This is a genomic window from Mycobacterium sp. NGS40 (assembly GCF_059812735.1).
In genome coordinates this window covers 1-57137 of the sequence record NZ_JCALDG010000025.1, presented here as the reverse complement: position 1 = coordinate 57137, position 57137 = coordinate 1, and the positions used below count along the sequence as shown (strand labels likewise).

The following is a 57137-nucleotide window of genomic DNA, read 5'->3' as shown; positions in this document are numbered from 1 at the left end:
CGCTAACGCGATCTCGCGTCCGATTCCTCTAGCGGCGCCGGTGACGACGGCGACACGTGCCTGCATGCTCATTCTCCGATCGTTTCTCCGTTACGACGTCCAGAGTCCATATACTTTACAATGACGATGATCATCCCGATTTGGATCGTCCTCGCCGATTTCACTCCGTGACCGCGCCGGTCGCCCGCAGCGTTTCGATCTCGTCCGGGGAAAGGCCGATCTCGTCGAGAATTTCGCGAGTGTGCTGCCCGGGCCGGGTAACGACCGATCCCGCGGTTGGCTTCCACGCGCTCATGCGCGGCAGCGGGCCAACCACACCCGGCGCGTCCAGCAACCCTCTGCGCTGCGCTGCGTCGAACGCGTCGGGCAGCGACCTCACGGGAGCCACCGCGGTGTCGACCTCTTCCAGCCGGGCCAGCCATTCCGCGAGCGAGGCAGCGGAGAAGGTCTTCTCGAATGCGGCCCGCAGCTCGCCCCATCGAGACTGGTCGGCATAAGCCGAGATCAGGTCGGGGCGGCCGAGTGCTGTGCAGAGGTTCGCGAAGAACTTCGGCTCCAGAGCAGCCACCGACAGCCATTGCCCGTCGGCCGTGCGATAGCAGTCATAGAAGGGGACCGCCCCCGACAGCAGGCCCCGGCCCCACGACGGATCCGGCGCCGACGCCAGCGTCCACGACTGGACCACCTGCAGCAGGCCGAGCAGCCCCTCATACATCGACACGTCGATGTGAGTTCCCCGGCCGCTGGCCTGGCGGCCCAGGAGGCCGGCCAGGATGCCGAACGCGGCCAGCAAACCTCCTGCGGCGAAGTCGGCCACCACGTTGACGGGTATGCCCGGACGCTGGCCATCGCGTGTCGTCGCCGACAGCAGGCCCGACTCGGCGATGTAGTTGAGATCGTGACCGGCGCGCATCGCCAGCTCCCCGGATTGCCCATAGCCGGTCAGCGAGCAATAGACGATCGCCGGGTTCCGCGCGGCGACCGTGTCGTAGCCCAATCCGAGCCGCTCGCAGGTTCCCGGCCGGAATCCCTCGACGAAGACGTCACTGCGCTGCGCCAGTTGCAGGGCGATCTCCAGGGCTTGCGGTTGCTTGAGGTCCAGCACGAGTGATCGTCGGGAGCGATACAGCGGATTGATGCCCTGTCGGCGCGCGCGCTCACCACCGTAACCGGGTAGCGCGCCAAGACCGCTGCCGCTTCGCGCGGCGGCCGGGGCTTCCACCGTGATCACCTCCGCGCCGAGGTCGCCGAGCAGCATGGTGGCAAACGGCCCTGGGGCCAGCGCGGACAGGTCGAGGATGCGTACCCCGGACAGCGGGCCGGTCGGATCGCTCATGCCGTTCCCTCAGCTGCGCGTTCTGCGGTTGACGGTGCGGTGTCAGCCGGCGTACCTGGCGCCGGCGGCCGATGGCGAGCTGAGGTCCCGTCTTCGTTACGCGCGTGACCTGCCAGGTCCTTGATGGCGATGTCTCGAAGGAGCGCTTTGTCGACCTTTCCGCCGGCATTGGTCGGCAGCTCATCGAGCACGATGAATCTTTCGGGCAGCTTGGCCTTGGCGAGCTGGCGGTCGAGCAGAAACGAGCACAGATCGTCGAGCCGGGGGTGAGAGCCTAAAGCGGGCACCACTGCGGCGCAGGCCCGCTCGCCCAGCCGCTCATCGGGGATTCCCACGATCGCTACGCCAGCCACGTCAGGGTGCTCGAGCAGCAGCTCCTCGACTTCCCGCGGGAAGATGTTGGTGCCTCCCCGCAAGATCATGTCCTTGATGCGCCCCACGATGCGTAGGTATCCGCGGTCATCGAACTCACCGACGTCACCGGAGTGGAAGAAACCCTGATCATCCCAAGCCTGCCGGTCGTAGTCGGGCTCGTTGAGATAGCCGTATGACTTGTTGGGCCCACGCCAGCACAGTTCACCAGCGTCGCCCGGCGGCACGGGGTTGCCGTCCGCGCCGAGCAACACCACCTCGACACCGGGGCAGACCGAGCCGACGGTCGTGTGGCGTAGCTCGTCTGGATCGTCGATCGACGTGATGGCGGGCACTCCCCCATCGGTGGCGCCGTAAATGGTTTGCACGCGGCAGCCCATCCGTGATTCGAGGTCGCGCGCGGTGGACTGTGGCAGCGGGGCGCCCGCGTTGTTGAATCGGGTGAAGTGGGACAGGTCATACTGCTCGAGCGGGAACTCCAGCATCATGATCATCTGGGTGGGCACGGCGGTCGCGTAGGTGCACTGCTCCCGGATGATCAGGTCCAGTGCGGCCTGCGGCTTCCAGGTTTCCAGCAGCGCGGTCGTCGCACCCACCAACAGTGGTGCCAGCACGGGAAAGACGTAGCCGGTCGAGCCCGTGCTGGCCGGTGCGATGGCGGCGGCGACGTCGTCGGCACCGAGGTGGAGGCGGCGGCCCATATGGTGGACGAGCAGGGCGACCAGGTCATTCGAACTCCACACCGACGCCTTGGGGATACCGGTCGTTCCCGACGAGGACATCACGTGTGCGGGCGCATCGGCGCTCGGCCGATGCTCGTCGAGCTCGCCGGCGGTCAGAGGCGCCGAGTTGGCTGCCAGCGATTCCAGCGAACCGCTTCGGGCGGTCAACACGTGTTTGAGGTCGGGCAGCCCGTCACGCAGCGTTTCCGCCAGGCCGACGTAGTCGAAGCCGCCGTTATCGTTGAGGACGATCAGCATCGAAGCCCGTACCGTGCCCAGCAGAGACCGCAGCTCGGCGCCGCGCCAGCCGGTGCTCACCGGCAGGAACAGCGCGCCGATCCTGTTGCACGCCAGGTGCAGTGCCGGCAGCAAAACGCAGCCGGGCAGGTGGATGGCGACCGGGTCGCCGGGCTCGACACCGTGATCGAGCAGGACCCGCGCAAGGCGCAGCGACAGGTCCCTGAGTTGGGCGTATGTCAGCTTTTCGCGGGAATCGATGACCGCAGTCTTTTCGGGATGCCGTTGTGCGTGGTCGTCGACGACGTCCGCGATCGTCTGGTCGCCCCACACGCCGATCTCACGGAAGCGGCCCGGGGCCGAGGCGGGCTGCATCCAAGGAATGTGGCGGTCGATCATATCGTGGCTCCTTCGCAGAGACTGTGTTGTGGACCTGAGTTGGGATGTCGACTGTGCGTGCCGGTGTCGGCGGGCTCCCGGGCGCACCACTCGATACGTGCGGGTCATCCTGGTGTTCGCCCGGCCGGGCTCGGGGTGCCGGCCGCGGCGTCCGTCGGGGCGTCGTGTGCCAGGGGGTGGGCGTGATCGAGCATGGCGGCCAGATCCGGGGTTTTGACCCGGGGGCTTCCTCGGCGCCGACCTGCTTGGATTTCGTGGGAGTCCAGCCGTAGCCATCCCGCCCAGTCCACGACGTTGACTGCGCGGTGCTCGAGCAGTTCGATGACCGTCCGGCGGTGGTCGTGTCTCGGCGGTGCGAGGCCGGGCAGGTCGGCCAGCAGGTTCTTGACGGTCTCGGCGGCGTCGGCTCGATTGGTGCCGATCACGCCACTGGGGCCGCGCTTGGCCCAACCGGTCACGTACTCGCCCGGCAGGAAATGGCCCTGTCCGTCCACTAGGCGGCCCCCTTGGTTGCGGATGGTTTGCGTACCGCTGTCGTAGGGCAAGTCGGCTACCGGACGCACCTGGTAGCCGACGGAATGCAGCACCAGGTTCACGTCGAGCACCTCGTACTGGCCTGAACCGCGCGCCTGGCCGTCGTCGGTCAGTTCGTTGCGTTCGACAACCAGGGCATTGACGTGGTCGTCGCCGAGGATAGCGACAGGGCTCCGGAGGAATCTCAGGTGCAGTCTCCTCGGTTTGCCCTGCAGCGGCCGATCCGCCCACTGCCGCAGCGTTGAGACCATGCGTTCGAGCTGGGGCCTTCCCAACAGCTCGGCTCGCTCGCTTTCGCTCAACGCCAATTCGGTCGGATCGATGATGAGATCGGCGTTGGACAGCTCGCCGAGTTCGCGAAGTTCGACCGGTGTGAATTTCATCTGCGCGGGGCCGCGTCGGCACAGCAGATAGATGTCGGTGATGGCGCTGGAGCCAAGTGCGGTGACGACCCGGTCGGGCACGTCGGTGGCGGCGATCTCCTCGGCGCTGCGCGCGAGCACTCGCGCGACATCGAGGGCGACGTTGCCGGCCCCCACCACGGCCACGCCCCGACCGTGCAGTGGGAAGTTGCGGTCGGCGGCGTCGGGATGTCCGGAATACCAGCCGACGAATTCTTTGGCCGCAAAGCTGCCCGGCAGGCGGCTACCGGGTACGTCCAGCACTCGGGCGTCTTCCGCGCCAAAAGCGTAGATGACGGCGTCGTAAAATCCTCGCAACTCGTGTCGGCTGATATCACGGCCGACAGAGACGTTCCCCAGAAAACGGACCGTGGCTGAATGGGCGGTGAAGGGTGCGCCCAGAACGCGGGCGACCGACTTGATCTTCTGGTTATCCGGCGCGACTCCGTACCGGACGAGCCCGAACGGCGAGGGCAGCCGTTCGAACACGTCTATCTTCACCGGGTGACCCGACTCCACAAGTTCGGTCACCGCGTACAGGCCGGCCGGCCCCGCACCCACCACAGCGATGCGTGCCGGTCCGCGGGCCTCGCCGCCGGGGGCGACGGTGTGCGTCACGCCGACCTCGGAGCGTGCTGACCGGTCTGGCTGCGCGTCAGAGCCGTACATCGATGTGGGGAACCGCATCGGAGGCTAATTGTCATCACGTTATTGAGGTACCTCTTCCCGTTCTCTTCTTCCCGTCCGGCGTACAAAACTCCTGGTCCGTGGCCAGTGAACTGGCAAGACTGCTTGCCGATGATCGGCGGTGCGACAGAATCCAGGAATCGTTTTCCTTGCCAGCGGTGTGGGTATGACCTATGATCATAGTGCTTAATGACATGAGTCACATCAACGATGACTTGTGTCAACACCGACAACGGCGACGGGGCCCTTCGATCGACACAACAGTCTGGGCAGCCGGCGTCGACGCGCGGATCAAGATCGATGTGATTAGGTCGACGAAGGGAGTTTCGTGAAGACTCGGGCAGCCGTGCTCCATGGGCAGAACGAGCAGTTCAAGGTGCAGGAGGTGGATCTCGACCCGCCGGGCCCGCACGAGGTGCGGGTGCGCCTGGCGGCGACCGGCCTCTGCCACAGCGACTACCACCTGGTGACAGGCGATCTTCCGATGCCGTATCCGGTGATCGGCGGCCACGAAGGGGCCGGGGTCATCGAAGAGGTCGGCGCCGAGGTCACGGCGGTCGAACCGGGCGATCATGTGGTGTTGTCGTTCATCCCCGCGTGTGGGCACTGCCGCTCGTGTGCGGTCGGACACTCCAACCTTTGCGACCTGGGTGCCAACATCCTGGCCGGTCCGCAGCTCGACGGGACCTACCGATTCCACGTGGGAGCGCAAGGCGCTGGCCAGATGTGCTTGCTGGGAACGTTTGCCGAGCACACCGTGGTGCCTGATGTTTCCGTCGTCAAGATCGATCGGAGCGTTCCGCTGCGCACCGCAGCCCTGATCGGGTGCGGCGTGCCCACCGGCTACGGGGCGGCAGTCAACAAGGCCAAGGTGCGGCCCGGTGAATCCGTGGTCGTCTGGGGCGCCGGGGGAATCGGCATGAACGCGATCCAGGGGGCCGCTACGTCGGGCGCCCGCGTCGTCGTGGCCGTCGAACCGGACGAGGCCAAGCGCAAACTCGCCTACGAAGTGTTCGGCGCGACACACGTCGTCGATCCGACCGCCGTCGACCCGGTCGACGCGGTGTTGGAGGCCACCTGGAACAGGGGGGCCGACGTGTCCATCGCCACGCCCGGCGTTCTGACCCAGGCGATCCTCGCACAAGCGCTGCAGGCGCTGGGGAAAGGCGGGCGGGCCGTCCTGGTCGCCGTGCCGCCCGCCGGCGCCGACCACCTACCCATCGCTCCCTTCGACGTTGTGATGTTCGAACGCCAGATCCTGGGCACCGTGTATGGCAGCAGCAACCCGTTCTCCGACATTCCCCAGCTGATCGACCTCTATCAATCCGGCAAATTGAAACTCGATGAGCTGGTGACCAACACCTACTCGCTTGATCAAATCAACGAGGGGTACGAGGCCATGCTCGCGGGTCGCAACATCCGCGGGTTGGTCATTCTGTCGGACGACTAGCAGCCCAAGTGGAGAGCTGATTCCGCCCTGCAGTGCAAAGTTGTCTCGGCCACGGCCGCGACGCAAAACCGATAGCCGTTCGTGAAGATTGGAGCGAATTCAACAATGACGACACAACAGCGCAACACCGATATCGATGACGAACGACCCACGCGGCTCAACGCGAAGCGGCCGACAAGTTCATCGAGCATCTGAGCATGCACGACCGGGAGGTTCAACGCCACCGACTGGCGATCTACGACCGGATGCGTGAAGCATGCCCGGTCGGGCACTCCGTCGAACACGGCGGCTTCTACGCCTTGTCCACCTACCGTGACGTCTACGACGCTGCGCATACCCCGGAGCGGTTCTCGTCGTTTCCGGTGACAATACCGCCGTTCGGCAATCCCGTGCCGATGATTCCCATCGAGGCGGATCCCCCCGGCCACGCCAACTACCGCGCCCTGGTGGGCCAGCGATTCAGCCCCAAGCGGGTCGAGGAAATGGACGCCGAGATCCGCTCGCTCGTCAACGAACTGCTCGACAACATCGAGGGCAAGCGCGACGTCGACCTCGCCAAAGAGCTCGCAGTCCAGCTTCCCCTAAGTGTCATCCTCGAACTCTTCCTCGGAATCCCTAAGCAGGACCGGGACAAAATGTACGAGCTTGCCGTGCAGATGCTGCAGCCGGATCCGGACGACTCGGATGAGCAGAAGCACGAGAAAGCCGGCGCGGCGGGCATGGGGCTGATGACCTATTTCGCGGAGCTGCTCAACAACCTCCGAGAGAATGGGCATGGTGAGGACCTCATCAGCGAGTTGGATCAGGCGCACGTCGACGACGTAAAGCTGACCGATGAAGAAATTCTGGGCTTCTGCCTGCTGCTGGTGCCGGCGGGGTTCGACACCACGGCGAGCGCGATCGGCCGAATGTTGCAGCTGTTCGCGACGAACCCGCAGATTCGCCAGGCGTTCAAAGAGCGAATCGAGGATTCGCAGGCACTGGACGTCGCCATCGAAGAGCTGATCCGATACATCTCCCCGGTGCCGGGTCTGGCTCGAACCGTCACCGCGCCGTGCGAGTTCGCTGGGCAGAACCTGAGCAGGGACGACCGCCTGCTGCTGTTGTGGCCGTCGGCGAACCGGGACCCCGAAGAGTTCGACAATCCCAACGAGTTCGTGGCGGATCGCAAACCCAACCGCCACGTCGGGTTCGGTTCGGGCATTCATCGCTGCCTGGGCGCCCATGTCGCCCGCAAGGAGATCAAAGTGCTGCTGCAGGAGATGTTCCGGCGCGGCACACCCGAATACCGGCTGGATCCCGACAAGCCACCGGTGTGGCACACCGGTGACACCTGGGGTGTGAAGTCTTTGCCGGTGATCTTCGAGGCCAGGTCGTGACGAGTCCCGTGACCAGCAAATCCGCAGAGGTCACCGTCGATCTCAACCGGTGCATGGGCCATGCCCGCTGCCACTCACTGGCACCTGCGGTTTATGGCCTGGACGACGAAGGAAAGTCCGTCGTGATCGTCAATCCCGTTCCGCCAGAGTTGGTCAACGAAGCAGAGGAAGGCGCGCAGGCGTGCCCCGAACACGCGATCACAGTTCGCTACCACGATTGACAGCTCGTCACCAGCTGACCAAAACCGTCTTACAACCAGCAAAGCGAGACCCAAGATGACAATGACGGCACCGCTGAAATCCGATGTGCGATGGCGCTTCGAGCAATACATCGGCGGGACATGGCGTCCCTCCGTCAGTGGCAAACGCAGGCAGGTCATCGACCCGGCCACCGCGACCGTCGTCGGCGATGTCGCCGACGGAGGGATCGCCGACGTCGAGGCGGCGGTCGCGTGTGCCCGCACGGCCTTCGACGAGGGCCCCTGGGCCGGCCTGGACGTGCGAAGCAGGGTCCGAGCGCTGCAGCCAGCCATCGACTACCTGGTCGAAAACCAGGACGCCCTCCTGGAAGCGGAAATCGCCGAATGCGGATCTCCGATCAAGACGGCGAGCGCTCTGCACGTCGGATTCGCCTTGGCCCACAGCCAGTACTTCCTCGATATGGCCCCAAGCGTGCGTCTGGAGCAGCCATTGGGGTTCCATTCGCCGCCGTTTAGCGTCAGTCACGTCGTACGGGAACCCGAGGGCGTCGTCGCGGCCATCACCCCGTTCAACTTCCCGCTCTTGTTGGCCGTGTGGAAAGTCATTCCCGCACTGCTGATGGGCAACAGCGTCGTGCTCAAGCCCAACCCACGCACGCCGCTGTCGGCGATGCTACTGGCTGAAGCATTGTCGCGCACAGATCTTCCCCCCGGGCAATTCAACGTCGTCACCGGGGACGTCGAAGTGGGCCAATACCTCGTCGAAAGCGCTCTGGTGGACCATGTCACGTTCACCGGCAGCACCGGGGTCGGGCGGAGCGTCGCCGCCGGGGCTGCGCAAACGTTGAAGAACGTCACCCTAGAGCTCGGCGGAAAGTCGCCGTCAGTCATCCTGCCCGACGCTGACTTCGATCTCGTCGTCGACGGCGTGCTGTTCGGCGTCAACTTCTACGCCGGGCAGTGCTGTGAAGCGGGCAGCCGGGTCTTCGTGCCACGCGGGCGCGAAGAGGAACTCATCGACCGGCTGGTGCGGCGGGCCGCCACGATCAGACTCGGAGACACGCGCAACCCGCAGACCGACCTCGGCCCGGTGATCTCGGCCGAGAAAGCCGCCGAGCTGGAGCGCGTCGTCAATGACGCCGCGGCCGCCGGCGCCACAGTGGCGTGTGGTGGTCGTCGTGCCGACATCGGCGACGGCTACTTCTTCCAGCCGACAGTGATCCACAACGTCAACAACGACATGCCGATCGCCCGTCAGGAGCTTTTCGGCCCCGTGCTGTCGGTCATCGGGTACGACTCCGTCGACGACGCGGTGCGCCTGGCCAACGACACGATATACGGCTTGGCAGCGACGGTGTGGTCCACCAACATGGTCAACGCCTACGAAATCAGCCGCCGGTTACGCGCCGGCACGGTCTGGATCAATGACCACCACCAGTTGCGCCCCGACGCACCGTTCGGCGGATACCGGCAAAGCGGCATCGGCCGCGAACTCGGAGACGACGGATTCCTCGATTTCACCGAAGCCAAACACATCTACATGAGCCTGACGAATGATCGCCAGTCGCGCTTCTGGTCCCTAATCCTGCCCGCTGAGGAATAGGAGCGGGGGCCGCCCACCGCCTAGCGTCGCCGACCGCGGTGCAGGTGTCGCTTCCCGCTGGCCCGGTCGACCAACACCTCGTCGGCCAATCATCGTCAGCAACCGCTTCGCCTCGTCCGCGCCAATTCGCTACCCGGCCCTGCAGCGTGTTAACCGCTGTTAGCATTGCTGTTGGCCGCGGTGGGACCACGCGAGTTCAGGGCACAAGCAGGCGACGCCGGCCCATGTGGTTTCACCCAAGAGGAAGGGGCACGGTGAGCGGAGCGATCGTTACTCAACGGACTCGGGGAAGCGAACGTCGTGAGCGGATTCTGGCCGCGGCCGCCGAGCTCATCGCCGAGCGGGGATATCACGCCGTGTCGATGACGGATCTCGGTGTGGCGGCTGGAATCGTGGGACCGGGAATCTACCGGCATTTCGACAGCAAGGCCGCCGTGCTCGCGTCGCTGTTCGAGCGGGTGATCGACGCGCTGCTGGAGCGGGCCTCGACCATCGTGGACCAGGCTCGTGATGAGCGTGAGGCGTTGACTGGGCTGGTCGCCGACCATGTCTCGCTGGTGATCAACGATCGGGAGCTGGCGATTGTCTATTACCGCGAGTTGCATAACTTGTCCGATGAGCAGCGGCGCCGCCTGCGACGTAAGCAGCGACTGTATCTCGAGGAATGGGTGCACGTGGTCGCGGAGTTGCGGCCGGAGCTTGATGAGGCCGACGTCCGCGCGGTCGTACATGGTGCGATCGGCGCGATCCAGTCGATCCTTCACTACCGCGACACCGGCCTGCCCCCCGAGCGGGTCGCTGCCCGTCTGGCCGCCATGGGTTACGCGGTGCTCGGCATAGCAGCCAGCGACGACCTGCCCAGGATTGTGAACGATGACTAACATTTGTGCGTGTGACGGTGTGCGTCGGGACCGCGACAGGAGGAACACAGCCATGGCCGAGGCGCCGGGGGCCGTTCAGCGGCAGGCCTGGGTCGACGGCGTGTTGCCGCCGGTCGAGCAGGTGCGACCGGGATTGTGGTCGATCCCGGTGCCAATCCCGGACAATCCGTTGCGATACGTGCTGGTGTATGCGTTCGAGCTGCCTGACGGGGTCGCCATCGTCGACGCCGGCTGGGACACCGAGGAAGCGTGGACGGCCCTCGTCGAGGGACTGTCCAAGGCCGGATGCGACATCACCGACGTCTCTGCGGTGCTGATCACGCACGTCCACCCCGACCACTACGGATTGGCTGGGCGGGTGCGCGAGCATTCCGGAGCATGGGTCGGGGTGCACCCGGCCGATGCCGCGGTGTTGCCCACCCGCTACGGCGAGGTAGAACCTCTCGTGGCGAGTATGCGGGACCTCTTGGTGGACTGCGGGGTGCCCGAGGTCGAGTTGGACGAACTGAGCTCGGCGTCGCTTGGAATCCGGCAGTTCGTCCGGCAGGCCGAACCGGACCGGTTCATCGACGATGGCGATCGTCTCCCGTTGCCGGGCTGGAACCTGCGCGCGATCTGGACGCCCGGCCATTCGCCCGGGCATCTCTGCTTCGCCGAGCCCGACCGCAGGCTGATGCTGACCGGCGATTGTGTGTTGCCGCGGATCACCCCGAACATCTCCGTGCATCCCCAGCAAGCCGCCAATCCCCTCGCCGACTTCCTCGCCTCGCTGGCCAAACTGCGTGGATATCAACCCGACGAGGTGCTTCCCGCCCACGAATACCGCTTCGACGCGTTCACAACCAGGCTGGACGAACTTTTCGCCCATCACCGCACGCGCCTTGGTGAGATCGAACGCGCGGTGGCCGACTGCCCTGGGGCAACCTGCTGGCAGATCACCACCCGCCTGGGGTGGTCGCGGCCCTGGGCTCAGGTACCCAACTTCATGCGCCGGGCCGCCAACGGTGAAACACTGGCCCATCTGGCGCTCTTGGCGGCAGAGCACCGCGTAGAACCGATGCGTGACACCGTCACCACATGGTGGCCGAAGCAGTGACCCGCGATCCTGTATCCGACGGCCTCGACATTGCGCCTTCAGGCACCGCCCATGTCCGTGGCTGTGCCGTCAGCTCCGACAACACCACAGGCGTGAGGCCGACGGCCGATGTACCGTGTCGCTTCGATGTGCGGGATCTGGCCCGCTCTGGCTACCCGTAGTCGGCGACCACGACGGTGCGGTCGAAACTGTTCTCCGACCACACGCCGATGTGAGTGTGGGCGCAATCGGACATGATGGCGAGATATGCCGCGTTGTCATACCACCGGCTAATCAACTCCACACCGCTGATCGCTAGGGCCGGATTGATCGCCACCGTTTCGGCCACCCGACCCTGGAAACCGGCTGCGTCGGCGCGGTCTTGCGGCGTCGAACCGTCAGACCCGATATCACCGTTGAGGTCGCGATTGTTCAGCACATCCCGGGCGTGCCATTCGGCGGCACGTTGCAGTTGCGGGATGATCGTGACGTCGTTGGTGCAGCCTGCCTGGTGCTGAATGGTGTACACGTTGGCGACCACCGCGTCGTTGAGTCGTTTGTTGTCGCCGTGTGCGATCGGCATGCCAACCACAGCACCGACGGCGACGACCACCACGGCCGGCACGGTCAACAGCAAATGCCGCATGTTCATCTCCTCGACGTCAGCCGTCATCTCTAGGCGGCGGCCAGTCGTGTGCAGCCGAGTTCCTCAGGCGCCAGATCAACGCCGGGCAGAGTTCGTTGACCGACTGGGTGATCAGATAGGAGGCCTGATAGTCGTCGGCGGTGTGGAAATCAGCCTGCAGATCGCCGATAAGCTGCCCGTAGCCTTCGCCGCCGGACAGCTTGTCGCAAATGCCGTAACCGTAGCCTAAGGCCGCGTCGGCGTTCGGAAAGCCGTAGCCGGGCCGCACGGTCACGTTGACCAGATAGGCCACCGGGTCGGCATGAGCGTGAGGTGCCTGCGCAGTTGCCACACCGAGCCCTGCCGCCCAGCACATCGCCATGCATACGGTCTGAATGTTGCGCGGCGCTGTGAATCGAACCCCGATCATGTTGTCAAATCGGCTCGAATTGGGAAATGAGCCATCGGCCATCGTGTTTGTCCAGCGTCACTCGCACGCATGAGGTGGTGCTGGTGGGTGCGTCCGTGCCGACGATGACGGTCTGGTTGACAAAAACAAGGACGACCGCGTGGTTCGCGGTGGCCGACACCGACGCCGCGGCCGGAACGTTGGCGACCGCGGAGATCTGTTTTTGCTTCGCCCCGGGGATCACCACGTCATGTGTTAGCGAGGCATAGGAATCCTTGAATTGTCCTGTCAGTCGGTTTTGGGCGGCGGTCAGATCCTTCTCGGCGGTGTCGGGCTTGTAGGACAGCATCGTGATTGTTCCGTCGGTGGCGGCCCGCACGGACTCGACGCTGGCAAGCTGGGCCTCACGCAGGGAACCGACCTGCCATTTCAGCCCGCCGGCGGCCGCGGCCAGCAGCAGCGCGAGGCCGGGCAGCATCCCGTAGGCGAGCACACGTGACCAGCGGATGCTTCGTTTCATCGTAGCCGGCGTGTGCTCGCAGTCGTCCTCGGTCGCGGTGGGTGTTTCCTGGGCCGAGTCGGTGTCGGTGGGATCGCCGGTACGACGCGATTTCGGCCACCTCACGGCACGAACTCCACGTTAGACACCTTGGGCTGATCGCCGACTTGCTGCACGAAGATGCGCATCCGCCAGGCCCGTGGCCGTTGGTCGGGCACAGCGGCATTCGTCGTCTTGACGGTCACGGCGACGAGCACCTGGGCGGTGCCCGCGGTCTTCGACTCCAGCGCGGCCTCGGTGACCGTGCCGATGGTGGTCGATTTGGTCTGTTTGACCACGGCGATGAACGGCTGTGATCGCTTCGTGAAGTCGTCGTAGAACTGCCCGGTTGCCCCGTCGATGATGCGGCGCACATCGGCGTCGGCGTTCTGCCAATCGATCGTCGTCAGGTTCAGCGCCGCCTGCCTGCCCACCTGCACATACGCATTTCGCTCGGTCTGCGCCTCGTGCAGGTGGTGGAGACGAAATCCCAGCCATCCCGCCAGCGTCGCCAGCGCGATGACGACGGCCACCCCTACCAGCATCGCGGCCCGCAGCGGCGAGCGGGTCGTCCTCGGCTCGCCCGGGGGTGCGGTGTGTGTGTCCTTGCCGTCGGGTCCGCTGCTGGCGTCTTCGGCGGTGCCGGCATCGCCGCCATGCGTCGGTTCAGCACCGATCGGCGCGGACGCGGCGCGTTCATCCGGCATGAGCGTCGAGGTGCGGCCGGCGGTTCTCAGCTGCCCGGTGGTGTCAGCATCGTCTGCCACGTCTTCTCCTTCGGGCCGGTCTGCGCGAGGTCGGATTGGGTGTATTGCTGGCCATCGGGTCCGATGTAGGTGCCCGTGGCGGGGTCGTACTGGGCGGCCGCTACCGGTGGTGGGGGTGGGCTCACGGCAGCGGGAGGCGGCGCTCCGGTCGGCGGTGATCCGGGAGCTCCCTGGGGGATGTCCTGCCCGGACAGGGTGGCGTTGGGGTCGCCCTTCCAGTTGAAGCCGTCGTTGAGCGGCACATACTGCTCGTCGCTTTCGCACATTCGCACCGTGGGTGCGCGTTTGCCGGGGACGGTCTCGCAGGGGATGTTGCGCGCTCCGCGGACGTTGAACGGTGAATCTTGGGGCACCCGGCAGTACACGTCGCCGGCGGGACGCTCCGGGCTGTCCTCGAAGGACGGTGGACGCCGTTGCTGGGTGGGTAGGAATCCGGTGGTGCAGGCCGGTGGGAGGTTGATGTTGAGGTTGAAGCTGATCCACTCGCCACGGTAGTCCTGCTTGGTGTTGGCGTTGGCGACGACACTTCCGCCGCGGATCGCTGCGGCTTGCGGCAGCAGCACGAGGAGTTGTTCGAGGTCGTTTCGGTAGGTGAGGGCGACCTGGCCGACGCTGACCAGGTTGGCCAGCAGGATCGGCAAGGTCGGCTGGAACCGCTCGAAGAGTTGTCGCACCTCGCCGGCGGCGGGGCCGCCGTGGTCGATGATTCCGGCCACCGCGTTGTCATGGGTTTGCAGTTCGGCGGTGACCGTGGCCAGGTTGGCCGCCCATGCCTGGATCGCATCGGAGGTATCGGTCTGCGAGTCGAGCACCGGCTGGGACTGGTCGATCAGCGACGTCAGTGAGTCGAGGTTGGCGCGGGCGTCGATCGACAGCCGGGTGGAGGCCCTGACCAGCCGGGCCAGTTCTGGGCCCAGCCCGCCGACGGCGGTGTATGCCTCGTCTACGGCGGTGTTGAGGTTATCCCGCGGTATCGCCCGCAAGCCGGTGTTGACGGCGGTGAGCAGCTTGTTGATGTCAGGTGGCACGGAGGCGTCCCGCAGCGGGATGACGTCGCCGTTCTTTAGCGGCGGTGCGGTGTCACTGCGGGGCAGCAGGTCGACATATTGTTCACCGATCGCCGACTGGCTGTGTACCTCAGCTTTGACGTCGGAGGGGATGTCGATGCCGGATTTGAGCGACAGCACCGCGGCCACACCGGTGTCGGTGAGGTGCACCGACTGCACCCGCCCCACTTCGGTGCCGCGGTAGGTGACGTTGCCGGTCGCATACAGCCCGCCGGTCTGCGGCAATTCCATCGTCACCGTGTACCGGCCGACACCGAAGAGCTTGGCCGGCAGCTTCATGACGTGCAGCGTCATCAACGAGATCACGACGACGGCAAGCACCGTCAAGATGGCCAGCTGAACCTTCACGCGTTTGTGCAAATACATTTAGCGTCCCTGGTCCCAGCGGTACGGAATGATCAGCGGGTTGGATTGGGTGTAGGGGCTCGGGAGTTGCCCGATGGTGCGGCCCCATTGCAGCTCCAGCTCGGTGAGGTTGCCCTCCCAGCGCGTACCGGTGAAGAGCGCAGAGTCGATGCGGCTGAGCGTGAGGTCAACGATCAGGCTGAGGTTGCCGTAGTCGCCGCGCATCCACTTCTCGACGGTTTCGTTGGGGAACGGATAGGTCGTGTAGAGGCTGAGCGCACGTGTCAGGCTGGGGCCGGCGTTGGCCAGCGCTTCCAACACCGGCCCGATGTCCTTGAGTTCCTTGACCAGATTTTCTTTGGTCTGGTTGACCGTGTCGACGGTCAGTGCGCTGAACTTGCCGAGCTGATCGGCGGCCTCGATGAGGTTGTCCCGCTCGCTGTTGAGCTCGGCCAGCGCATCGGGGATTTTGCGCAGCGCGGTGTCGAGAACGGGTTTGTTGTCGGCGAACTTGCCGACCAGGGTGTTGAGGCTGTCCGTGGCCGCGATGATGTCACCGGTCTGGTCATTGGTGAGGGTGGCGAATTTGTCGAGTTGCTCGATCATGCTGCGCAGGTCGTGTTCACGCCCCCGGAACGCGGTGGAAAACGCCCGGGTGATGTCCTGGACTTGGCCCAGTCCGCCGCCGTTGAGCAGCATGGAGATCGCGGCCAGGGTCTGTTCGGTGGTCGGGTAGGCTCCCCCGCGCGCCAACGGGATCAGCGATCCGTCACGCAGTTTGCCGTCCGGTGGCGCGTCCGCTGGCGGGGCGAGCTCGACGTGCAGCGAACCCAGCAGGCTGGTTTGGCCGAGCTTGGCGGTCGCGTTGGCGGGCAGGTCGACGTCGCCGTTGAGCCGCATGCTCACCAGGGCATGCCAGCCTTGACGCTCGATTCTCGTCACGGTGCCGACGGTCACGTCACCGACCTGCACGCGGGAGTTCGGTTGGATATTGCTGACCTCGGGCATCTGCGCCTGCACGACGAAGGAACCCGGCCCGGCGCCCTCGGTGCCGGGCAGTGCAAGCGAGTTCAGCCCGCGCCAGCCGCAGCCGGGCAGCCCGGCCAGCGTGAGGATGATGAGCAGTTTCACCGCGACGCGGGAGGATTGTCGCGCTGTCATGAGCCGCCTCCGGGGGGGACCATGAGGCCGGGGAGGCCATCGGATGGGTTGGTGGTGACCGGCGTGGGCGGCGCGGCGGCATCCGGCGCAGCAGCCTCGGCGGCCAGCGGCGCAGGCTCGGGCGGGTGGGGCGCGGCCGCCTCGACGGGGGGCGGCACGTAGTCGGGTCGCATCCAGTCCTCGCTGTAGGTGACCTCGTTGGGCCGTGCCGATGCCCCGACGATGAGGTTTTCGCCCAGTGGCGGGAAGTTGTACTGGCGGTTCTTCACGATCGGTGCGAGGTACTGCACGCACAGTTTCGCCGCCTGTTCGGCGCCGAGACGGGAGGCCGCTTGGATCGCGCCGCACAGGAAACTGATCGGGTCGGCGAAGTTGTTGACCGCGATGGCGCCGGTCATCGTACCGCCGGCCGGTTCGTAGATGAAGATGAAGTTCTGCAGCGTCGAGGGCAGGATGTGCAGGGTTTGTTTGATGTCGTCGAGGCTGTCGACCATCGCCGTGGTGACCGAGGCCAACTTGTCCGAGGTGGTGCCCAGCGCATCGCGATTCTCCGCAACGAAACTCTGCACATCGGCGACCACGTCGTTGAGCATCCCGGCCGCCCGACCGACCTTGTCCGGATCGTCGGCCAACAACCCTGTGACGGCGGCCAGGTTCTCATTGAGCTGTCCGAGCAGGCCACTGCTGTCGTGCAACGCCGACACCAGCGTCGCCAGGTTTTTCAGGGTGGAGAAGATGTCGTCGCTGTGGTCGCCGAGGGCCGACAACGCCTGCGACAGTTTGACGACGGTGTCGCGGATGTTCGCACCTTGGCCGCGCAGGTTGGCGGCCGCGGTGTTGATGAACGCGCCCAGCGTGCTGACGCCTCCGGGCTGGGTGGGCCGCAGCAGTTCGGTCAGCCGCTCAACCTGCGCCCGGAAGTCGTCCCACTCGACCGGGACCGCGGTGCGGTCCTGCGGGATCACCGCGCCGTCGCGCATCACGGGTCCGCCGGTGTAGGCGGGGGTCAGCTGGATGGCGCGCCCGGTCACCAGTTGAGGCGACAGGATGACCGCCTTGGCGTCGGCGGGAACCGAATATTTGCGGTCGATCCAGAAGGTGACCTTGACCCGCTGCGGCTGCGGTTCGATCGTGGCGACGCGCCCGACGGGCACACCCAGGATCCGCACATCGTCGCCGGCGAACAGGCCGTTGCTGTTCTGGAAGAAGGCGACCACCGTGGTCTTGGCCGCCGCGCCGGTGCGGCCGAGGGCGACGAATAGCCCGCTGACGAGCACCGCCACGAGGACGGTCGCGGCGGCTGCGCGGATGAGACGCGCCCTGGTCATGGCTGTCCTCCGGGTTGTGCGGGCACCTCACCCGGTGCTGGCACGTAGACCGGGGAGGGTGTCGGCTCGGGTGTGTTTTGCACGCCGGGCGGCGGCGGTGCGGGCGGTCCGGGCGGGGGTCCACCTGGCGGCGGGGCCGGCGGGGGCTCCCGGTACGGATAGCGCGGATCACCCGGCTTGCCCGTGATCGCGTCGGGCAGCGTCAATCTGGGTTCGCCGCCCTGCCCGGTCCGCGGGTAGGGCACCGGCAGCGCCGGGGTTGCGGGCTGGCCGGTGGGGGGGTCGATACGCTCGGAGGGCAGCACGGTGGCCGGGTCGAGCCCGAGATCGGAGAACGCAGCGTCGACGAAGGGCTGCACGAACTGGCCCGGGAGCAGGTTCGCCAGGTATGCCTTGAAGAACGGCCCCGATGAGACGGCTTCGCCCAGCGAAAGCGCGTAGGCGTTGAGCCGCTTGATCGCATCCTGGATGCGCTCTTTGCGGTTATCCACGATGGCCAGCACCCCGTTGAGCTTCTCCAGCGCCGGCCGCAGTTGCTGCCGGTTCTCGGCGATGAACCCCTTCAGTTGCTGGGCGACCGCCGAGATGTTGTTCCAGATCTGATCGATTGCGCTGCTTTGGGTTCGGAGCTCAACCAACAGGGCATTGGTGCTCTTGACCAGGGTGACGATCTGATCGGTGCGCTGGGCCAGTACCGTTGTGGCTTTTCTGGCGTTGGCGAGCAGGTTGCGCAGTTGCGCGTCGCGTTCGTTGAGTGTCTGGGAGAACCGGGCAACCCCTTGCACCGCGTTCCTCAGCTCTGGTGCGGTGCCGGAAAAAGTCTGCGCCAGGGTGGCCAGCGAGTCCGACAGCTGGTCGGTGTTCAGCCCGCTGATCGTGGTGGCCAGGTCGCCGAGGGCGTCGGGCAGCTGGTAGGGCGACACCGTCCGCTCGATCGGGATGGTGGTGGTGAGCTCGCCGTCCCCGCGGGATATGACGTCGAGCACCTTGCTGCCCAGCAGGCTCTTGGTCTTTATCGCCGCCTCGGTGCGATCGCCCAGAAAGATCTTCCTGTCGACGCTGAACGTGACGAGCACGCGTGCCCCGTCGAGTTCCATGCTGGACACTTTTCCCGCGGGAAAACCGGAGACATCGACCGAGGCACCGGTGTGCAGCCCGCCGGCGTCGGCGAAATAGGCCGAATACTCGTTGGCCTGGTTCAGGAAGGGGAGTTTCTGGAAGTTGAGCGCGGCAAGGACGATGGCCGCGACGGCTGCGACGCCGATGGCCCCGATCAGCGGGGTATTGCGTTCGGAGAAGGATTTCATTTCGGCGCACACCGCCCCGTGCTTTGTCCGGCCACCTTGACATACACCGGCTGCCCGCCCTTTCCGTTGAGCTTCAGGATCAAGTCGCACAGGTAGAAGCTGAAGAAGTCGCCGTAAATCCCTTGCCGCGCCAGCGCCTTGTACTTGTCTGGCAGCGTATTTAGGAGGTTGTCGAAGTAGTCGTGATCGGCGACCACGATCCCAGCGGCGCGGTCGGTCTCGTGCACAACTTTCTGGAACGGCTCCCTGACCTGCGTGAGCAGATCGGCCACCGAACCGGCGGCCGCGTTGGTGTGGGCCACTGCGTTAGCGATGTCCTTCTTGCGGCCGGCCAGCCCGTCGATCAGGCCCGACAGCGAGGTGACCGCCTTGTCGAGCTGGTCTGACTGGTCACCCAGTGACCCCAGCACCACGTTGAGGTTGGTGATGACCTGCCCGAACAGCTGATCGCGGTCCGCCAGTGTGTTGGTCAATACCGCGGCCTGGTTCAGAAATGATCCGATCGCGGAGCCTTCGCCCTGAAACGCTTGGATCAGCTGGCCGGTGAGGGCGTTGACCTGATCTGGGTCCAGCGCGCGAAACAGCGGCCGGAAGCCGCCGATCACCGCATCGAGGTCCAGCGCGGGTTCGGTGCGGGCCAGCGGAATCATGTCACCGGGCTGCAATGTCTTGACCCCCCCGGCGCCTTCCTCAAGTGCTAGGTAGCGGTCGCCGAACAGGTTGTCGTACCTGATCACCGCGCGGCTTCCCTCGGTCAGGACGACCGAGTTCTCGGCGGAGAATTCGACTCGTACGGTGGAGTCCCGGTTCACCGAGATGCTGCGCACCTTGCCGACCTCCACCCCGGCGATGCGGACGAGGCTGCCCTTTCTCATATTGGACACGTTGCTGAACTGGGCGAAGTAGGTCTTGCCCACGTCGAACCGGAATTCCGCGAAGACCGCCAGCAGGGCGAACGTGCCGAGGGCACAAACCGACAGGAAGACGGCCAGGCGCCAAATGGTGCCCTTCAGCTGTTTGCTCACACTCTCTCCTGTTCCCTGTCGTTCACGGTCGGGTCACCCGGGCGGCGGCACGGGAGCCGGTATGGCCGCGGTCGGGGCCGTGCCTGGTGTCGGTGGTGGCGGCGGCGGGGGTGGCACCCCGGGCCACAGGGGTGTTCCGCCCGGTCCGTACAGCGGCGCCCCGTAGGGCGGCGCCCCCGGGTAGGGAACCGGGCCGGGCGCCGGCCCGGGCAGGCAGGGCCGGATGCTCGGGGGTTCCGGGACGGCGCGGGTGACCGGGAAGAAGTCGACCCAGCAGGGGTGTCCGATGCCGGGGTTGGGCCGCCAGTCCAGGCCTGTCCCCCAGCCGACGTTGGTGATCAACTGTCGCACCGGCCAGTTCTTGGTCGGGTCGGGCATCGAGCCGCATCCCGGCTTTCCGCCGGGGCCGCCCTTGGCGGCGACGATGGGCAGATTGTCCGGATAGAGAAACGGGTCGTTACCGAACATGAGCGCCGCATCGAACTGGGCCGACCGCCCGTCGGCACCCGCCCACGCCGTGTAGCCGCCGTTGTTGAGGTACCACGTCGCGCCCTGCAGCGCACAGGCGTAACTGGGACTGTACTGCAGCAGCAGGTCCGTCGTCGGCTGGAGAACCTCCACCGACCGGACGAGATTGTCTTTGCTCGCACCGAGCAGGTTGATCCCGGCGGTGGACATGCCGGTGACGTTGAGCAGCAACGCGTCCAGCGCTTCTGCGTGATCCACGATGGTCGTGCTGGTGGTGCTGGCCGCATTCAGAACCGCCACGATGTCCTCTGCGGCACTGCTGTAGGTGTCGTTGAAGCTCTTGAACGAGCGCCAGTCTTGGCGGAGGGTGTCGCTGCGGGCGTTGAGCGCCAGCAACACCTGGTTGAGGTCGGTGGTGGCCTCACCGATGCGTTCGCCTTGTCCGCGCACGGCCTCTGCCACCGCGGTCAGCACGGCGTTCAACTTGGCCGGGTCGATAACCCCGATCAAATCGACGATGTTCTCGAACACGGTGTTGATCTCCGTGGCGACGTTGATCGAGCGCAGCACCGCGCCGGCGGCAAGCCGCTGGACACTCGGGTGCTCCGGCGGGATCAGCTCGACGAACTTGGCGCCGAACGCCGTGGTGGCGTTGATCTGCGCCTCGACGTTGGCGGGGATGTACCGGATTTGATCCGGCTCAATCTCCAACGTGAGGCTCACGGAGTTCTTGCCAGCGGTGATCTGGGCGACGCGGCCGACCTGAACACCGCGCATCTTCACTTTCGCGCCGGTCTCCATCACCACACCCGCGCGATCAGACGTCAGCGTCACCGGCACAAAGGACCTGAAGGTGCCGGCAAAGGTGCTCGAAGTCACGAAGACAAACGCGGCGATCGCCACAAACAGAATCAGCGTCCACCACGCGGAGTGGAACCGGTTCTCACCCGGCCTGGGATTCATCCCCGGTCACCCCGCCAGGTTGAAATTGCCGGACTGGCCGTAGATAGCCAGCGAGACGAATACGATTTCCACCGCCGCGACCACCATGGAGGTGCGCACCGCACGCCCCACGGCCTCCCCGACACCGGCGGGACCGCCGGTTGCGGTGTACCCGTAGTAGGTGTGCACCAGAAGGATCACCACCGTCATCGCGACCGCTTGAAAGAACGACCAGATCAGGTCGGTGGGATTGAGGAATGTGTTGAAGTAGTGGTCGTACACGCCCGAGCCCTGCCCATAAATCGCCGTGGTGCCGGTGCGCGCGGCGAGAAACGCCATCATCACCGCCACGCAGTACAGCGGAATCACCACGATGACACCGGCCAATACCCGGGTGGAGGCCAGATAGGCGACGGTGCGAACACCGAGCACCTCGAGCGCGTCGATCTCCTCGTTGATGCGCATCGCTCCGATCTGAGCGGTGGCGCCGGCGCCAATGGTGGCCGAAAGCGCCACCGCGGTGGTGCCCGGCACGATGAGCCGGACGTTGAAGAAGGCCGAGGCAAACCCCGTCAACGCCTCCACCCCGACGGACGCAAACTGGTTGTAGCCCTGCACCGCGACCAACGCGCCAGTGGTCATCGTCAAGAAGCCAACGATCGCGACCGTGCCCCCCACCACGGCCAATGCCCCAGAGCCCAAACCCATCTGGGCGATGAGCCGCAGCAGTTCGGTCCTGCAGTGGACAACGGCGTCCGGGATGGAACTCAGGGTCGTGACGTAGAACCGTGTCTGTGCGCCGATGCTGTTCCACCCGGCGATCAGCGACTCGAGGGCGCGCCGAAGCCCCGGGTGCAAACTCGAGACGACACTGCTGCTCATGGATCGCCCTTACTGCACCGTGAACTGGATGCCGACGGCAGTGACGATGACGTTGATGGCGAACAGCACCATAAAGGTGAACACCACGGTTTCGTTCACCGCATTGCCCACACCGGCCGGGCCGCCGCCCACCGAAATGCCCTTGTAGCACGCGATAAGCCCGGCCGCCAGCCCGAACAGCATCGCCTTGGTCAACGAGACGACAACATCGGCGGCGCCGGTGAGCACCGTTAGCCCCGCGACGAACGCACCCGGTGAGACGTGCTGGATGCTGACGACGAAGAAAAACGCCCCAGTCAGGCCCACCAAGATCACCGTGGAGGCCAGGGCCAACGACACCGTGGTGGCGGCGAGCACCCGAGGAACCACCAGCGCTTGGATCGGGTTGATGCCCATCACCCGCAGCGCGTCGACCTCCTCGCGAATCGTCCGCGCACCCAGATCCGCACACATCGCGGTGGCGCCCGCGCCGGACACCACCAGAACCGTCACGATCGGGCCGATCTGGTTCACTGTCCCGATCGCGGCGCCGGTGCCGGAGAAATCCGCCGCTCCGAACTCGGTCAGCAGAATGCTGAAGATGAACACCAACAGCACCGAGTACGGCAGCGTCAACATCAGTGCCGGCAGCATCGACACCCGCGCCACAAACCAGGTTTGACTCAGGTACTCACGCCACGCGAACGGCGGGCGGAACATCTGCACAAACGTGTCTAGCGACATCGCAAAGAAGTCGCCGACACCGCGCATCGGGGTCAATAGAACGCGCGACGCCATCACGACGGGTTCCCGCTGACCACGCCCTCCGACCGCCGCTGACGGCCGGCTGGGCCGCTGAGCGTTGCGTGAATGACCAGTAGCTCAGGTGTGCGCGTCACAGCCAGCACCGTCATCAGACCACCTCCGTTCTTTCGCACGTCCCCGGCACACCGATTTCTGGTAAGCATTGGCGATACTATAGAGGACGTTGTGATTGCCGTCACCCCCCTTTGCATCGTTGCCAGAGATTGCCCGCCCATGCTGTGTTGCATGAGATACCGCTGGCCAGCCTTTCGGCTTGCGCGCACCTGCCCGCCACCGGCGCCTTCCACCGGTTCGGTCCCGGCGAACTAGACCGGAGCCGAGTTGCGCAGCCCGCGCCAACCGGACTCAGGAGAAGCAACAGCGTGTCCGTGGTGCAGAGACGGATTAGGAGGAGGGCAGCACATACGACGTGACGACATCCGCAATTCCGCTCGGTGGGCGAGCCGAAAACCATGAAGCCGCCGATACCACTGCATCGCCTATGGGTCGCTTCTAGGTGGCGCGCCTGAGCGGCGAGCGCCGCGGTCTTCCCAGGAAACTGGCGGCCAGGGATCCTGTTGAGTTTGCTGCGAGTAAGCTGCGGGAGAATGGGGGCCGAGCTATACATATGGATCATCATGAGGATAGAATGGGGAGGGCGGCCTGGCTGCGATCCTGTCGCAACGCCACTTCCCGGTCCGTACGGTTGGTGTACGCGTGCGAGCCGGCGAGACCGGACAGTCGCCACCGGATAGTGAAAGGTTAGTAACATCATCGGGTCGATTTGCGACTGGAGGAGCGGATGACAGGGCGGAGCTTTGTGGTCGGGGTGGGAATGGTGCCGTTCGCCACCCCGAGCAACAGTGATCCCTACGACGTGATGGCAGAAGGCGCTGTCAAAGCCGCGCTGGCCGATGCCGGTGTGGATCTCGCCGACGTGCAGCAGGCCTATGCCGGTTATGTCTACGGCGATTCGACGTGTGGACAGAATGCGCTGTATCGAGTCGGGATGACGGGCGTGCCGGTGGTCAACGTGAACAACAACTGCGCCACGGGCTCCTCGGCGTTGTGGCTAGCTCGCCAGGCGGTGGCCGGTGGTGCTGCAGACTGCGTCCTCGCGTTCGGGTTCGAGCAGATGCAACGTGGCGCGCTGAAGTCGCACTGGGATGATCGGCCGACACCCTTCGCGCGGTTCGCCGAGGCCGCCAGCGGAGCGCAAGACTGCCCCGACGGGGTACCCATGCCGGCACTGTGGTTCGGCGGCGCGGGCGCCCAGTACGCCGACCGGTTCGGAATCCGTCCGGAGACCTTCGCCAAGATCGCGGTGAAGGCGCGCCGACACGCGGCCAATAACCCCTACGCGGTGTTCCGTGATCCCCTGACAGTGGAAGAGGTGCTGGCCTCCCCGCATATCTATGGCCCATTGACCCGGTTGCAGTGTTGCCCGCCCACCTGCGGAGCGGCGGCCGCGGTGCTGTGCAGCGAGGAGTTCGCCCGCCGCCGCGGCCTCGACACCACGGTCGCTATCGCCGCGCAGGCGTTGACCACCGACACCGACACCAGCTTCGCCGACGCCGACATGGCCAAGCTGGTGGGCTATGACATGGCGCAGTCGGCGGCACGGCAGGTCTACGAACAAGCCGGGGTCGACCCCATCGACATCCGGGTCGTCGAATTGCACGACTGCTTCACCACCAATGAACTGCTGACCTATGAGGCGCTCGGGCTCACCCCAGAGGGCACCGCGGAAAGATTCATCACCGACGACGACAACACCTACGGCGGCCAGGTCGTGACCAACCCCTCCGGCGGGCTGCTCTCCAAAGGGCATCCTCTGGGGGCAACGGGCCTCGCCCAGTGTGCCGAGCTGGTGTGGCAGCTCCGAGGCCAGGCCGCAGAGCGGCAGGTGGAGGACGTCAACCTCGCGCTGCAACACAACATCGGTCTCGGCGGGGCCGCGGTCGTCACGCTCTACGAGAAAACACGTTGACATGCCCCGGTAGTGAGGCGGTATTACGAAAGAAGCGTTGCCCGAGATGACCATGACGATCGACGCCGGCAGGCTCCGCTTTCTGCGCCAAAGTTACCGGACAGGCCGATCCCGTCTACTTCGACCACGGCGCCGCCCGCGCCCTCCGACTGAGGGTTCAGCCGCCTTTTCTGGTGGCAATCAATCTCGAACAGCCGGTTAGTGATCATCGCAGGCGACATGCCCCATATCAGCATGCGTTGACCTGGGACCGCATTGAAGTCACACATCGATTGCTGTTCGCGCACCGTTCAGGGACCGCAGTTCATGCCCGAGCGCAGCAGACATTTCGCTACCGTTTTTTTCAGCGCTCGGCCCTAGCCCTCGTCACGTTCGTGGTTAGCTGCGGAAGGAAACCGCGGAGGGCGGCGATCTTTGATGGCGGACGCGCCCTCAATCACATCTACGTCGAAGAAATTCAGCATCTCAAGCGCCAGTGAAGCCTCGAAAATCGGACCCGCGTTTCGCACCCAGTGGTTCAACGCCCGTTTGGTCCACCTAACGGCGTGCTGCGGGCCACCAGCCAGCTTTTGAGCCACTTCAAGGGCGGTGGGCAGGACTTCCTCGGGCGGACGGCACAGGCTGACCAAGCCGATTCGCTCGGCCTCTTTCCCGTCAATGAAATCTGCGGTCAGCAAATAATACTTGGCCTTGGCAAGGCCACACAGAATGGGCCAGACGATTGCGGCATGGTCGCCGGCGCCAACCCCGAGTCGTAGATGGCCGTCAGTCAGCTGCGCGTCCTCGGCTATCACCGAAACGTCAGCCATCAAAGCTACCGCCAGTCCCGCACCGACGGCCACCCCATTGATCGCCGAGATGATTGGTTTGTCGCAATTCGCGATGTTGTAGACGATGTCGCGTGCCTCGGCCATTGTCTCGACGATCTGCGAGAAGTCGTTTGCCTGATCGAGCACCATGTCGAGGTCACCCCCCGCGCAAAAAGCCTTGCCAGCGCCCGTGACAACGGCGACCCGAGTTTGCGAGTCAGTGCCGACGTCGAGCCACACCTTGCCCAACTCCCAGTGCAACCGCTTGTTGGCGGCATTGAGCCGGTCGGGCCGATTGATGGTGACTTGCAGAACGCCCTCGCTGGGGCGGTCGAACGTGAGGTGCTGGTACTGGTCATAGCTGCTCATCGAGTCTCTCCTTGATCAGACAGTAGGCGCCGCGCACGGAGACCGTCGAGGTTGAAAGTGAGTAGGGACCGCGCGGAAAGTCCGTGTTCGGTGTGACAGTCGACGGCGACGGTGGCTGTCCGCGCGGTGTCGCGTTGGTTCACTGCCAGCACCCGCCCGTCGGTCCGCAGCGTATCGCCAGCGCACACCGGGGCCATCATCTGCAACTGCCGACGAGCAAGCCATGCCTGCGGGCCGGCCCACGCCTTGCCGATCCGGTCCACCAACCCGTGGAAGAACATCGTGTTCAGGTAGACATCGCGGGCACCCTGCTCTTTGGCGTAGGCCTGGTCGTGGTGACCACGGAAGAAGTCGCGGGTGGCGGCCGCGTTTAGTACGCACCGCGTGACGGTGACCGGCATCGTCACCTCAGGCAACACCTCGACGGGCTCAGCGCGGGGTTGTTCGGCCGGGCCCGGTCGTCGTTGAGGGGTTCCGCCCGCCCCAACAACGTAGCGGAACAGCACGTTGTCGTTGGTCGCCACCAGGGTGCCATTCTGGTTGCGGCATTCACTGCGCGTGGTCACGAAGTGCCCGACACCCAGTGCGGTTCGTTTCTCTGCCGAGATCGATTCCACCCGCTCGGTGGAGATGAGCCGGTCCCCGACCCGCATCGGGGCGAAAAACCGGCTGTCTGTCGAGACGTTGATCAGCGTGGTACCCGGCAGCGGCACCTCCAGCGCGAGCACCGGCGCGTGTTCGGGCTTGCGCCGCGGGTTCCACGGCAGCGGGAACGCCCACACCATGAGCATGCCCGGCGGCGAGATCCGAGCCCCGTATCTCGTCGTCGCGGCCTCAGTATCCCAGTAATTCTCGTCAGCATCCTCTATCAGGGCACAGAAGTAGGCGATTTGGGCTTCGTTGACCGCGAACGGCGACCGACTGGTTACTTCGCGGCCCACCCAGACGGCCGCTTCTTCGGCCGGCCCGGTGACCACGTAGCTGAGCGCGTCGGCGTAATTAACGCCCATCAGCGTGCGGACCCGATCGGGCGGAACTGCGGAATCGCGAGTTCGCCCCGCGGTTCGAACGTGACCTCGACCGGTGTGCCGACCTCAACGTCCTCCGGCGAACAGTCGACCACGTTGGCCATCATTCGCGGGCCTTCCGACAATTCGATGACGGCCAGCACGTAGGGCACCGCGAAGGCCGGCGACGGGGGCTGGTAGACCACGGTGTAGGTGAGCACCGTCCCTCGCCCCGAGGGTTGTTCCCACGTCAGATCGGTTCCCCAGCAATACGGACACCATCGGCGAGGATGGTGGTGAAACCGGCCGCAGGCGCGGCATCGTGGCAGCACGAACCGGCCCGCGGCCGCTTCCTGCCAGTAGACCGCCGTGCTCGCGGTCAGCGCGGGAACCGGTGGGGTTGTCATGGTGTCCTTCCCAGCAGGACCGTCGAGTGGTCGGCCATCACGCCGCCGTAGGTGTGAACCAGCGCGATCTCGGCGTCCACTTGGCGGCCTTCGGCTTGGCCCATCACTTGACGTGCCCCCTCGACGAGCATCGACATGCCCGAAGCGTCGCCGGTGTGCCCGAACGACAGCAACCCACCGTAGGTGTTGATCGGCAGATCGCCGCCCGGGGCGCCGCGACCGTCCAGGAAGAAGTGGCCTCCTTTGCCCGGCTCGACCAGGCCGGTCTCCTCCACCAGCAAGATCGGGTTGATGGTGAACGCGTCGTAGAGTTCGGCGAGGTCCACATCGGACGGAGACACGCCCGCCATGTCGAATGCGGCGCGCGCCGAAACGCCGGCGCCCATCGTGGCGAAGTCGCTTGCGTGGCTGATGTTGCCGTGGTCGTGGAACTCCCCAAAGCCGAGCAGATATGCGGGCTGTTCGGTGAGTTCGCGAGCCCGCTCACCGCTCGTGACCAGGAACGCCGCGCCTCCCTCGCAGGGCACCGAGCAGTCCAGCAGGTTGAACGGCCACGCGATCGGGCGTGAATCCAGCACCATCTCGATGGTGAGCGGGCCGGCGTCACGCATCAGGGCGTCGGGGTGTCGCAGCGCCCAGTCGCGGCTGCAAACCGCAACCGCCGCCAGGGCGTCCCGCGATGTACCACGTTCGGCCATGTGCCGGGTGGCCGCCAGCGCGTAAAGCGCCGGAATGAAGCTGCCATAGGGATACTCGAAGTCGGGGTGGCTGATCATGCGTGCCATGGCGTCTGCGCCGCCCGCGCCCACCTTGGGAAACTTGCCCGCCCCGACGCACAGCACCGAGTCCGCAAGGCCCGCGCCGATCGCCAGCGCTGCACGCGAGAGCATGATCGTGTAGGTCGCGCCGCCCGCGTTGATCGTCTCGCAGAACCGTGGACGAATCCCCAGGGCGTCGTTGAGCCGCTCATGGACGAAGATATCAGCGCCATGCCCCGCGGCCATGCCCGCCGGGCACACCAGCAGACCATCGACGTCGTCGGGCCCAACCTGAGCGCCTTCCAAGAACCGGCGCAGCACCAATTCCGGCATGCCCGCCCCGTCCTCGTCGGGATATCGCCCTGGGCGCAGTTCCTCGACCGCCGCGATGGCGGGACGGCCGGCAAGGGCACGCGAACTCATGACAACCTCGCAATCGTTCAGATACCAATACGTCGCCAGCCCGTACAAGAACCCGTCGAACGTCATCAAAGCGGCCGTCGCCGATGCGCTCACCAGGAATCGCCCCCGACGTCAGTAGGACTTGGGTAGGCCCAGGCTGTGCTGGGCGACGAAATTGAGGATCATCTCCCGGCTGATCGGCGCGGTGCGCATCAGCCGCGCCGGCCCCCACAGCGTTGCCAACCCGTATTCGGTGGCCATCCCATTGCCCCCGTGTGTCTGGATCGCCTGATCCAACGCCAGGATCCCCGCCTCCGCCGCGGCGTACTTCGCCATGTTGGCGGCCTCTCCCGCACCAGAATTCCCGGCGTCATGCAACTCGGCCGCCCGCTGGGTCATCAGCCGCGCCAGTTCGACCTGAATCTTGGCATGCGCCAGCGGATGCGCCACGCCCTGATGCGCGCCGATCGGGGTATTCCAGACCTGGCGTTCCCTGGCGTAAGCGCACGCCTTGTCCAGCGCGTAGCGGCCGATCCCGGTGCTCAACGCCGCGCCCATGATCCGCTCCGGGTTCAGCCCCATAAACACCTGTCGCAGCCCCTCGTCCTGCTCCCCGACCAGGTTTTCGGCGGGCACCCGCACGTCGTCGAAAAACAGCGTGAATTGCTTCTCGGGGGTGACTGCCTGCACCGGGATGAGTGTCTTCTGGAGCCCGGCAGCGTCGGTGGGCACCACCACCAGCGACAGCTGCCCCCGACCCCGCTCGTCGGTGCCGGTCCGGGTCACCACCAGGACCGCCTGGGCCTCATCGACCCCGGAAATGTAGTACTTGGTGCCGCGCAGCACCCACTCGTCGCCGTCACGCGTCGCGGTCGTGGCGATGTTGTGCGAATTAGAACCCGCATCCGGTTCGGTGATCGCAAACGCCATGATCATGTCACCACTGGCGATCCCGGGCAGCCACCGCTGCTTTTGTTCCTCGCTGCCAAACGCCTGAATTATCGTGCCGCAGATCGCCGGTGATACCACCGTCATCAACAGCGGACAACCCGCCGCGGCCAACTCCTCACCCACCGCGTGCAGCTCGTAGATACCCCCACCCCCACCGCCGTACTCCTCGGCAATGTTCACTCCCAAAAACCCCTGCTTGCCGATCTCCCGCCACAGCTCTGTGGACTTCTCCCCCGCCAACGACTTGCTCAGGTAGTACTCATGGCCATACGAACGCGCAATCGCCGCCACCGCCGCCCGCAAATCCCGTCGCTCGTCACTTTCGCAAAGCTCCATCCCAACACACCTTTCCTGTCAACTGAGCATTACCGGCGGTCCAACGACCCGGTGAACGACGTTGCAGCCGCAACCCGTCGGCGTCGACTGCACAGTCTGCCGACCGACCGACCGACCGATCGGCCCGGCGATGCGGCGCGGAGCATTCAGCCCACGATCACACGTTATCGGCCATTAACATCCGGGCGCAAGCCACCATATGGGAGCGTCCGCCGCCAGCGTTGTCTCCGACGCGTCCCAAGGCAAGCGATTGACGGTTAGGTCTGGAAATATCCTTGGTGCTGGTCGCGTAGCACATTCTTTTGCACTTTGCCCGTCGCGGTGCGGGGCATCTTGTCGGTGAAGATCACCGCCTTCGGGACCTTGAACCCCGACAACCGGCGGCGCGCCGCAGCCAGCACGTCATCCTCGGTGAGCTCGGCACCCGGTTTGGGGGTGACGATCGCCACGATCGCCTCGGTCCATCGCTGGTGCGGCAATCCGACCACGACCACCTCCTGGATTCGGGGCTCCCCGTCGTAGAGCGCCTTTTCGACCTCGATGGAGGCCACGTTCTCACCGCCGGTCTTGATCACGTCCTTCTTGCGGTCGGCGAACCACAGCAGTCCGTCGGCATCGAAGCGTCCGATGTCGCCGGAATGAAACCAACCGTGCGCGAACGCCTCGGCGGTGGCCTCTGGGTTGCGCAGGTAACCCTCCATTGCGTGCGGGCCGCGATAGACGATCTCGCCAGCCTCACCAGGAGGGAGCAGATTGCCGGCGTCGTCCATGATCCCCACCTGAACATTGGGAACCGGCAGGCCGACGGAGCCCGCATGCGAGAGCTGATACTCAGGCGGAAAGACGGTCGTCAGCGGGTTCATCTCGGTCTGGCCAAAACCGAGCGCGAACTGACAGCCGAATACCTCCATGGCGATGCGTAGGTCGGTGTCGGGCATCGGCGCCATCGCATACAACGCCAGACGCAGGCTCGACAAGTCACGCTTGGCGATGTCGGGGTGGTCCATCATCGCCCGGTACATCATCGGCAGCCCGAAGATCTGGGTAACCCGTTCCGCCTCGATGGTCGCCATCAGCGCGCCAGGGTCGAACGCACGCATCAACACCGCGGTGCCGCCGACGTACATCAGCCCCGTGGTGAACCCGTTGAGCTGGGCGGTATGAAACAGCGGCATCATCACCGCTGACCGGTCCTGCTCGCTGAACCGCAACACCAGGGGGGCCGTGAGTGACTCGATGTAGACCGCGAGATGACTGCTCACCACCCCCTTTGGCGCCGACGTCGTTCCGCTGGTGTAGAGGTAGCTGATCGCGTCGCGGTCATCGACGAAGCATTCCGGTTCGGCGTCGGAGGCGTCGCCGACGAACTCGCTCATCGCCCGCCACCAATGCGAACCGGCGGATTCCCATTGTGTGCCGGTGCCAGGTGCGACGATCACATCGGTCACCTTGCGTTGTTCGAGGCGGTCTAACGCCGCCCCGACGAGTTCGGCCAGTTGGCTCTCCACAACCACCCCTTTGGTGTGGGAATGCTCAAGCACGTAGGCCGTCTCAGACGCGCCCCAAGCGAGGTTGATCGGGACACACACCACTCCGGTCTTGGCGCACGCGTAATAGGTGAGAAGGAACTCGATGCTGTTGCCGCAGGCCAGAGCGAGCGCGTCACCCCGCTGGTAGCCCGCGGTCGCCAGCGCGTTGGCCAGCCGATTCACCGCGGCGTTCAACGCACGATAGGTGAGCCGGCGCTCGCCGTCGACCACGGCTTCGTGCTCGGGGCGCCGCCACGCGGTGCGGGTGAGCATGTCCCCGACGTTGACGCGTGTCACAAGATTCTTCTGCAGATCCACCGCGGTCATCGGCGCTCTCCTTCCGCCATGGAAAGCAGCTAACGGGCGGTGCAGTCCCGATGAACTGGCGTCCGGCAGCTTGCGTGCAATCCGTGTACATAGTGTAATGATTATCCATAGTTATTTCGTTGAGTCTTGCGAATCCGGCCCGCGACGTAGCAATCGCTGGGTAGTGGCTGGGGGTCGAGTGGGCCGCGAAGCGGAACGCACCTCAAGACACGGATCAAGGGCGAAGGGCGGGGCTCATGCCAGGAGTAGACGGACGGGTGGCGATCGTCACTGGGGCGGGCCGCGGCCTCGGTCGCAGCCATGCTCTACGCCTGGCGGCGGGGGGCGCGCTGGTCGTCGCGAATGACCTTGGGGTGAGAAAAGAGGGGGGTGGCGCGAACGCTGCGGCGGCGCAGGACGTCGTGGCGGAGATCCGGGCCGCCGGCGGTGTCGCCGTGCCCGATGACCACGACATCGCTTCCGAGACCGGCGCGAAGGAGGCGGTCAAATCCGCGCTCGAGGCCTTCGGCCGGCTAGACATCGTAGTCAACAACGCGGGCATCCTGCGAGACGCGACGTTTCACAAGATGACTGTGCAGCAGTGGGAGGCCGTCCGCCAGGTGCACCTGGATGGAACCGCGTTTGTGACCCGCGCGGCTTGGCCCCATTTGCGCGAGCAACGCTACGGCAGGGTCGTCGTAACCTCTTCCGGCGCCGGCCTGTTCGGCAACTTCGGACAAGCCAACTACGCGGCCGCAAAGCTTGGTGTGGTCGGACTGATGCATACACTCGCACTGGAGGGTGCCCGCCATGGCATTCGGGTCAATGCCGTCGCCCCGGTCGCGCTGACCCGGATGACCGTCGGCCTGCTCGACGATGCCAGCGACCTCGACCCAGCCTGGGTATCGGCCGCCGTCGGTTGGTTATGCGCCGAGGAATGCGATCTGACGGCCGAGATCGTGCGGGTTCACGGTCGCCATTTCAGCCGCGTACGGATCGTCGAATCGCGCGGCGTGGACTTCCCGTCCCCACCGTCCGATGATCACCTCGCAGCCAGATGGGCGGAGATCGCCGACCTGTCTGGCGCACAGGAGGGTCAGGCGGCGGTCGCCACCGCACGCCATGCGGGCTCGGGATGAGTCGGCCAACGGCAATTGATACGCCGACACCGATTGTCAGCTGACAGGTTGTCAGCTGGCAGGTGAAACCCTGCGCGGCTGTCGCTTGATCGGCCTCGCCGTGTGAGGCAGTCGCTGCCCGGACGACGGTGACGGAGTTATCGCCGCAGCGCAAGGATTTCGGCGCGAACGATGCTTGTTCCAGGGCGAACAGACACCGGCATCGCCGAATCCGGTGCGGTTCACAGCCCTACTGCAGATCCGGTTCGACTGTCTTGCCGCCGACCGGGCTGGATGCCATTCGGCGATCGTGTCGTAGTCAGTTCACGACAGCAACTGACCCGGGACCAGCGGCCAGCTCGCGGGCGATGGCAACACCAGCAGTCAACAGGTGCTGCTTATGGCCGAAACCTTGGCACCGCCCGATCTCGCCCCTCAGCGCCGGCTGGGTCAACGCGGTCACGCAGACAGCTCGGTCGACCGCGTCGGCGACTCCGCGTCACGTTGGGTAGAGCCGCGCCAGCCGTAGCGTTCGCGGGCTCCGCGGCACGGGCGCTACTTCAAAATGTTGTGTTTATCTGATAATAGTTATACTTTATGATGGTCGATGGCGGTTCGTAGCTGGGAAATCGCGCTCATCTGGCGCCCCAACGCTGACGCCGCGGCTCCCGCGAACGAAAGGACGTGCCAATGACCACCCCGGCGCTCGACCAGCTCACCGACGCGCAACAGGAACTCGTCGAACGCGCCCACCTCATCGCCGGCACTGAGCTTCGCCCGCACGCCGCTGAGTGGGACCGCCGCCAGGAATTCCCGGAGCGCTCCTACCAGATCCTGCGCGAGAACGGCTTCACCGGGCTCACCGTGCCGACCGAGTACGGCGGTCGCGGCCTCGGGGTGTTCGAGGCCTGTCTAGTCCTCGAGGAGCTGGCGGTGGGCTGCATGGCCAGCGCGCTGACCATCCAGATGCAGCTCAACGGACCCCCGCGGGTGATCGCCCGGATGGGTAGCGAACAGCAGCGCCAGCAGTACCTGCCCGAGGTGGTCGACGGCACTCGGCGGTTCGCCGTCGCGATGACCGAGCCGCAGGCCGGATCGGACGGCACCGCGCTGGCCACGACACTAGCCCCCGATGGCGACGACTTTCGGCTCACCGGCGCCAAGTGCCACATCACCGGCGCGCTGCAGGCGCACACCTTTCTGGTGTTCTGTCGCGCGCCCGAGACCAACGGTCCCGACGGGATAGGCGCGGTGCTGGTGGACGCCGACGTCGAAGGCCTGGCGCCGATCGAAACCGAGGAGAAGATGGGCGGTCGCGGCGTGGCCGAGGGGGTGCTGCGGTTCACCGACGCCCCCGTGCGCCGCGATCAGGTGATCCTCGAACCGCGTCCCGGTTCCAAAGAGGGCGCCTCGTTTTTGATTCGCCAGTTCAATCCCGAGCGGTGCGGCAACGCCGCGATGTCGATCGGGGTCGCGCGCGCCGCCCTGGAGGACGCCGTCGAATACGCCAAGGAGCGTGAGCAGTTCGGCCGCCCGATCCTGGAGTTCCAGGGCATCCAGTGGAAGATCGCCGACATGGCAACCGAGCTGGATGCCGCGCGGTTGCTGCTATGGCGCGCCGCGCGCACCGATGTCGCCGGTTTCCCGGGTATCCGCGAGACCGCGATGGCCAAGCTGTACGCCAACGAGGCCGCGGTGCGGGTGTGCAACGAGGCGATCCAGCTGCTGGGGCACAAGGGATATCTCACCCGCTACCCGATGGAACGGTACTTCCGCGACGTGCGCGGAATGGGCATCGGCGGGGGCACCACCGAGATCCTGCGCAACATGATCGCCGCAGAGGTCACCGGCGTGCGCACCAGCCAGCGGCGGTGCTGAGTCGTGAATTTGGGGCTGAGCGCAAGCGCCGAGCACTACCGAGCCGGGCTCAAAGACTGGGTTGAAGCGAACCTGCCGCCACGGTGGCGTGACATCCCGGTCGGAACGGGCGACGACGAGTCCTACGTCGCGATGCGCCGGGAGTGGGGCCGGCGCCTGTTCGAGGCGGGATGGCTTGCCCCACATTGGCCCACGGAGTACGGCGGCCAAGGACTAGGGGTAGACGCACAGCTCGCGTTCGTCGAAACGCTGGTCGAAACCGGCGCGCCGGAGCCGATGAACACCAACGGCATGGGCATCTTCGCCCCCGCGCTGATGCGATTCGGCACCGACGAGCAGCGAAGACGGTATCTGCGCCCGATGCTGTGCCACGACGACATCTGGTGTCAGGGGTTCTCCGAACCCCAGGCCGGCAGCGACCTGGCGGCGGTGTCCACCCGGGCGGTTGCCAAGGCAGACCACTTGCTCGTATCAGGCCAGAAGGTGTGGACATCCTACGCACTGTTCGCGCAGCGGTGCTACCTACTGGTCAAGGTTGCCGACTCGCCCGGCCCGACGTTGGTCGTGGTGCACATGGACCGCCCCGGCATCACCGTCAGGCCGCTGCGCAATCTAACGGGCACCAGCGAGTTCTGCGAGGTGTTCTTCGATGACGTGGTCGTCGATGCGGCCGACGTGGTCGGCGGGATCGGCGACGGGTGGCCGGTCGCCACCTACGCCTTGGCTCGGGAACGCTCCAGCGCCTTGGCCCAGCGGTCACTGCAACTGTCGCGTGAACTGACGCGGATGCTGAGCGCGCTGGACGATGTCCATCGCGACGCGTGCGCCGAGAACGCCCTGGTCGACGCGTTCGTGCGCACCCGCGTGGTGGACAGCACAGTACGCCGGGTATTCGCGCTCGATGCTGATGCAGCCGAGCCAGGGATGCTCGCACCGATCGCGAAGGTTCTGTGGAGCGAAAGCCACCAGAAGCAACTGGCCACCCTGCTGGAGGCGGCCGGACCAGAAGTGGCTGCGGCCGGTGCCGGGTGGTCGGAATGGACCCGCTCGTTGTTGTTTGCCCGCGCCGAAACGATCTATGGCGGCACAAGCGAGATCCAGCGCAACCTGATCGCGAAGGCGCTCGGCCTGCCGAGCGACCGCCGGTGAAAGAGGGTGGAATGGACTACCGGATCGATGACGAACTGGCAATGCTGCGGGCCGCGCTGCGGGAGTTTCTCGAGGCGCGGATGCCCGACTTGATCCGGGAGCCCGCCCGGGACAACCGGGCAACGGCGTGGCGGGAGCTGGTGTCGGCCGGATGGTTGGAGCACTTCGGCGCGGCAACCGGAGAAACCGGGGCGCCGGCGGACTGGGTCGGCGGCGTGCACGTGGCCGAAGCGTTCGGCGCGGTCCCCGTGCCCGGACCGGTGGACGTGGTTGCCGGCTACCTGATGCCGCTGGCGAAGGCCGCCGGCATGAGCGGGCTGCTCGAACGACTGCACACCGGCAGCGTCATCACCGCGGCGCCCCCGGTTCCGGACATATCCGGGCGCGACGGGGTGCCGCAGTGGCGGCACCGGCGTCTGTGCGCCGTGCGTGAAGCGAACCGGATTCGGGTCAGCGGAGTGCTGGCGCGGGTTCCCGCCGCCGGCGACGCTCAGGCGGTGGTGGTGCCGGTCGACCTGGACGGCGTACCAGGGCTCGCGCTCGTGGGCTGTGACCAGGCGGGAGTCGAAGTCGGCGTGTCAGCCGGCGTGGACTTGCGTCGGCCCGTCGCAGATGTCCGCCTGCGCCGGACCCGCCTGGAGGCCGAAGCGCTGTACACCGACCCTGGCCTGTCGGCGCTTGAGGAGCGCTGCGCGACGCTGTACAGCCTGTTTCTCGATGCGGAGGCGGTCGGTGGCGGCGCCGAGGTGATCGCGCGCAGTGTGGACTACTGCACTACGAGAACGCAGTTCGGGCGGCCGATCGGGGCGTTCCAGGCGATCCGGCATCGGCTCGCCGACGCCGCCAGCGGCGTGGAGGGAGCCCGTTCACTCGTCTACCAGGCGGCCTGGAACGTCGCCGCGGGCGCGCCCGGCGCGATGTGCGACGTTCGGGCCAGCCGCCTGTGGGCCTCGGCGGCCTACCTCGCGGCCGCCGAGGCCGCCATCCAGTGTCATGGGGGTATGGGGTTCACCTGGGATCAGCGGCTGCACCTCTGGTATCGCGCCGCGGTTGCCGGTCGGGGCGCCGATACTGTGGTCGGGGCACGTTCAGCGCTCGCCGCACTGCTACGCGGCGACGAACGTCTTGTGCCATCCGCACCACACGGCAGGCTGGCCGCGGCGGGGAGGACGAGCAAGTGAGTGAACCCGAGGTGCTGTTCGACCGGCCGCGACCCGGTGTCGCGGTTCTCACCCTCAACCGGCCGGGTGCGCGCAACTCCCTCGGTTGGCAAACCTGGCACCAGCTGGGTGAGGCAATCGATGAGGTGGCCGCCGACGACAACTGTCGCGCGGTGGTACTCACCGGCGCCGGCGGGACATTCTCCGCCGGCGGCGACGTCAAGACCTCCCCGGCCCGCGGAGCGGGGCTCGGCGCGCCCGCGGCGCGGTTGCTGGTCGGACAGCGCGTGCTCGACACGCTGCTCAAGTTGCCCAAACCAGTGCTTGCCGCTGTCGAGGGGCCCGCGGTGGGTGCTGGCTGGAGCCTCGCATTAGCCTGCGACCTGGTTGTAGCGGCCCGCGACGCCGTGTTCGCGGCCCCGTTCGTGGCGCGCGGCCTAGTGCCCGACTGCGGAGCCGCCTGGTTCTTAACCCGTGCGCTGGGCCGGCACCGGGCCGCGGCGCTGCTGTTGAGCGGCGAACGGCTCACCGCGCCGCAGGCCGCGGGCGCGGGTCTGGTCAGTCAACTCGCCGAGCCTGGCGCAGCGCTGACCGTCGCCACCGACCTCGCCGCAACCCTCGCCCGCGGCCCTGCAGAGGCACTGCGCTTGACCAAAGGCATGATCCGCGGCGCGCTCGATGTACCGCTGGAAAGATTCCTCGAACTCGAATGGCTGTCGGCCACCCTCGATCTGACCGGGCCCGACGCTGCCGAAGGCCGCGCAGCCTTTGTCGAGAAGCGCGATCCTGATTTCTCCAAGATCCGCCGATCCGCCGATGAAGCTAGCTGAGCGGTGACCCTGAGCCGCTAAGGCCAGCAGGCCGTTGTCGCGGGCAGTGCTCAACTACGTCAGCCGCGCGGCCGGGCTGCCAGAGTCCCACTGACGACGTTGCCGACGCTACGATATCTCCGCGCTCGCGGCCGTCAGCTGTAGAAGCACGTTCCGTGCTTGGACAACGTCACTCGCAGCACGGCGACCGAGACGGCGCTCTAGCGGCCTCTACCCCGGCGCCAACCTTCGTGATGAAGGGCAAGAGTCTTATCTGTAACGGTTGAGGGGTGTGTAGGACTGTTCCCCACGTGGTTCTCAGCGCGGTTTGACGTCGTAGGTGACAGTGTTATCTGTAACGGTGTCACCCACGTTGGGGTGGTACGTCTCTGTGTTGTCGGCTGGAGGGCTTGGCCAGCCCGGTGAGTCGGGTCAGTGCGGTGAATCCGTCGTCGGTTCCGGGCCAGTGTGCGCGAACGGTGTCGAGGCCGGCGCGGCGGACGACGCTGCGCAGGACGGCGGCGACGATGATGGCGTCGTCGGCGTATCCGAGCACCGGGATGAAGTCGGGGATCAGGTCGATCGGGATCGCGAGGTAGGCCAGCAGCAACCCGAGGCGGACGCGGATCCCGCGCGGCAGGGTGCTGTCGCCGGCGAGGCGACGCACCAGCCGCAGCACGTCGGGCAGGATGCGCACCGCCTCGCGCAGTAGCCCTCCCCGCGGCCGGAGAATTGCCAGTGCGACCAGCAATGCCAGCCAGGCGAATAGGAGTGCGCCGCCAACGCCGATGAGGAGATCCCACCCGAATGAGCCCGTCACGATTCGTGCGCCACGTGCAGCCGCTGCGAGGTGCGCGCATCGGTTTGCGCGGATGTTTCGGCCTGCAGGGCAGCGTCCTCAAACGCTGCCAGCTCAGCAGCCGCGGCGTCGACGGCTGCGCGGGCAGCGTGCCCACCGGGGGCCGTGAAGTAGTCACGGGCGGCGATCTTGGCCAGCCAGCTGCGGAACCGGTCCAGGTCGGCTTCGGACTCCTCGACCTCGGCGTAGGTGAGCCGTCCGCGAGCGCGTTCATCGGCCAGCTCCTGGCGCAGCGCCGGGAGCCGCTCCAGGACTTCGGCGTACTCGCCGTCGCGGGCGGCGTTAAGCTCGTCGATCACGGCCTGTTCGTCGGCGGGATCGACGAAGCTCATCGGTAGGACGCGGGCGGTGCCGCCGTGGTGATGGATCCGATCGGCCAGCCGCCGCACTTCGCGGACCACATGTGCGTGGGCGGGCAGCAGACACACCGATTGCTGCAGATATAAGGCACCGAGCGAGCGCAGTTTGCGCCACACCTGCACCCGCAGCGTGCCCGCCGCGCCAGCAGTCGACACGCTGATCACCAGCCAATCGAGTTCGTCGCCCCTAGCCACAATGAGATGTTACACCCGTAACATCATGCTGATACAGCAGCTACGCGGGCTGAGGTATCTGGTGGCCAGCAGCTGCACCCAACCTCGCTGCGGCAGCCGTGAGATTGATCCCGTTGACGCGGTCAGCGTGTATGCCCCAAGCTGTCGACGTGGCCCAGATCAGCGAAACGCTGTTGATCGACCAGGTCGTGGCGCGGCTCACCGCCAGCTACGCCGACCTGCCGCCGGACCATGTGGCCGGCGCCGTGCGCAGCGCGCACGCCCGGTTCGAGCAGAGCCCGATACGGGAGTTCGTGCCGCTGCTCGTCGAGCGGCATGCCCGCGCCGAGTTGTCCCGCAGCGCCGGTCTGCTTACCTGGTCGTCCTAGGCGTCAGCGCAGGCCCGCCCCGCTTTGCACCGCTCAGCGGCACCAGATCGAGATCGCGACCACCCAAACCGATCAGCTCCGTGGTTGGGTAGCGGTCAGAGGTGTGCCGGCCCGGGCCCTGCCGCAGCGGGGAATCGCTCCTCGATCGCATCAAGCAGGCGTTGCAGCGCGTACTGTTCCTGCTCGCGATGCCGGATCTCCCGTCTGATGCGGTGGACCTGGTTCATCTCGCCGCGCAGTTGATACTTGGCCAGCGCGGCCTCGTGGGCCGCCATCCGGTCAATGAGCAGCTCACGCTGGCGCGAAAGCTCACCCCGGTAGTAGTCGGCCTGGCGAACATCCGCGGCTCGCGCGGCTGCGATGTCGTGGTCTGAGACGGTGGACGTGCTCATCTGGCACACCGTAACCGAGCACCAGACCATGCGCGCGGGCAACAACGAGCCAAAAAGCTCCACCGCCACCCGTTGCACCGCGGGCCAGGAACTGCGGCGTTCAGCTCGTCGACGCGTTCACCAACGCCAACCGCGCCGGCATGACATCGCCCCACAGACGCAGCGCCACCGCGCGATGCTCCCGATTCCCACCCCGGATTCTCGGACCGCACAGGCGATCTCGTCGAACGCGTCCCGCTCAGAACACCCACGCCATCCGATCAAAACGCCGATCGCTACATCGATCACTCGGCGTGACGACGGGTCCGCACCCCGGCCCAACTGGCTCACCTCGTCCACCCTTTCCGCGCCGGAATCATCTCGATCAACCCTGTGTACCCCCGGGCTATGAACAACAGCCACCTCGCAGAAGAACAAACTCGCGACGCCGAACCCGGCGATCGCGGTGCTCAGTCATCTCTTCCTCCGACGCCCCCGGGAGGTCCAGGCAGGTACGACGCCGACCACTTATGCCAACCGTTGGCCTGGTCGACGCCATCACCGATTCTGATCCGACAGACGAACTCGCCTGCTTCGTGGGCGATCACATTGATCTGCTCCCGGAGGTAATTTAGAACCTCGCTTGCTGTCCGATCCGAAGGGACGAACAGGTGGACCGTTTTCCACATTTCCTCCACCAGGCTCCCTTCGCCCCCTCCACCGCACCGATCGCCGCGGTCGGCCCAGCGCAACGCCCGTCGTCACAGTGCACACCATGCACGCTGACTGCACCCGCAACCGTGAAAAGGCGACCTGATCATCGGTGACATAGACGACGGCCGGGCCAGCGTCCAATGCCCACGTTGCGGCGCCCCAAGTCGCCGACCCTGTGAAACGGTGCGCCCGGGCGCCAGTCTCGTCGGCTACCACCGCGAGCGCGGCTACCGCCACGATGAGCTCCTCGACCTGGGCTACATCAAGTACACGCTCGTCAACGAATCCACCCAGCACCCACTTTTCCTGTGGCGCCGCCGGACACAACGCCCGATCATCCGCGACGGCTACCGCCAGTCCGACTAAGGCCGGGCACTACGGCTCAACTAGTTCGAGAAGTCGTCGGCAACATGTGTCGCACGTGTCGCTGAAAGAGCAGACGTTCTACACATGTAATCTACGTTGCTACCAGCAAGAACACGCCAATTGTTCATCTCATTACAGATAAGCGGTCGCGGTGAGGCGGTCAACAATCGCGGCTAGCACGGTTTTCGATGTCCCCTCGCGCGACACCATCTAATCATGCCGAATCAACCAGCGGCGTTGGTGAATGCTACAGCCAGATCGGCGTGCCACGGCACCGACACCTCGTCGCTATCCGGAGCCTGGACCGTTTGTCTTCCCGAACCAGGAGTCTGCGACCGCAACGCAAGGCCATACGCAAGTCGGTGAAGGCGATTACTCAGCCTGCCGGGCGCGCTGGACCCTGAAGAGCTTTACTTTGCCGCTCACGCCTTTGAGCCGGCGTGCGCCCATCGACGACCAGGTGAAGTCCGCAGCGTTGCCGACGGCCTCGCGCGTGGAGTCGGCGACCGCCACCGTCCCCGGCCGCGCCGCTGCCGTTACTCGACTGGCCACGTTGACAGGACTGCCGAACCAGTCGCCCCCGCGTGTGATCGCCAGTCCGGAAGCCACGCCGATCCGCAAGCGCGGCAAGCCATTTGCTGCCGCGTCGTCAGCCAAGTCGAGGATTGCCCGCAGCAATGGCGCCGGATCGAAGCACATGAGCATCACGGCGTCACCCACCGACTTCACCAGCCGCACCGGGGTGACCGCTACGTGCTGGGCCGATTCGGCGAGCCGACTGGCAACGCGTTCAAGCTCCAGAGGTGGCAGCACCTCCCCCAATTTGGTGAAGCCGGCAACATCAGCGAACGCCACCGTTACCTGGTGGGCCCCGGGTAATCTTCCGGCAGCCCGCTCAGCGGCGCTCACGGCCTCAACCTGGAACGAAGTGCGAAGTTGCATAAACAATAGGTCTTCGATCAGCGGTCCGAGGTGAGGCGCGGATCGACGCGCCAGCTGCTCGACCGCCTGCGCCAGCTCGATTTCACTTGTCCCCGGCCGCAGGAGGGTGTTGAGGGCCGCATCGCGCATCGTCGCGGCGGCACCCCAGTCCCGCGATCAGCATGCGCATCACGGCAACCGTTTCGTCCGGCTCGACGCCCATGTCGAGGAAGAATTTCGCGTGCGCGATCGCTTTTCCGTCGGCGCGCAGCAGTACGGCTGCGTCGGGGTCGTCGATCCTCGGCCTTCCGACCGCGCCGTAGAGGCGCTGCAGGAGGTCCAATTCGATCCCTGTGGATTCGCTGATCTCACGCGCGGACACATAGGTCCCGTCGTCGCCGAAGATCGTGTTCGCGGGCAGCAGTAGAGGCGTAGCGAGCGATCTACGTATCTCGTCGAGGGGGTAGCCTTTTCCGATCAGCCATGTGACGAGGTCGGCACGCTCTTCGCGGGCTTGGCCCTCAAGGCCGTCGAGCATACCAAACTCCTCGATGTCGTGGTTAGCTGCCATACCGCAAACGTACTGCTCGATGCATCGCCTACCGCATCGATTCGCAGCGCCACAAGTCGACGGGTGCGTTCGGACAACTTCGCGAAACTTCGCGCTCGGTCCATGCGGAACCGGGCTTCCGAATCAGTGAGGTATTTGCACGCCAAATATCGCCACGGCCCCACGAGCAACTTGGGCATAGCCCGATATCCAACGGTGACTCGCAAGAATTCCCGGGCGTCGGCCACGACCGGCCACCCCGTCTGGCGCTTGGGATGATCTCCACACTTTTCGGGCGTCGCGATCACATCGCCTCCACGGCCGACCCGGGTTGCCGCTACACGGGATCCTGAACCGTGACTCGGTCCCGTTGCTTGTCGACATCGCTAACAGGTGCAGAGGTTGACCGCGGGCCCGCCATGCCAAGATCCCGCCGAGCGGGATACCCATTGACCTGCTATAGAGTTGGCTTACGTCCCTCGTCCGCCGGTGACTGACCATAGCCGATCGCGCGAATGACCACAGAACCGACAACGCCGGGCTATCCGTGACGCCGCCCCACACTCCCTTGAGTTGACCACGAGACTACGCGAGGCAATGACTTGCGAGTCACGTCAGCGAATTCTCGTGCAATTCAGTATGATTTATATCAGAGGGCTGCAGGCTGGAGCTGAAGCTCCGCCCCACGTCACGCCAAGCAGGGCATAGGAGCGGGAGTGGACAGCGATATCGACCAGGCGGCAAACACATCTGAGATACCGCATGCAGCGCGCCGCTATACAAGAGTACCCAAGGCGTCAGATATTCTGGCCGACCGGCTCCGCGCAAAAATCCTCGGCCGCGCGATGCGGCCCGGCGACCAACTGGCTTCGGAAGCGGAGTTGATCTCCGGAGAGGGCTTTAGCAGAGGCACCGTGCGAGAGGCGCTGCGCCTGCTCGAATCCGATGGTTTGATCGAAATCCGCCGAGGCCCACGCGGTGGCATTCGGGTAACTCGTCCCGACCTGCGGCAGATCAGCAGATCCGTTGCGCTCCTACTGACCCTCGCTGAAACCTCAACCAGAAAGTTCTACGAGTTCCGCAAACTCCTCGAACCCGCTATTGCCGCTATGGCAGCCCGGTCGGCCACCGACGAGCAGCGCGGCTGGCTACTCGCGATCGCTGACGCCACATCTCGAAACGGCTCATGGGAACCATCGGTGGAGTTCCACGAGGCTCTCGCGGTTTGCAGCAACAACGAGGTCTTGCGGCTCGTCATATCGATGTTCGAGCAAGAGTTGTCGTGGCACGTCCCAGGTGAGTCGCTCACCGAGCTAGACATGGAGGATACCCGCCGGGCGCACCAGAGCATCGCGCGTGCGGTGGCTGCCGGCGACGCCGACCGCGCGTCGAGCGCAATGCAACGTCACCTGAACCAGTTCGAGCGAATGCTCGACACAAACGGCCGCCTCGACGAGCCGCTGCTCCCCCGAGAGCGTTGGCTCCAGTGACGCCGACCCCCTCGCTCGTCACCGTTTTCACAACGCGCTTACGGGGCATCAGGCAGCGAAGCCATCCACCGATGCATGCCCAACACGCAGCCCGCGTCGCGTCCCTGGCTTGGCAGGGTTGATGCAGACAACAATGATCTTTATTGACTGGGCTCGTCATCGAGGAGATGGACGGCTTGGGCGGTGTAGGTTAGACAGCCCGGCGCGGTGGCGCATCATGTCGCGAATTGTGATGGCTGACTTGCCGTTCGCGCCGAACTCGGGCCAGTATTCGGCGACCGGCACGTCGTAGGAAGCAATCCCCGGTCGACAAGCCGACGGATGACCGTGGAAGCCAATCCCTCTGTCGCTGAAAACGCCATCGCGCCGGTGTTGGCCGCCGACGGTACGCTGCCATGACGATCGGCCCCACCCGATCCACACATCAACAACCGGTCTGCCATCGAGGTATACCGGCAGCGCGCCCGAGACTGTCAAGTTAACGGTGTAACTCGTTGTTGTAGTGTTACTTTCGTTCTGGGGTTAAACGTCCGGGGAAGGCGATCTCGAACGCGTTGAGGGGTGCCTTCCAGCGGTTGATCCAGCGTTGTCGGCCTTTGCCGGTCGGGTCGAGGCTCATGATCGCCAGGTAGACGCACTTCAGGGCGGGCCTGCTCGGTCGGGAAGTGCCCTCGGGCGTTGACGGCCCTGCGGATGCGCGAGTTCAGGCTTTCGATGCTGTTGGTCGTGCAGATCACGCCGCGGATTTCCTTGTCGAAGGCCAGGAATGGCACGAACTCGGCCCACGCGTTGTCCCACAGCTTGACGATCGCCGGGTAGCGCTGGCCCCAGGTCTCGCTGAACGCGACGAATGCATCCAACGCCGCCGACTCGCTTGCCGCGGTGTAGACCAATTTGAGATCCTTGGCGATCGCCGCCCAGTCCTTCTTGGGGGTCGGGGAGCAGATTCTCGAAATCCGGCGCTAAGGATTTACGGCAGATAGTAGCGTACTATCTGCCGTAACTCGTGAGTCGTCCTGCCGCGATGGTCGTTCCGGAGATGGGCGACTCCGGAAACTATCTGCCGTAGTGCTGAAGGGCGGTCGGGGTGGGATCGGTGAGCTCGCTACCGGCGCGGGCCGCCGGGATCCGGCTGGCGGACGCGACGCGGACCTTTCTGGGCACGATCGCGGCGGTGAACACCCGCCGCGCCTACGCCTCGGCGTTGGATCGGATGGTGCGCGACTTCGGCGCGGACGGCGATGTCGGGTTGTTGAACCCGGATCGGGTGTCGGGGTGGTTCGACTACGTGTGGGGCGACAAGGCCCCCAAGACCTACAACCTCCGGCTGACCGCGGTGTCGGCGGCGTGCGCCTACTGACGCGATCAACAGTGGCTGACCGGCGATCCGGTGTCGCGCCTGCGGGCGCGGCCGAGTGCGCCGGACAACAGCAAGGCGATGACCGCCGCCGAGGTTGCGGAGCTGCTGGGCATGGACGCGGCCCTGCGCGAGCGGGTGTTCTGGTCGATGCTGTATGAGTCCGCCGCGCGGGCGGAGGAGATCCTGAATCTCGACATCGAGGACCTGGACACCGTGAACCGATGCGCCACGGTCACCCGCAAGGGCGGCGCCCGCGAGGTGATCTATTGGCAGACCGGCACCGCACGGCCGCTGCCCCGGCTGATCGCCGGACGGAAGTCCGGGCCGCTGTTCCTGACCGACCGCAAAGCCAAGCCGTCGGTCGCCAAGACCGACACCGACAACTCGACCGGCCGCGCCCGACTTTCCTACCGCCGCGCCGCGACGCTCCTCGAGGAGCACACCGAAGGGATGCGACGCGGACCGTTCACGCTGCACCAGCTGCGGCACTCGCGACTGACCCACGCCGCAGAGAAGGGCGCTTCCACGCCGATGCTGATGGCGTTGAGCGGACACACCTCGGTGCGCAGCCTGGTCAAATACGCGAAGGTCTCCGCCGAGGCGCTGGGGCGCTGGCAGGCCGAGACCGATCCCGCTGCGCGGCGGCGCTCCCGCTGAATCTCTCAGTAGCTGACGGTGACGAGTTCCGGCGCGTGTCTGCGTATCTTGTTCAGCACCTTGACTGTTCGGCCCGAGCGCATCTGCTCGAGGGGGGCCGAAAGAGACCAATCAAGTGCGGCACCGTCGATGGGTGTGGTCTTCCGCGTCCGGGAACTCATAGCCGCTGCCGGGCGTGCGTGGTCGTGGTGTTTGTCGGATCCGGCGGGGGCACGGCCGAGAGTAGGGCCGTGAGGTCGCGCGAGACCTCGCCGGGGTTGGAACAGCCGTGGGAGATGAGCGCGCGGGAGCGCGGCTTCGGTCAGGCCGTATCGGATATGGACGGCGTCGTGGTGTTGCAGGATCGCCAACGTGTGGATTCCACTGGCGATCAGGCCACCGAACTGGCCGTCCTGCGCCGCCGCCCGGTCGATGTGAAACCACTGGGGATCCCAGTGGGTGGCGAAGTCGACGAGTTCGGCCTCGGTCACCGTGTGTGAGCCCAAGTCGAAACGCTGGCCGATGCCCAGGTCCTCGGCGTATACAAGGCGTGTGTGCTCATGGTGCGATCCCACCTGCACGCCGACGGGTTTCACCGCGGCGCCATGCGGATCGCGCCGTCGAGGCGGATGGTTTCGCCGTTGAGCATCGGGTTGGTCACGATCGCCTCGACCAGCTGCGCGTACTCGGCGGGGTCGCCGAGCCGGTTCGGGTGCGGCACCTGCTGTCCCAGCGAAATCTGAGCCGCCTCGGGCAGCGTGCCCAGCAGCGGGGTCTTGAACAGGCCGGGCGCGATGGTGTTCACCCGGATCAGCAGCGACGCCAGGTCGCGGGCGATCGGCAGGGTGGCGCCGACGATCCCGCCCTTCGATGCCGAGTACGCGGCCTGTCCGATCTGCCCGTCGAAGGCCGCGACCGAGGCGGTGTTGACGATCACGCCGCGCTCGCCGTCGACGGGCTCGTTCTGCGACATCGCGTGCGCGGCGAGGCGGATGACGTTGAAGGTTCCGGTCAGGTTGACCTTGACGATCTTCTCGAATTCGGCCAGCGGGAACGGTCCGTTCTTACCGACGGTCTTGACGGCGTTGCCGATGCCGGCGCAGTTCACGGTGATTCGCAGTGAGGACTCCGCGTTGGCGCGCTCGACCGCCTCGGTGACCGCGGCCTCGTCGGTGACATCCGCCGGAGCGAATTCCACGGTGTCGCCGAGAGCAGCCAGCGCATCCGTGTTCGCGGTGGGCAGGTCGACGGCGATTACCCGGGCGCCCGACTTGGCGAGGGCGGTGACGGTGGCCAGTCCGAGGCCCGAGGCTCCGCCGGTGACGAGTGCGTTGGTTCCGGTGATATGCATGAATACTCCTGACGAAATAGGTTGAGAACATCGGGTTTTTGACAAAGTGAGGTGTGACTGACGCAGTGGTGTCACTGCGCGAAGGTCAACCTCATAAGGCGCGGCCGATGAGTTCCTTCATGATCTCGTTGGTGCCGCCGTAGATCTTCTGCACGCGGGAAGCGGCGTACATCTGCGCGATCGGGTACTCCATCATGTAGCCGTAGCCACCGAAGACCTGCAGGCAGCGGTCGACGATCTCGCACTGCTTGTCGCTGCCCCACAGCTTGGCCATCGACGCGGTCGCCGCGTCGAGGGTGCCGTCGAGGTGACGCTGGATGCAGTGGTCCATCAGGGTCTTGCCGGCCAGCACGTCGGTCTTGCACTCGGCGAGTACGAACTTCGTGTTCTGGAAGTTCAGGATCGGCTTGCCGAAGGCGTGACGTTCCTTGGCGTACCTGATGCTCTCCGCCACCGCGGCCTCGGCCACCGCGACACCGCCGACACCGAGGATCAGCCGCTCACGCTGCAGCTGACCCATCAGCTGGTAGAAGCCCTGCCCCTCGACGCCGCCGAGCAGATTCGCTGCCGGCACCCGCATGTCGGTGAACGACAACTCGCGGGTGTCCTGGCCGTGCTGGCCGATCTTGTCCAGCACCCGCCCACGCTCGAACCCCGGAAGATTCTCCGTCTCCGCGACGAGCAGCGAGATACCCTTGGAACCTTGGCTCGGGTCCGTTTTGGCGACGATGACGAGCAGGTCGCAGTGCGACGCGTTCGAGATGAACGTCTTCGAGCCGTTGATCACGTAGTGGCCGCCGTCGCGAACCGCGGTGGTCCGTACGGCCTGCAGGTCCGAGCCGGTGCCGGGTTCGGTCATCGCAATGGCGAGGACGCTCTCACCGCTCGCACATTTCGATAGCCAGCGCTTCTTCTGGTCCTCGGTGGCATAGGCGGCGATGTAGTGCGCGACGATCGTCGAGTGCACGGCGAAGCCGAACGCGGTGTCGTGGGCGTAGGCGATCTCCTGCTGCACGATCGCCTCGTGGCCGAAGTTGCCGCCCCCGCCGCCGTATTCTTCGGCGATGTCGAGGCACAGCAGTCCCGCGGCGCCGGCCTTGGTCCAGAACTCGCGGTCGACCTGGTGCTGCGCGGCCCAACGGTCCTGGTTCGGGGTGGCTTCCTTGCGGAAGAACTCGGCGGCGTGCTTACGCAGCAGCGCCTGATCGTCGGTCTCCCACGGGGAGCGGTAATCGGGGAACAGCTCGCTCATGATCGGTCCTACTTTCCGGTGAATTCGGGGGCGCGCTTGGCGAGGAACGCGGCCTGGCCCTCGCGGCTGTCGGCGGAATGGATGGCAACGTGAAAGTTGCGCTTCTCGTGCTCGAGTCCTTGCGCCAGAGAGGTTTCCAGGGCCTGGAGGGCGGCATCCTTGGCCAGCGCCACCGCGAGCGGTGAGTTGGCGGCGATCCGCTGCGCCATGGCGACCGCCGCTTCGAGGGCGGTGCCGTCCGGGACGGTCTCGGCGACGATGCCGGCCGCGCACGCCCGCTGTGCGGACAGGAAGTCGCCGGTGAGCAGTAGGGCCATCGCCTTGGACTTGCCGACGGCCTGAATCAGGCGCTGGGTTCCGCCGCCGCCCGGGATCACGCCGAGCTTCACCTCCGGGACACCGAACTTGGCGGATTCGCCGGCGATGACGATGTCGCAGGCAAGCGCCAACTCGCAGCCGCCGCCGAGTGCGAGGCCCTCGACCGCAGCGAGGACCGGCTTCGGGAATCGGCCCAGGTCGGCCCAGATGGTGCCGCCCAGCGCGGCTCGATCGCCGAGCAGCGACTGGTCGCGAATGGCGTCGAAATTGGTGATGTCGGCTCCGGCGCAGAAGATCCCGCCGGCGCCGGTGAGCACGATGGCACGGATCTCGTCGTCGTGCCGAGCCGCGACGAGCTCGGTGTTCAAGGCGGTGAGCACCGCCTCGTTCAGACTGTTGCGAGCCTTGGGCCGGTTGATCTCCAGGATCAGGAGGTGGCTGTCGCGGGCCGTGCGTAGCGGGGCGTTGTCGGGGTTCATCGGACGTCCTCGTAGACGTTGGTGTGCGCGGCGCGCATGGCCTTCTTGTCGAGCTTGCCGACGCTGGTGCGGGGCAGCTGGTCCAGATACAGGACGGTCTCGGGCAATTGCCATTTGGCGAATGCATCGGCGAGCAATTCGTGGATCTCCGACAGTGGAAGTTCCTGCCCGTCGGTCGTCACGACGAGTGCTACTGGACGCTCCTGCCACTTCGGGTGCGGGACGCCGATGACGGCCGCCTCGGCGATCTTCGGATGGGCAACGAGTGCGTTCTCCATGTCGATGGAGGAAATCCATTCGCCACCCGACTTGACCACGTCCTTGATCCGGTCGGTGATCTTCAAGTAACCATTCGGGTCGATGGTCCCGACATCGCCGCTACGCCAATACCCGTCGAGGAACTTGTCGGCGTCGTCGTCGAGCTTGTGATAGCGCTCGATGATCCACGGTCCGCGCAGCAGCACTTCACCCTGACTCGTGCCGTCGTGCGGGAGATCGTTGCCTTCCGCGTCGACGATCCGGATGTCGATGCCGTTGACCGGCAAACCCTGCTTACGCTTGAGATCCCACTTCTCCTCGTCCGAGATCACACCGCGCAGCGAGGGCTTCAGTCCCCGGTTCACCGCGACCAGAGGGGTGGTCTCGGTGGCGCCGTAGGCGTGGATGACGTCGGCTCCAGTGATGTCGTGGAAGTCGCGCATCAGCGACAGCGGCGGCTCGGTGGCACCGGACAGCAGCCGCGCGCGGGAGAAGTCCGGTGCGACCGCAAGCGTCTTGATGTAGTTCATCATGGGCTGGAAGATCGCCGGCGCACCGTTTGCGACGGTGACTTGCTCCGCGATCATCGCGTCCACGAGGACGGATGTGTCCTCGGCGATGTAGCGACCGGGCAGCACGATTTTTGCGGCACTGTAGGCGGCCGCCTGGGGTAGGCCCCAGCCCTGGCCGTGGAACATCGGCGTGATGAGCATGACGGCATCGTCGCTGCTCATCCCGAGTCCGGCGACCTCGGCGAGGGTGTGCAGGTAGATGCCGCGATGCGAGTAGTAGATGCCCTTGGGCCTGCCGGTGGTGCCGGTGGTGTAACACGCGCTGTAGGAGGAGGTTTCGTCGATGACCGGCCAGTCGATCTCCGGGCCGGCGTCCGCGAGCAGGTCCTCCCAGTGCACCGCGTGCGGGAGCGTGGTGGTGATGTCGGCCAGCGGCTTATCGGTCATCACCACCCACGTCTTCACGTTCGGCGTATGCGGTGCCAGCGCCTCGGCAACCGGAAGCAGCGACTCGTCGATGAGGACCACCGATGCATCACTGTGTCCGGTGACGTAAGCGAGATCCTCTGGCGCCAAACGCAGGTTCATCTGCAACATCACGGCAGCGAGGCCGGGAATCGCCCAGTACAGCTCGTAGTGCCGCTTGCTGTTCCAGTCGAGGATCCCGACCACATCGCCCGGCCCGACGCCGATCGAGCGAAGTGCATTGGCACTTCGTTGGATTCGCGCGTAGGCATCGGCGTAGGTGTACCGGTCCCAGCCGCCGTCCGCGGTGCGGTACACGATCTCCTGCTCGGGATAGGTGCGCGCGGCGTGCCGGATGATGGTGGTGGTGTTGAGTTGATAGTGGTCGCCGTGGGTGGAGGGCAGGCCCCTCACGATCTCGTGGCTCATGACGTCCTCAGATGCGTTCGATGATGGTGGCGTTCGCGGTGCCGGTGGCCTCGCAGACGGTCTGCAAGCCGAACCTCTTGCCGGAGCGTTCGAGTTCGCAGAGCAGGTCGGTGAGCATCCGGGCTCCGGTCGAGCCCAGCGGGTGGCCGAGGGCGACGGAGCCGCCGTTGACGTTCAGCTTGTCGTCCGGGACGCCGAATTCCCGTTGGAAGATCAGCGGCACACCGGCGAAGGCCTCGTTGACCTCGAACAGGTCGATCTCCTCGACGGCCAACCCGCTTCGGCCGAGCGCCTTGTGGGCGGCGTCGAGGATCGCGGTGAACTGGATGATCGGGTCGGCGGCGGCGACCGACAGCGCGCGGAACCGGGCGCGTGGGATGAGGCCGTTGCGCTCGGCGTACTCGCGGTCGGCGATCAGCAGCGCGGCCGCGCCGTCGCTGATCTGCGAGGAGTTGGCCGCCGTGGTCCGCCCGTCGGCGCCGAACACGGCTTTCAGGCTCGCCATCTTGGCGGGGTCGATGTGCTCGCGGATGCCCTCGTCCGAGTCGATGACCGGACCGGTCGGGTCGTCGGGGTCGGCGGTGATCGGCACCATCTGGTCGCGGAACTTCCCGGCCCGCGTCGCGGCGTGCGCCCGCTCGTGGCTGCGAGCGCTGAACGCGTCCAACGCCGCTCGGCTCAGGTCGAACCTCTCGTTCATCAGCTCCGACGACGGGCCCTGCGCCATCAGCCCACCGTCGTAGCGGTCGAGTTCGCGCGGGCTGTACTGCGGGCCGAGCGGCGCGCCGGGCAGGAACGCCGGAGGCATCGGCACCCGTGACATCGACTCGACGCCGCAGGCGATCACCAGGTCGTGGGAACCCGCCATCACCGCCTGGGCGGCGAAGCTGACCGCCTGCTGCCCTGAACCGCACTGGCGGTCGATCGTCACCGCGGGGACCGACTCGGGCAGCCCGGCGGCGAGCACCGCGTGGCGGCCGAGATTGCCCGACTGGACATCGTGCTGGATGACGCAGCCGGTGATGACGTCCTCGATCGCGGCGGGGTCGACGCCGGCGCGGGCCACAAGCTCCCGCAGCGTCTGCCCGAGCAGGTCCACCGGATGCCATGCGCTGAGGATCCCTCCGCGACGGCCGACCGGGGTCCGGACCGCGCCGACGATAACGGCCTCGCGAACACTCATGACAAAGCTCCTTGTGCTGAATTACGGGGTGCCGAATCGCGGATTCCGATCAGGGGAATGTCGAGGCGCTTCGCGACCTCCTCCCATTCGCGCGTCGGCTTGGAAAGAAACGTCTGCTCGAGCTCCTCCTGGGTGCCCTCGACACCGAGACCGGCGCGGGCGCGCTCCCAGAAGTGCGGCTCGAGCGCGGCCAGCGCGACGTGGCCGTCGGAGCTGGAGTAGATCCGGTAACCGGGATGCGCCCCGCCGAGCGGCGCGCCCGCTCCCATCAGACCGTGCCGAACTGCGGCGCCGGCGTCGGCGGCCGCCTGTTCGAGGACGACCCGCTCGCGGTGTCCCACGCCGGACTCCGCGGCCACGCGCAGGGCGAGCAGGGCCGCGGACACGGCGCGCTCGGCGCCGAGCAGGTCGGCCACCGGGACGGTCGGCATCGTCGGCGGCTGGAGAGTGCCGTGCAGGGCCTGGTACGTCAGGTCATGGCCGGGCTGCTCCGCCGCGATCCCGTCGTGCCCGACGATCTCGATATGCGACAGGTGCGGATTCGCCGCGGTCAACTCGTCCAGGCCGAGCTTGACCAGCGCCGAGGGGCGCATGGCGGTGAGCATCAGGTCGGCACGCGACAGCTCGCGCGCCGCCACCGCCCGATCAGCGGGGTCCTTGAGGTCGAGGGTCACGACCCGCTGGCCCACAGTGAGCTCGTCGTACCACGTCGGCGCCACGGCCCGCAGCGGGTCGCCGGCCGGCGGTTCGATCTTGGTGACGGTGGCGCCCAGCGCCCGTAGCCGCGCGGCGGCGAGCGGGCCCGGCAGATTGATCGCGAGCGACACCACCTGCACGCCCTGCAGCGAACTCGACTGCGACATCATCAACCCCTTTTTGACTATACTGATGTATAGCCATTAATGCGCATGTACTGTCTAATGTCAAGGGTGTATGCTTTTTTCCCTGATAGGAGGCAATTTCTGTGACCGACCCCCGCGCCAGTGACGAGGACCTCACCGCGAAGGCCCGCATTCGCAACGCCGCGCTCGACCTCTACGCCGAGCGCGGCGAGGATCGCGTCTCGATGCGCGCCGTCGCCGCCGCCGCCGGGGTCGCCGTGGGATTGGTGCAGCACCACTTCAAGACCAAGGACGGGCTACGCGTCGCCGTCGAGCAACTGGTCGTCGACTATTACGCTCTGGCGATCGCCTCTGTGCCGGACGAGGGCGCCCCAGCGCAGGTCGCCGCCGCTCGAGACGAGGCGGTGCGGCACATGCTCGCGACGCATCCGACGGTGGTGAACTACATCCGGCGCGCTGTGCTCGATCCGCAGGGAAAGAGCGAGTTACTCGAGCGGCTGACCGACCTGAGTCGCAGAGAGATCTCCAAACTCCGCTATTCGGGCAAGACCTCGACACGGCGATCCGAGTCCTCACAGGTCATCGGGCTGATGGTTCGTCAGCTGGGGCAGCTGCTCATGCAGCCGATGATCGATGACATGTGTGACTTCCTCGACCGGACGGGCGTGCCGCACAGCGACAAACTGACGCTCTCCGTGACCGTAATCTAGCGGTAGTTTGTTGGGTCAGGTCGGAGGTAGAGGTGCAGGCCGTGGCCTGTTTCGCGGCTCAGGAGAGACTTCCGCCGACATGCGTCGTCAGGTCCTGAGCGGTCATCCGCCACCCTTCGACTCGCGCTACTCGTCGTCGTCGGCGTCCGGGTCGCGCAGCGGTCGGTGAACTCCGCTGGGGTCGGGCAGGTGGAAGCTGTAGTGCCCGTCGATGCCGATGTGGGCGCGCACGAACGCCGACAATCGCTCGACATCGGTGTCGAGCACCGGGTATCCGCCGGCTCGCAGCGCGGCGAGGGCGCGGTTCTCGTAGACGGTGTTCCACACGACGACGCAATTGAGCACCAATCCCAGCGCCGAGAGCTGGTCTTCCATGCCCTCGTAGTAGGCGCGGGTCATCTCGCCCTTGCGGCCGTGATAGATCGTGCGCGCCAGGTCGTGACGACCCTCGACGAGAGATTGGACTGGGCCTTGCCCTCGCGCCGGTAAGGTTCGTCGTCGGCCAGGCGCAGGATGTGCAGGGTCTTGAAGATCCGCCCGAAATGGGCGATGGCCTGGCCCAACGCGGTCGGCTGCCCGTCGCGGGAGATCATCCTGGTGACCTCGTGCGCCGACACCTCACCGGAGTGGATCGACACCGCGATCCGGCACATGTCCTCCCAGTGCGCGGCGATCTTGGCGGTGTCGATCACCCCGCGCGCCGCCTTGTCCAGCGGCCCGTAGTCGGCTCGGGCGTCGATGCGCCACAACCGCTGATCGGGCAGGTTCGCCAGCTGCGGCCGGTACTGGCGGCCGATCAGATGCAGCAGTCCGAACACGATGTCGGAATACGACCCGGTGTCGGTGATGATGACCTCCGGAATCCGCCCGCCGTGCTGGGACACGATCACGTCGATGGTGTGCAGCGAATCGCGAGGTGTTCCGCGCAGCACCTTGCCTGCCAGCCCGGCGGACTGGTCGTTGAGCATGTTCAACCAGGTGATGCCCAGTTTCCGGCCGAAGTACTTCGGGTTCGGGCGGGCGTTATGGGTGCGCACGGGCACCACGAACCGCATCCCGTCCACCGAGGCGACCAGCCCGCCGCCCCACGCTTGGGCCAGGGGGATGTCGGCCTGGGCGTCGACCAGCACGGCGTTGGCCGCCTCGATGGTCTCGGCCCGCACGTAGCACTGGTCGACGTGCAGCAGCCGATCCCTGGTCAGGGCGTCGACACCAGGCGTTGTCACCGGTTTGAACCCGACGTTCATCGCATAGGAACAGAGCACGGCCGCCACCGACAAGCCGAGGTCGGCGACGCGGGCCTCGTTGCCCGAGGTGTGGGTGAACGCCTCGGTGAAACCGGGATGCCAGCTCATCACCTCCGTGACCAGTTCCGGCAGGTCCACACGCGGGATCATCGCCTCCACCCGGCGGCGCAGGTCGACCAGCGACGCGGGCTCGGCCTTGGCGTCCAGCGCGGCGACGTGCAGTTTGCCGTCGGCGTCGATGCTGGCTGGGGTGTCCTCGCCCAGCCGTGCGGCCAACTCCCGATAAGCGGTCTCCAACGCCGTCGCGTGATCGGTCAGCAGCTGCGTCGGCGCGGCGGGCAGGCCCAGCGCGTTCATGCCGGCGTCACGCGCAGCCTCCCAGGCTTCGCCTGCCAGCAGGTGCGCCCGCGGGTCGCGCCACCGCGACGAACGCACCGCGAAGATGCTGCGGTGCTTGAGGTGTCGGTGGAACTGTTCCAACACGCAGATCGTGTAGGAGTTCCGGTCGACGGTGCCCTCCGGTCGGCCCGGCGTGTAGATCAAGCGCTTCCACGCGCCGACGATCAAGTCGTGGTCGACCTTGCGGGCGTCCAGCAGGTTTGCCGGGATCTTGCCCGACGACCTGGATGTCAGCAGCTCGGCGAGGGTCTTCATTGCCGCCAGGACGGCGGCGCCGTCACTGGTCGCGCCGAACTCGATCGTGTCCATCAGCATCGACAGGAACGGGCGGACCGTGGCGAACTTGCCGGCCAACTCGATCAACCGCTGCCCATCCAGCTCCGCGTCGTCGGCGGGCACCAGCTCGTCGACCGCCTGGACCGCGTGCCGCAACTCGGCCCGGGTGACGGTCTTCTCGATCATGTCCAACACCACGCCCAGCCCGACGTCCTGGTTGACCTCGACCATCTCCAGCAGCACCTTCACCGCTGCCGCGAGCTTGCCTGCGTTGCGTGACACCCTCGGATAGCGACGCAGCTTCTCCTCGCGAGACTCCCGCTCGGCCTTGGACAGAAGCTTCGTCGTCATCAACATGTCGAAGGTCTCCAACACGTCGTCGACCGCCCGCGCGCTCAACACAACGACCGTCGCGGCCAGCACCGCCAAGCGCTGCTCACGCGTGGGCAGCCGCCGCAGCGCGGCGGCCTTGCTCGCCAACCCGTAGGTCGCCAACCCCGTCAACCGACGCGGCGGGATCGCCCTCACGTCGATGCTGTCCACCCCGACCGCTTGCAGGTCGACAACCCTGCGCAGCGCCGCGAGCATCCCCTTCGACGACGCCTTGAACACGCCCTTGCGCAGCCGCTCCAGCTCGCTGACCTTCTGCCCGCCCTCCGCAGGAACCTCCAGCAGCCGCAACAAGGCAGACGCGGACTCCGAGGTCAGCTGCTCGCCGAGCTGGCGCCACAACCGGGCGTCCGCCGCGTTGCGGCCGTCGCCGATCAGCCGCTCCAACGTGGTGATCCCCGGCAGCAGCGCCTGACGCTTCCGCAGCCATGTCACTGCGTCGCCGAAGATCGCCTTCGGTCCGTCGCCGGTCATCCACGCCTGGTCGACGATCCACGACGTGAGCTCCGACTCCATCTCGCCGAACGGCTTGAGTCCGTACACCTGCTGGATTTCCCAGGCGTGTTCGAGCTTGGTCTTCTCCCGATCGGTGTACCGCTTCACCATCGACGGATCGGAGATCTCCAACTGCTCGGCCAGATACTCGATCAACGCGGGCGGGACATCCAGCGGATCAGCCAGGAACATTCCCAGGTGACGCACCGTCACCACCTGCACCGCGAACCCCAGACGGTTGTAGTCGCGCCGCCGCGCAGCGATCAGCCGCCGGTCCTCGTCATCCAAGTAGCAGTAACGCTCCAGCTCCTGCCGAGACAACGCACCGAACCGGCCATAGCCGCCCTCATCAGTCACGACGACATGAAATCACCTACAGCGCAAGGTCGCTCGGCGATTGCCCCTTAGCGCCGGATTTCGTCAATCTGCTCCCCGACCCCC

The 57137-nt window shown here is 66.0% G+C and carries 51 protein-coding genes and 4 pseudogenes; 18 read left to right on the top strand and 37 right to left on the bottom strand.

The features are described 5' to 3' along the window. Positions 1–160: 160 nt before the first annotated feature. The 3 genes from AC5Y5O_RS26990 to AC5Y5O_RS26980 all read right to left on the bottom strand — a co-directional run bounded on the left by AC5Y5O_RS26990 (position 161) and on the right by AC5Y5O_RS26980 (position 4688). Complete coding sequence (locus AC5Y5O_RS26990; protein ID WP_047040135.1) at positions 161–1336, bottom strand: CaiB/BaiF CoA transferase family protein; 1176 nt, start codon at positions 1334–1336, stop codon at positions 161–163. Beyond that, entirely contained in the window at positions 1333–3066 is a 1734-nt protein-coding gene (locus AC5Y5O_RS26985) for an AMP-binding protein (protein ID WP_158230620.1), read from the bottom strand. The genes AC5Y5O_RS26990 and AC5Y5O_RS26985 overlap by 4 nt, the downstream gene beginning before the upstream one ends. A gap of 104 nt (positions 3067–3170) precedes the next feature. Beyond that, positions 3171–4688 (bottom strand): FAD-dependent oxidoreductase, encoded by a 1518-nt coding sequence (locus AC5Y5O_RS26980; protein ID WP_198419699.1) that lies wholly within the window; start codon positions 4686–4688, stop codon positions 3171–3173. A 328-nt stretch (positions 4689–5016) separates the two neighbouring features. Between AC5Y5O_RS26980 and AC5Y5O_RS26975 the strand changes: the two genes are divergently transcribed. The 6 genes from AC5Y5O_RS26975 (at position 5017) to AC5Y5O_RS26950 (ending at position 11297) form a co-directional block, all read left to right on the top strand. After that, on the top strand, positions 5017–6138 hold the full coding sequence (locus AC5Y5O_RS26975; protein ID WP_047040138.1) for an NDMA-dependent alcohol dehydrogenase: 1122 nt from the start codon (positions 5017–5019) through the stop codon (positions 6136–6138). A 197-nt stretch (positions 6139–6335) separates the two neighbouring features. Then, positions 6336–7517 (top strand): cytochrome P450, encoded by a 1182-nt coding sequence (locus AC5Y5O_RS26970; RefSeq protein WP_101930878.1) that lies wholly within the window; start codon positions 6336–6338, stop codon positions 7515–7517. Beyond that, the gene (locus tag AC5Y5O_RS26965) at positions 7514–7738 is read left to right on the top strand and encodes a ferredoxin (RefSeq protein ID WP_500028126.1); all 225 of its coding nucleotides are present in this window, start codon (positions 7514–7516) and stop codon (positions 7736–7738) included. Before AC5Y5O_RS26970 ends, AC5Y5O_RS26965 begins: the two co-directional genes overlap by 4 nt. 55 nt (positions 7739–7793) lie before the next feature. Beyond that, positions 7794–9320 (top strand): aldehyde dehydrogenase family protein, encoded by a 1527-nt coding sequence (locus AC5Y5O_RS26960; protein WP_080989703.1) that lies wholly within the window; start codon positions 7794–7796, stop codon positions 9318–9320. 254 nt (positions 9321–9574) lie between these two features. After that, complete coding sequence (locus AC5Y5O_RS26955) at positions 9575–10201, top strand: TetR/AcrR family transcriptional regulator (protein WP_232530502.1); 627 nt, start codon at positions 9575–9577, stop codon at positions 10199–10201. Positions 10202–10253: 52 nt separating this feature from the next. After that, entirely contained in the window at positions 10254–11297 is a 1044-nt protein-coding gene (locus AC5Y5O_RS26950; RefSeq protein WP_047040146.1) for an MBL fold metallo-hydrolase, read from the top strand. Positions 11298–11451: 154 nt separating this feature from the next. Here AC5Y5O_RS26950 and AC5Y5O_RS26945 read toward each other — a convergent pair. The 12 genes and pseudogenes from AC5Y5O_RS26945 to AC5Y5O_RS26890 form a co-directional block, all read right to left on the bottom strand. After that, positions 11452–11859 (bottom strand): annotated as a pseudogene (locus AC5Y5O_RS26945) (CAP domain-containing protein); the annotation flags it as partial. 79 nt (positions 11860–11938) lie between these two features. Then, positions 11939–12283, bottom strand: coding sequence for a DUF732 domain-containing protein (locus AC5Y5O_RS26940; protein WP_047040178.1), 345 nt, complete (start codon positions 12281–12283; stop codon positions 11939–11941). A 52-nt stretch (positions 12284–12335) separates the two neighbouring features. Further along, positions 12336–12935 (bottom strand): Rv1363c family protein, encoded by a 600-nt coding sequence (locus tag AC5Y5O_RS26935; RefSeq protein ID WP_232530501.1) that lies wholly within the window; start codon positions 12933–12935, stop codon positions 12336–12338. Next, complete coding sequence (locus AC5Y5O_RS26930) at positions 12932–13615, bottom strand: Rv1363c family protein (protein WP_047040148.1); 684 nt, start codon at positions 13613–13615, stop codon at positions 12932–12934. Before AC5Y5O_RS26930 ends, AC5Y5O_RS26935 begins: the two co-directional genes overlap by 4 nt. After that, on the bottom strand, positions 13582–15048 hold the full coding sequence (locus AC5Y5O_RS26925; RefSeq protein WP_047040150.1) for an MCE family protein: 1467 nt from the start codon (positions 15046–15048) through the stop codon (positions 13582–13584). The genes AC5Y5O_RS26930 and AC5Y5O_RS26925 overlap by 34 nt, the downstream gene beginning before the upstream one ends. Then, complete coding sequence (locus AC5Y5O_RS26920) at positions 15049–16188, bottom strand: virulence factor Mce family protein (RefSeq protein WP_047040152.1); 1140 nt, start codon at positions 16186–16188, stop codon at positions 15049–15051. Beyond that, positions 16185–17516, bottom strand: coding sequence for a virulence factor Mce family protein (locus tag AC5Y5O_RS26915; RefSeq protein ID WP_047040154.1), 1332 nt, complete (start codon positions 17514–17516; stop codon positions 16185–16187). Before AC5Y5O_RS26915 ends, AC5Y5O_RS26920 begins: the two co-directional genes overlap by 4 nt. After that, on the bottom strand, positions 17513–18823 hold the full coding sequence (locus AC5Y5O_RS26910) for an MCE family protein (RefSeq protein ID WP_047328217.1): 1311 nt from the start codon (positions 18821–18823) through the stop codon (positions 17513–17515). Before AC5Y5O_RS26910 ends, AC5Y5O_RS26915 begins: the two co-directional genes overlap by 4 nt. Next, positions 18820–19848, bottom strand: coding sequence for a virulence factor Mce family protein (locus tag AC5Y5O_RS26905; RefSeq protein WP_047040659.1), 1029 nt, complete (start codon positions 19846–19848; stop codon positions 18820–18822). Before AC5Y5O_RS26905 ends, AC5Y5O_RS26910 begins: the two co-directional genes overlap by 4 nt. 33 nt (positions 19849–19881) lie before the next feature. Further along, positions 19882–21279 (bottom strand): MCE family protein, encoded by a 1398-nt coding sequence (locus AC5Y5O_RS26900; RefSeq protein ID WP_047040657.1) that lies wholly within the window; start codon positions 21277–21279, stop codon positions 19882–19884. A 6-nt stretch (positions 21280–21285) separates the two neighbouring features. Next, the gene (locus AC5Y5O_RS26895; protein ID WP_082131860.1) at positions 21286–22140 is read right to left on the bottom strand and encodes an ABC transporter permease; all 855 of its coding nucleotides are present in this window, start codon (positions 22138–22140) and stop codon (positions 21286–21288) included. 9 nt (positions 22141–22149) lie between these two features. After that, on the bottom strand, positions 22150–22917 hold the full coding sequence (locus tag AC5Y5O_RS26890) for an MlaE family ABC transporter permease (RefSeq protein WP_176470772.1): 768 nt from the start codon (positions 22915–22917) through the stop codon (positions 22150–22152). Positions 22918–23725: 808 nt separating this feature from the next. Between AC5Y5O_RS26890 and AC5Y5O_RS26885 the strand changes: the two genes are divergently transcribed. Next, a complete protein-coding gene (locus AC5Y5O_RS26885; protein ID WP_047040653.1) occupies positions 23726–24913 on the top strand; it encodes a lipid-transfer protein in 1188 nt (395 codons plus the stop codon). A 356-nt stretch (positions 24914–25269) separates the two neighbouring features. Here AC5Y5O_RS26885 and AC5Y5O_RS26880 read toward each other — a convergent pair whose 3' ends face one another. The 6 genes from AC5Y5O_RS26880 to AC5Y5O_RS26855 all read right to left on the bottom strand — a co-directional run bounded on the left by AC5Y5O_RS26880 (position 25270) and on the right by AC5Y5O_RS26855 (position 31808). Beyond that, complete coding sequence (locus tag AC5Y5O_RS26880; RefSeq protein WP_047040650.1) at positions 25270–26091, bottom strand: enoyl-CoA hydratase/isomerase family protein; 822 nt, start codon at positions 26089–26091, stop codon at positions 25270–25272. Continuing rightward, positions 26088–27101 (bottom strand): FAS1-like dehydratase domain-containing protein, encoded by a 1014-nt coding sequence (locus tag AC5Y5O_RS26875; RefSeq protein ID WP_052773273.1) that lies wholly within the window; start codon positions 27099–27101, stop codon positions 26088–26090. Before AC5Y5O_RS26875 ends, AC5Y5O_RS26880 begins: the two co-directional genes overlap by 4 nt. Beyond that, positions 27101–27505: a Zn-ribbon domain-containing OB-fold protein gene (locus AC5Y5O_RS26870; RefSeq protein WP_047040647.1), complete on the bottom strand. Its 405-nt coding sequence runs from the start codon at positions 27503–27505 to the stop codon at positions 27101–27103. Before AC5Y5O_RS26870 ends, AC5Y5O_RS26875 begins: the two co-directional genes overlap by 1 nt. Further along, a complete protein-coding gene (locus tag AC5Y5O_RS26865) occupies positions 27502–28779 on the bottom strand; it encodes a thiolase family protein (RefSeq protein WP_232530500.1) in 1278 nt (425 codons plus the stop codon). The genes AC5Y5O_RS26870 and AC5Y5O_RS26865 overlap by 4 nt, the downstream gene beginning before the upstream one ends. An 18-nt stretch (positions 28780–28797) precedes the next feature. After that, a complete protein-coding gene (locus AC5Y5O_RS26860; protein WP_047040646.1) occupies positions 28798–29952 on the bottom strand; it encodes an acyl-CoA dehydrogenase family protein in 1155 nt (384 codons plus the stop codon). A 257-nt stretch (positions 29953–30209) separates the two neighbouring features. Next, positions 30210–31808, bottom strand: coding sequence for a long-chain-fatty-acid--CoA ligase (locus AC5Y5O_RS26855; protein ID WP_047040644.1), 1599 nt, complete (start codon positions 31806–31808; stop codon positions 30210–30212). A 236-nt stretch (positions 31809–32044) separates the two neighbouring features. Here AC5Y5O_RS26855 and AC5Y5O_RS26850 point away from each other — a divergent pair, with 236 nt between their 5' ends. The 5 genes from AC5Y5O_RS26850 to AC5Y5O_RS26830 all read left to right on the top strand — a co-directional run bounded on the left by AC5Y5O_RS26850 (position 32045) and on the right by AC5Y5O_RS26830 (position 37922). Beyond that, positions 32045–32926 carry an SDR family NAD(P)-dependent oxidoreductase gene (locus tag AC5Y5O_RS26850; RefSeq protein ID WP_047040641.1) on the top strand — a complete coding sequence of 294 codons (882 nt, stop codon included), beginning with the start codon at positions 32045–32047 and terminating at the stop codon, positions 32924–32926. 669 nt (positions 32927–33595) lie between these two features. After that, the gene (locus AC5Y5O_RS26845) at positions 33596–34783 is read left to right on the top strand and encodes an acyl-CoA dehydrogenase family protein (RefSeq protein WP_047040638.1); all 1188 of its coding nucleotides are present in this window, start codon (positions 33596–33598) and stop codon (positions 34781–34783) included. A 3-nt stretch (positions 34784–34786) separates the two neighbouring features. Beyond that, positions 34787–35932: an acyl-CoA dehydrogenase family protein gene (locus AC5Y5O_RS26840; RefSeq protein WP_052773272.1), complete on the top strand. Its 1146-nt coding sequence runs from the start codon at positions 34787–34789 to the stop codon at positions 35930–35932. Positions 35933–35943: 11 nt separating this feature from the next. After that, a complete protein-coding gene (locus AC5Y5O_RS26835; RefSeq protein ID WP_052773271.1) occupies positions 35944–37113 on the top strand; it encodes an acyl-CoA dehydrogenase family protein in 1170 nt (389 codons plus the stop codon). Continuing rightward, a complete protein-coding gene (locus AC5Y5O_RS26830) occupies positions 37110–37922 on the top strand; it encodes an enoyl-CoA hydratase/isomerase family protein (protein WP_047040635.1) in 813 nt (270 codons plus the stop codon). Before AC5Y5O_RS26835 ends, AC5Y5O_RS26830 begins: the two co-directional genes overlap by 4 nt. Before the next feature lie 343 nt (positions 37923–38265). Here AC5Y5O_RS26830 and AC5Y5O_RS26825 read toward each other — a convergent pair whose 3' ends face one another. Beyond that, positions 38266–38721 (bottom strand): YkvA family protein, encoded by a 456-nt coding sequence (locus AC5Y5O_RS26825; protein WP_047040634.1) that lies wholly within the window; start codon positions 38719–38721, stop codon positions 38266–38268. After that, positions 38718–39314: a Chromate resistance protein ChrB gene (locus AC5Y5O_RS26820; protein ID WP_052773270.1), complete on the bottom strand. Its 597-nt coding sequence runs from the start codon at positions 39312–39314 to the stop codon at positions 38718–38720. The genes AC5Y5O_RS26825 and AC5Y5O_RS26820 overlap by 4 nt, the downstream gene beginning before the upstream one ends. A gap of 131 nt (positions 39315–39445) precedes the next feature. On the opposite strand from AC5Y5O_RS26820, the gene AC5Y5O_RS26815 reads away from it, so the two are divergent. Further along, positions 39446–39682, top strand: a complete 237-nt coding sequence (locus AC5Y5O_RS26815; protein WP_047040632.1) for a three-helix bundle dimerization domain-containing protein — start codon at positions 39446–39448, stop codon at positions 39680–39682. A gap of 95 nt (positions 39683–39777) precedes the next feature. Here AC5Y5O_RS26815 and AC5Y5O_RS26810 read toward each other — a convergent pair whose 3' ends face one another. Then, complete coding sequence (locus tag AC5Y5O_RS26810; RefSeq protein ID WP_131721944.1) at positions 39778–40074, bottom strand: hypothetical protein; 297 nt, start codon at positions 40072–40074, stop codon at positions 39778–39780. A 117-nt stretch (positions 40075–40191) separates the two neighbouring features. Continuing rightward, on the bottom strand, positions 40192–40362 hold the full coding sequence (locus AC5Y5O_RS26805; protein ID WP_327083887.1) for an ANTAR domain-containing protein: 171 nt from the start codon (positions 40360–40362) through the stop codon (positions 40192–40194). 504 nt (positions 40363–40866) lie between these two features. Between AC5Y5O_RS26805 and AC5Y5O_RS26800 the strand changes: the two genes are divergently transcribed. Further along, positions 40867–41133 carry a zinc finger domain-containing protein gene (locus tag AC5Y5O_RS26800; RefSeq protein ID WP_420891870.1) on the top strand — a complete coding sequence of 89 codons (267 nt, stop codon included), beginning with the start codon at positions 40867–40869 and terminating at the stop codon, positions 41131–41133. 372 nt (positions 41134–41505) lie between these two features. Here the strand turns inward: AC5Y5O_RS26800 and AC5Y5O_RS26795 are convergent. Next, a pseudogene (locus tag AC5Y5O_RS26795) lies at positions 41506–42625 on the bottom strand (adenylate/guanylate cyclase domain-containing protein). Between the two features lie 695 nt (positions 42626–43320). On the opposite strand from AC5Y5O_RS26795, the gene AC5Y5O_RS26790 reads away from it, so the two are divergent. Further along, a complete protein-coding gene (locus tag AC5Y5O_RS26790) occupies positions 43321–44094 on the top strand; it encodes a FadR/GntR family transcriptional regulator (protein WP_075909486.1) in 774 nt (257 codons plus the stop codon). Positions 44095–44280: 186 nt separating this feature from the next. On the opposite strand, the pseudogene AC5Y5O_RS26785 reads toward AC5Y5O_RS26790, so the two are convergent. Together AC5Y5O_RS26785 and AC5Y5O_RS26780 are read right to left on the bottom strand one after the other, a co-directional pair. Then, positions 44281–44559, bottom strand: a pseudogene (locus AC5Y5O_RS26785) (serine hydrolase domain-containing protein); the annotation flags it as partial. A 40-nt stretch (positions 44560–44599) separates the two neighbouring features. Further along, positions 44600–45023 (bottom strand): annotated as a pseudogene (locus tag AC5Y5O_RS26780) (transposase); the annotation flags it as partial. A gap of 167 nt (positions 45024–45190) precedes the next feature. Between AC5Y5O_RS26780 and AC5Y5O_RS26775 the strand changes: the two are divergent. Then, positions 45191–45454 carry a site-specific integrase gene (locus AC5Y5O_RS26775; RefSeq protein ID WP_225330463.1) on the top strand — a complete coding sequence of 88 codons (264 nt, stop codon included), beginning with the start codon at positions 45191–45193 and terminating at the stop codon, positions 45452–45454. Between the two features lie 30 nt (positions 45455–45484). After that, on the top strand, positions 45485–46111 hold the full coding sequence (locus tag AC5Y5O_RS26770; protein WP_011331207.1) for a tyrosine-type recombinase/integrase: 627 nt from the start codon (positions 45485–45487) through the stop codon (positions 46109–46111). Positions 46112–46116: 5 nt separating this feature from the next. Here the strand turns inward: AC5Y5O_RS26770 and AC5Y5O_RS26765 are convergent, their stop codons facing one another. The 7 genes from AC5Y5O_RS26765 to AC5Y5O_RS26735 all read right to left on the bottom strand — a co-directional run bounded on the left by AC5Y5O_RS26765 (position 46117) and on the right by AC5Y5O_RS26735 (position 53200). Continuing rightward, positions 46117–46686: a MaoC/PaaZ C-terminal domain-containing protein gene (locus AC5Y5O_RS26765; RefSeq protein ID WP_019346206.1), complete on the bottom strand. Its 570-nt coding sequence runs from the start codon at positions 46684–46686 to the stop codon at positions 46117–46119. Beyond that, positions 46683–47441, bottom strand: coding sequence for a 3-hydroxyacyl-CoA dehydrogenase (locus AC5Y5O_RS26760; protein WP_011331213.1), 759 nt, complete (start codon positions 47439–47441; stop codon positions 46683–46685). The genes AC5Y5O_RS26765 and AC5Y5O_RS26760 overlap by 4 nt, the downstream gene beginning before the upstream one ends. 91 nt (positions 47442–47532) lie before the next feature. After that, positions 47533–48693, bottom strand: coding sequence for an acyl-CoA dehydrogenase family protein (locus AC5Y5O_RS26755; protein ID WP_011331214.1), 1161 nt, complete (start codon positions 48691–48693; stop codon positions 47533–47535). 8 nt (positions 48694–48701) lie between these two features. Next, complete coding sequence (locus AC5Y5O_RS26750; protein ID WP_011331215.1) at positions 48702–49490, bottom strand: enoyl-CoA hydratase/isomerase family protein; 789 nt, start codon at positions 49488–49490, stop codon at positions 48702–48704. Then, positions 49487–51154, bottom strand: a complete 1668-nt coding sequence (locus tag AC5Y5O_RS26745; RefSeq protein WP_011331216.1) for a long-chain-fatty-acid--CoA ligase — start codon at positions 51152–51154, stop codon at positions 49487–49489. Before AC5Y5O_RS26745 ends, AC5Y5O_RS26750 begins: the two co-directional genes overlap by 4 nt. Positions 51155–51161: 7 nt before the next feature. Further along, positions 51162–52337, bottom strand: a complete 1176-nt coding sequence (locus AC5Y5O_RS26740; protein ID WP_011331217.1) for a thiolase family protein — start codon at positions 52335–52337, stop codon at positions 51162–51164. Next, on the bottom strand, positions 52334–53200 hold the full coding sequence (locus tag AC5Y5O_RS26735) for a CoA transferase (RefSeq protein WP_011331218.1): 867 nt from the start codon (positions 53198–53200) through the stop codon (positions 52334–52336). The genes AC5Y5O_RS26740 and AC5Y5O_RS26735 overlap by 4 nt, the downstream gene beginning before the upstream one ends. A 101-nt stretch (positions 53201–53301) precedes the next feature. Between AC5Y5O_RS26735 and AC5Y5O_RS26730 the strand changes: the two genes are divergently transcribed. Further along, positions 53302–53889: a TetR/AcrR family transcriptional regulator gene (locus tag AC5Y5O_RS26730; protein ID WP_011331219.1), complete on the top strand. Its 588-nt coding sequence runs from the start codon at positions 53302–53304 to the stop codon at positions 53887–53889. A 126-nt stretch (positions 53890–54015) separates the two neighbouring features. On the opposite strand, the gene AC5Y5O_RS26725 is transcribed toward AC5Y5O_RS26730, so the two are convergent. Both AC5Y5O_RS26725 and AC5Y5O_RS26720 read right to left on the bottom strand, forming a co-directional pair. Next, on the bottom strand, positions 54016–54288 hold the full coding sequence (locus tag AC5Y5O_RS26725; protein WP_500028109.1) for a Tn3 family transposase: 273 nt from the start codon (positions 54286–54288) through the stop codon (positions 54016–54018). Continuing rightward, positions 54285–57053, bottom strand: coding sequence for a Tn3 family transposase (locus AC5Y5O_RS26720; protein WP_500028107.1), 2769 nt, complete (start codon positions 57051–57053; stop codon positions 54285–54287). The genes AC5Y5O_RS26725 and AC5Y5O_RS26720 overlap by 4 nt, the downstream gene beginning before the upstream one ends. Between the last annotated feature and the right edge of the window lie 84 nt (positions 57054–57137).

Bases quoted from the DNA above. Each gene is read 5' to 3' on its own strand.
- AC5Y5O_RS26990 (WP_047040135.1), bottom strand. From the start codon at position 1,336: ATGAGCGATCCGACCGGCCCGCTGTCCGGGGTACGCATCCTCGACCTG.
- AC5Y5O_RS26985 (WP_158230620.1), bottom strand. From the start codon at position 3,066: ATGATCGACCGCCACATTCCTTGGATGCAGCCCGCCTCGGCCCCGGGC.
- AC5Y5O_RS26980 (WP_198419699.1), bottom strand. From the start codon at position 4,688: ATGCGGTTCCCCACATCGATGTACGGCTCTGACGCGCAGCCAGACCGG.
- AC5Y5O_RS26970 (WP_101930878.1), top strand. From the start codon at position 6,336: ATGCACGACCGGGAGGTTCAACGCCACCGACTGGCGATCTACGACCGG.
- AC5Y5O_RS26960 (WP_080989703.1), top strand. From the start codon at position 7,794: ATGACAATGACGGCACCGCTGAAATCCGATGTGCGATGGCGCTTCGAG.
- AC5Y5O_RS26950 (WP_047040146.1), top strand. From the start codon at position 10,254: ATGGCCGAGGCGCCGGGGGCCGTTCAGCGGCAGGCCTGGGTCGACGGC.
- AC5Y5O_RS26940 (WP_047040178.1), bottom strand. From the start codon at position 12,283: ATGGCGATGTGCTGGGCGGCAGGGCTCGGTGTGGCAACTGCGCAGGCA.
- AC5Y5O_RS26925 (WP_047040150.1), bottom strand. From the start codon at position 15,048: ATGTATTTGCACAAACGCGTGAAGGTTCAGCTGGCCATCTTGACGGTG.
- AC5Y5O_RS26920 (WP_047040152.1), bottom strand. From the start codon at position 16,188: ATGACAGCGCGACAATCCTCCCGCGTCGCGGTGAAACTGCTCATCATC.
- AC5Y5O_RS26915 (WP_047040154.1), bottom strand. From the start codon at position 17,516: ATGACCAGGGCGCGTCTCATCCGCGCAGCCGCCGCGACCGTCCTCGTG.
- AC5Y5O_RS26910 (WP_047328217.1), bottom strand. From the start codon at position 18,823: ATGAAATCCTTCTCCGAACGCAATACCCCGCTGATCGGGGCCATCGGC.
- AC5Y5O_RS26900 (WP_047040657.1), bottom strand. From the start codon at position 21,279: ATGAATCCCAGGCCGGGTGAGAACCGGTTCCACTCCGCGTGGTGGACG.
- AC5Y5O_RS26895 (WP_082131860.1), bottom strand. From the start codon at position 22,140: ATGAGCAGCAGTGTCGTCTCGAGTTTGCACCCGGGGCTTCGGCGCGCC.
- AC5Y5O_RS26890 (WP_176470772.1), bottom strand. From the start codon at position 22,917: ATGGCGTCGCGCGTTCTATTGACCCCGATGCGCGGTGTCGGCGACTTC.
- AC5Y5O_RS26885 (WP_047040653.1), top strand. From the start codon at position 23,726: ATGACAGGGCGGAGCTTTGTGGTCGGGGTGGGAATGGTGCCGTTCGCC.
- AC5Y5O_RS26880 (WP_047040650.1), bottom strand. From the start codon at position 26,091: ATGAGCAGCTATGACCAGTACCAGCACCTCACGTTCGACCGCCCCAGC.
- AC5Y5O_RS26875 (WP_052773273.1), bottom strand. From the start codon at position 27,101: ATGGGCGTTAATTACGCCGACGCGCTCAGCTACGTGGTCACCGGGCCG.
- AC5Y5O_RS26870 (WP_047040647.1), bottom strand. From the start codon at position 27,505: ATGACAACCCCACCGGTTCCCGCGCTGACCGCGAGCACGGCGGTCTAC.
- AC5Y5O_RS26860 (WP_047040646.1), bottom strand. From the start codon at position 29,952: ATGGAGCTTTGCGAAAGTGACGAGCGACGGGATTTGCGGGCGGCGGTG.
- AC5Y5O_RS26855 (WP_047040644.1), bottom strand. From the start codon at position 31,808: ATGACCGCGGTGGATCTGCAGAAGAATCTTGTGACACGCGTCAACGTC.
- AC5Y5O_RS26850 (WP_047040641.1), top strand. From the start codon at position 32,045: ATGCCAGGAGTAGACGGACGGGTGGCGATCGTCACTGGGGCGGGCCGC.
- AC5Y5O_RS26845 (WP_047040638.1), top strand. From the start codon at position 33,596: ATGACCACCCCGGCGCTCGACCAGCTCACCGACGCGCAACAGGAACTC.
- AC5Y5O_RS26835 (WP_052773271.1), top strand. From the start codon at position 35,944: ATGGACTACCGGATCGATGACGAACTGGCAATGCTGCGGGCCGCGCTG.
- AC5Y5O_RS26815 (WP_047040632.1), top strand. From the start codon at position 39,446: ATGCCCCAAGCTGTCGACGTGGCCCAGATCAGCGAAACGCTGTTGATC.
- AC5Y5O_RS26810 (WP_131721944.1), bottom strand. From the start codon at position 40,074: ATGAGCACGTCCACCGTCTCAGACCACGACATCGCAGCCGCGCGAGCC.
- AC5Y5O_RS26760 (WP_011331213.1), bottom strand. From the start codon at position 47,441: ATGCATATCACCGGAACCAACGCACTCGTCACCGGCGGAGCCTCGGGC.
- AC5Y5O_RS26755 (WP_011331214.1), bottom strand. From the start codon at position 48,693: ATGAGCGAGCTGTTCCCCGATTACCGCTCCCCGTGGGAGACCGACGAT.
- AC5Y5O_RS26750 (WP_011331215.1), bottom strand. From the start codon at position 49,490: ATGAACCCCGACAACGCCCCGCTACGCACGGCCCGCGACAGCCACCTC.
- AC5Y5O_RS26745 (WP_011331216.1), bottom strand. From the start codon at position 51,154: ATGAGCCACGAGATCGTGAGGGGCCTGCCCTCCACCCACGGCGACCAC.
- AC5Y5O_RS26740 (WP_011331217.1), bottom strand. From the start codon at position 52,337: ATGAGTGTTCGCGAGGCCGTTATCGTCGGCGCGGTCCGGACCCCGGTC.
- AC5Y5O_RS26735 (WP_011331218.1), bottom strand. From the start codon at position 53,200: ATGTCGCAGTCGAGTTCGCTGCAGGGCGTGCAGGTGGTGTCGCTCGCG.
- AC5Y5O_RS26725 (WP_500028109.1), bottom strand. From the start codon at position 54,288: ATGACCCGCGCCTACTACGAGGGCATGGAAGACCAGCTCTCGGCGCTG.